Here is a 57,671-nt window from a genome sequence, read left to right as displayed (position 1 = left end):
TTTTCGCCCCAGCCGTTGAAGCCGAAGCGCATCGCCTTGCGCGCGCCAGACCCGTCCATGGTGACGAGTGGGCCGGTATCGCGCAGCCAGACATCGCCATAGCGCCGCGTTTCCAGCGTGACCTTCGACGATACCAGCGCGGCCGCGCGGGCATGGTTGGCGGCGTCGCGCACGATCAGCCGCACCTGCTGGCCGCTTTCGGCCACGGCATTGGCGAACGCCGCCATCTGTTCCTGCGCCGCCCCGAGGAATCCCGGCCACTCCACCGGATCGTGCGGAAAGCCGATCCAGAGCCAGTCCTGGGGATGCCATTCGGGCGGCAGGGCATAGGTCACTTGTGGCAGCCTCCGGTTGCCTTGGCGCAGCTCGCATCGCGGATGGCGCGGAATTCATCACCCTGATGCCAGTTCGGCCAGATGTCCGAATCGGCCAGTGCGCGGCCGAGCCGGTAGAAGAGCGTGACGTCTTCGACAATCCCTTCCCAGTCCCAGTCGGGTGAATATTCGTCGCCGGGCTGGTGATAGCGGTTCTTGGTATAATCCGCGTCGGCCGCTTCTCCCGCCGCCTTGCCGCCGTTCACCAGATCCACGCCGCGCCCCAGGTTGAACATCGGCACGCCCTGCTTGGCGAGGCTGAAGTGGTCGGACCGGTAATAGTGGCCCTTCTCGGTGCCTTCCTCCGGAGATTCGACCAGCCCCTCGGCCGCCAGCTCCTTGCGGAACAGCGCGGTCAGATCGGACTTGTCGCCGCCGATCATCGCATAGTCACGCGCGCGGCCGCCCGGGGCCAGCGCGTCCATGTTCACCCCGCCAACGGTGTGGTCCAGCGGCACGGCCGGGTCCTGCGCATAGTAGGCCGAGCCCAACAGGCCGGACTCTTCCAGCGTCAGCGCCACGAACACCTGGCTGCGCGCCGCGCCGCCCGCCCTGCTTTCCGCTTCGGCGATGGCGGCGAGTGCTGCGACACCGGTGGCGTTATCGACCGCACCGTTGCAGATATCGTCACCCGTCGCATCCGGGGTGCAGCGGCCCAGATGATCCCAATGCGCGGAATAGAGCACCGCTTCGTCCGGGCGGCTCGTGCCCGGCAACACGCCGACCACGTTATGCGAAGTGGACCGGCGCACTGTGTTGTCGAACGCCACGCTGGCCTTTAGGCCCAGCGGGACCGCGCGGAAGCCCCGCGTCTGCGCAGCGGCGGTGAGGCTGGCAAGGTCCTTGCCCGCCGCTTTCAGCACGGCTTCGGCCGCAGGCTTTTGCAACCAGCCATTGAACTGCGTCTGGTCCATGCCGTCCTGCGGCGTCTTCACGTAGTATTGCGCGCCGGTCCAGCTCGAGTTGACGACGTTCCAGCCATAGGCGGCCGGAAAGGTATCGTGGATGATGATAGCTCCCGCCGCGCCCTGCCTTGCGGCCTCCTCGTACTTGTAGGGCCAGCGGCCGTACCAAGTCATCCGACGGCCCTTGAACGGACCTTCCTCGGTAGCGCTGGCATAATCGGCGTCATTGACGAGGATGACGGCGATCTTGCCCTTCATGTCGATCCCGGCATAGTCGTTCCAGCCCAGTTCGGGCGCGTTGATGCCATAGCCGACGAACACCAGCTCCGCATCCTTCAGCGCGGTGTGCGGCACGGGGCGATAGCTGACGCCGACGTAATCGCTGCCGAACGCGAACTGCAGCGGCTTGCCGGCGCCCGACACCGTCAGCGGCGAATAATGATCGCCGGTGATCTCCACCGTCGGCACTTCCTGCAACCACTGGCCCTTGTAGCCGGGCTTGAGCCCCGCCTTCTCGAACGTGGAGACGATGTAGTCGAGCACCTTGGGCTCGGTCGCGGTGCTGGGCGCGCGGCCTTCGAAATCGTCGGCGCTGAGCCGCGCGGTGACGTTTTTCATCGTGTCGACGGAAATGGCCGAGGTGGAAGCGGCGGACTGCGGCGGCGCTTGCGGCGTGGCGCATCCGGTGATGAGAAGACCGGCGGCGAGCGGGAGAAGCTTTTTCATGGGTAGCGCCCCTTCGGAAAAAGGGTTGAGGGCCGATCCTTCGGACCGGGATGGCACAGTGCGGACACCTGCCAGACGCATGGGCGGTGCACAAGTTTCCACGCCCTTGCCCTTGGCCACGCATCACGGCAGGGATAGCGGGATGAACCCGGACTGGACATCCGCCCTCGATCGCGCCCGCACCCACGCGCCTTACCTTGCGCGAGGCCTTGAAATCCTGCCGGACCTGACCGCGCTGCTGGCTGAAGGCGATGGCGAAGGCGCGCTGGACTGGGCGCGCCGCGCCGGAGTGGATGCGCCTGATGTCGGCGCTGCCCTGCGTCGGGAAAAGCGCGCGCTGGCGCTGGCGCTGGCGATCGGCGATCTGGCCGGGGCTTTCCCGCTGGCGCGGGTGACCGGCGAGCTTTCCGCCTTTGCCGACCGCGCGCTCGATGCCGCGATCGCCGATGCCCTGCGCCGCCGGGTGCCCGATTGCGAGCCGGGCGGGTTCATCGCCCTCGCGCTGGGCAAGCATGGCGCGCGCGAGCTCAATTACAGTTCCGACATCGACCCGATCCTGCTTTACGATCCCGCCCGCCTGCCCCGGCGCGAGCGCGACGACCCCGGCGAAGCCGCACAGCGCACCGCCCGCACGCTGGTCGAGACGATGACGCGGGTGACCGACGAAGGCTATGTCCTGCGCGTTGACTTGCGGTTGCGCCCGGCGTCCGAAGTGAGCCCGCTGGCAATCTCTGTCGATGGCGCGCTGACGCATTACGAAAGCTCCGCCCTCACCTGGGAACGCGCGGCGTTCATCCGCGCCCGCGCCTGCGCCGGGGACGTCGCTGCGGGGGAACGCTTTCTGGCCGTGATCCGGCCGTTCGTCTGGCGCAAGAGCCTCGACTTCGGAGCGATCTCGGAGATCGGGCGGCTGACGCAGCAGATCCGCGCCAGCACCGGCAGTGCGGTGGCGCTGGGCCCCGGCTTCAACGTCAAGAAAGGGCGCGGCGGCATCCGCGAGGTGGAGTTCTATGCGCAGGTCCACCAGTTGATCCACGGCGGCCGCAATCCGGCGCTGCGGCTGCGGGGCACGCGCGCGACGCTGGATGCTCTGGCCACCGAGGGCCTGATCCCGGCCGAGGATGCGCATGTGCTGGGCCAGGCCTATGACCGCCTGCGCACTGTAGAGCATCGCCTGCAGATGGTCCGCGATCAGCAGACCCACGCGCTGCCGGTGCAGGCCGAAGCGCTGGACAATGTTGCTTGGCTGGATGGCCTGGCCGATGGCGCGGCCTTGCTGGCGGAACTTGCCGGTCTCACCGAAACCATCGCGACGCGCTATGACGCGCTGATCCGCGCCAATGCCCCGGCGGTGCCCGGCAGCCCGGTGGCGATGCCGGCGCAAGGCGATCTGCGCGACGATCTGGAGCGGCTGGGCTTTGCCGATCCCGATGCCGTCGCCACCCGGATCGACGGGTGGAGTTCGGGGCGGATGCGCGCGCTGCGCAGCGATGCCGCGCGCACCGCTTTCGAGACGATCCGCCCCGACCTGCTCGCCGCGCTGGCTGCTGCCCCCGAGCCGGAGCGCGCGCTGGGCCGGTTCGAGCAATTGCTCAACCACCTGCCCAGCGCCATCAACCTGTTCCACCTGCTCGAAGCGCGGCCCGGCCTGCTGGCGCAGCTTGCGCGCATCCTGTCGATCGCCCCGCCGCTGGCCGATGCCTTGGCCCGCCGCGCCGATCTGCTCGATCCGCTGATCGATGCCTCCGCCTTCGAACTGCCGGGACCGGTGCCGGTGCTGGTGGACATGCTTTCGCGCGCGGAGGCCGGGGACGACTACGAAAAAGTGCTCGACCGCATCCGCCGCAAGGTGGGCGAATGGCGGTTCGCACTGGGTGTGCAACTGATCGAAGGCCGCAACGATCCGATCGCCATCGGCGAGGCACTGGCGCGGATCGCCGAGGCGGCGCTGGAAGTGCTGACCTGCGAGTCACTCAACCATTTTACGCACAAGCACGGCGTGGTGGCGGGCGGGGAACTGGTCGTCCTCGGCCTTGGCCGGATGGGCGGCGGCGTGCTGACCCACGCCTCGGACCTTGATCTGATCTATCTGTTCACCGGCGATTTTCACCGTGAATCCGATGGCCCGCGCCCGCTGGGGGCCACGCTCTACTTCAACCGTCTGTCGCAGCGCGTCACCGCTGCGCTTTCGGTGCCGACGGCCGAGGGTACGCTCTACGAGGTCGATACCCGGCTGCGCCCCTCGGGCGATCAGGGCCCGCCGGCGGCCAGTATCGAAAGCTTCGTGCGCTACCAGCACGAACAGGCCTGGACCTGGGAACACATGGCGCTGTGCCGCGCCCGGGTGCTGCACGGATCGCCGGAAGCGCGGGCGGAGCTGGAGCGGATCATCGGCGAAGTGCTGCGCATGCCGCGCGATGCGCACAAGCTGCGCGCCGATGTGCTGGAGATGCGCGCGAAGATGGCGCAGCACAAGCAGCCCAAGGGCGCGCTGGACGTGAAGCTGCTGCGCGGCGGGCTGGTCGATCTCGAATTCCTCGTCCACCACGCGCAATTGCGCCATGGCGAAGGGCTGGTGCCGCATCTGGGCCACGCGATTACCGCGCTGGTCGCCGCCGGGCTACTGCCGCCGACGCTGGAACAGGCCAACGCGGTGCTGTCCCGCTTTCTCGTTGCCGCGCGGTTGCTGGCCCCCGATTGCGCGGTGCCATCGCAGGCGGCGCGCATGGCGCTGGTCCGCGCCTGCGGCTATGGCGACTGGCCTGAACTCGAATCCGCGCTGCTGGCGGCGCGCGAGGCGGTCGGCACCGCGTGGCGCGAAACCTTTGCGGAAACACTGGAGATCACCTGATGACCACCCTTCCCGGCCCCGGCGACGCTTTCCCCGCCTTCACCCTCGAAACCCCGGATGGCGGCACCGTTTCGCTGGCGGATTTCAAGGGCGAAAAGCTGGCCGTGTTCTTCTACCCCAAGGACGATACGCCCGGCTGCACCACGGAAAACAAGGATTTCTCGGCGCTCAAGGACCAGTTCGCCGCAGCCGGCACCGCACTGCTGGGCGTCAGCAAGGACCCGCCGGCGAAGCATGCCAAGTTCGCCGCCAAGCACGATCTCACCGTCCCTCTCGCCAGCGACAGCGAGGAGGGCGGGCTGTCCGATGCGCTGGGGATCTGGACCGAGAAGCAGAATTACGGCCGCACTTACATGGGCATGGTCCGCACCACCTATCTGGTCGGCCCGGACGGCACGATCGCGCAAGTGTGGAACAAGGTGAAGGTCAAAGGGCACGCCGAAGCGGTGCTGGCCGCAGCCGCCGCGCTCTGAGCCGTCCGATGCCTGCCCATGCCGACGTTTCGGCGGCGATCCGCGCCGCGCTGCTGCAACGCGATCCGCGCGCGAAGGTGATGGTGACCCGCAACGTCGCGCGCGACTGGCGGCTGGGGCGCCTCCCGCTCGGCTTCAGCGCGACGATGCCCGATGAGCCGGGTCGCCCGGCGCGCCCCGAACTGCTGTCTCCGGGGCAGATGCCGAAGCGCGGCAAGGCGGGATCGGAGCGGGGCCGGATCGCGCTGTGGCATGCGCTGGGCCATATCGAATTTGTCGCCATCGATCTCGCGCTCGACATGGCGGGGCGATTCGGGGCCGCCCTGCCCCCGGAAAGCGCGCGGGAGTTCGTCTCGGACTTTCTCGCAGTTGCAGCAGACGAGGCAATTCACTTCGCGCTGATCGATCGCCACTTGCGCCGGCTCGGCAGTTTCTACGGCGCGCTGCCGGCCCACGCCGGACTGTGGAGCGCCGCGCGGGAAACCAGCCACGATGTGCTGGCGCGGCTGGCGGTGGTGCCGATGGTGCTCGAAGCGCGCGGGCTGGACGTCACGCCGGGCACGCTGGCGCGGGTGCGCGGGGCCGGGGATCAGCGCGGCGCGGCGATCCTCCAACGAATCCTTGACGACGAAATCCGCCACGTCCGGTTCGGCGCAAAACATTTCACCGCACTCGTCGAACGCACCAGCGAAGACCCCGCCGAACTGTGGAAATCCTTGGTTGCGCGCCATTTTCGCGGGATGCTTAAGCCTCCGTTCAACGACTCGGCGCGGCTTGCAGCCGGTCTGTCGCGCGATTTCTACGCAGGGGTTGTCTGTGAGAAAACTCACGGCATAACCCATGCTCGTGAGACGGCGGGGGGTTCCGACCATCTCCAGACACTGCGGACCTGATCTCCGGCCAGCCGGATCGGGTCTGACAAATCAACGCCGCGCATGTGCGTGCAGCGGCGAACGATAAGGTATTGCGAGTGGTCGTAACGAAGTTTTTCGCCAAGTTCCGCGCGGTGACCGGGTCGCTCGCGGTGGCAGGCATGCTGGTAGCGGCGCATCCCGCACTCGCGAACAGCAGCGCCGCCGCCGTCGATATCGCCGTCCCGCTGCGCGCTGCCCAGGCTGCCAACCCTTCGGTAGCCGGTGCAGAGGACGAACAGTTCAAGCAGCTCTTCAGTTCCTGGCAGAAGTTCGAAGACACCGGTTTCATCGCCTCGCGCAAGACCGCCCCTGACACGATCGGCACCCGCCGCCTCCCCACCAGCGTTTCGATCCCTTCGGTAATGCCGATCCGCGGCGAAGTTCTGACCAGCGGCTATGGCATGCGGGTGCACCCGGTGCTGGGCGGCATGCGCGCGCACAAGGGCGTCGATTTGGCCGCGCCGGTCGGTACGCCGGTGTTCGCGCCGGCCGATGGCGTCGTCAGCCGCGCTTCGTGGTTCAGCTCTTACGGCCTGTTCATCTCGCTCGAACACGGCGCGGACCTGCAGACCCGCTACGGCCACCTTTCGCGCGTCAACGTCGCCGAGGGTCAGGCCGTCCACAAGGGCGATCTGATCGGCTATGTCGGCACCACCGGCCGCTCCACCGGCCCGCACCTGCATTACGAAGTCCGCGTCGATGGCGTCGCCGTCAACCCGGCCCCCTACATGCAGTCGAGCCTCGCCGCCGTTGAAAACGGCGATGCCAAGGGCGGCTGACACCTCGATTTGATAAATCCACCGACTGCCGGAAGGCCCCGCGTCTACGACGGGGCCCGGCGACTACAGGTTTGGAGAGGAAGGAAAAGGCGGTCCCCACGGGCCGCCTTTTCTGCTTTCGCGGCCGCGCGCGTGCAGCGGGCAAAAAAGGGGGGCGACCGATCACGAGGTACGGCCGCCCCCTTGAAGTGGGGAGAAGTGGTTCGCAGCGTTCCGGAAAGGATTGCTGCGAGACCGGCAAGAACGGGTTTCGCAGCAATCCGCCTCAGCCGCATTGACCGCGATCAAGAACGGCGATTGTCGAGAATTTTCAGGTCTTCCCGTCCCGTTCGTGTCGCACCGACGCTCGCCCCCTCCGCTTCGTCATCGCGAGCGACCGCAGGTCGCGCGGCGATCCAGAGCCGTTTACTCCGCCCTGGATTGCTTCACCGACTTTGCGGTTCGCAATGACGATCAAGGGCATTACTGCAGGACCGGACCCTGCAGCGGTCTTCGGGCAAGGGCGAAGGATCAGATCGCCGAACTGAACCGGCGCACCGAATCGCGGCGGTAGGGGTCGAAATGCGCGACGATCGAGCGGGCATAGGGGAGCGCATCGGTGGCGATCACCAGATCCTCGCCGTCGAAGCTGCACAGCCCGGCATCCTCGAATGCGCCGAGCATCGGCCCGACCTCGCAGCGCAGGTCCTGCGGGACGGCGGCGCGGCCCTGACACAGCAGCGCTTCGATGATCCGGCCCCGGCGCTGGTCGTCCTCGCTGCGCAGGATGCCGTGATTGGCAGGCAGGCGATCCTGCGACAGCAGCATGCGGTAGCGGCCGGCGTTCTTTTCGTTCTGGGCCAGCAGCCCGGCAAAACCGCTGATGGCCGACGCGCCAAGGCCGATCAGCGCCGGGGCGGTATCCTCGGTGAAGCCCTGGAAATTGCGCCGCAGGGTACCGCGCGTCACTGCCTGAGCGATCGCATCGCCGGGCTTGGCGAAATGGTCGAAACCGACCGCCACGTACCCTTCATCGAGCAGCCGGCGATAGCCATGCTCGGCCATGGCGAAGCGGGTCCGGGCATCGGGCAGCGCGCCGGCATCGATCTTCTTCTGGCGGGAGATGATGTGCGGGACATGGGCATAGCCGAACAGCGCGATCCGGTCTGCGCCGAGCGCCACCGTCTGGTCCAGCGAATCGTCGAGATCGGCCATGGTCTGGCCGGGCAACCCGTACATCAGATCGAAGTTGATCGATGCCACCCCGGCGGCGCGCAGCAGTGCCGTGCCGTTCTCGATCATCCGGGCCGGCTGGATGCGGCCTATCGCCTGCTGCAAAGGGCCTGCGAACGTCTGCACCCCCATGCTGGCGCGCGAGATGCCGAGCGAGGCGATCACCGCGCCCCATTCCGCAGTCAGCGTGCGCGGGTCGAGTTCGATCGACAGCACCGGGTTATCGAGGTCGAAGTGCAGCGTCAGCGCATCCATCAGGCGAACGAAATCCACCGGCGAGATGCCGTTCGGGCTGCCACCCCCGAAGGCGATCCGGCCGACCCGTGCGCCCGCCCCCAGCCCGGCCGCGACCAGCGCGATCTCCCGATGCAGCCCGTCAAGATAGCTCGCCACCCGTTCGCGCCGGTTGGCAACGCTGGTGTTGCAGCCGCAATACCAGCAGATCTTCTCGCAAAAGGGGATGTGGACATAGAGCGAGACGAGGCCATGCTCAGCCGCCAGCGCTTGGGCCATGTGGCGCGGGCCGATCGACGCGTTGAACTCAGCCGCCGTCGGGTAGCTGGTATAGCGCGGCACCGGGATCGCCAGAAGCTGGGGGTGGTACGTCCACATGGCGTACCTGATCGCCTTCCCGCGCGCGATTTTCATTGCGTTCGATCAAGCCGGGAGGCGGGCCCTCACCGTGTGTCGCGCGCAGGCTCCGCTTTGGCCGGACCGTCATCCTCGTCATCGATCAGGATGCGGTTGGCGGCCCCGTCCAGATCATCGAACTGGCCACCTTTCATCGCCCAGAAAAAGCACGCGAGGCCGAAAAGGCCCATCAGCAGCGCCAGCGGAATCAGGAACCCCAGGATGCTCATGCCGGTGCGCCCTCCCCCGCTTTCGGCCCGGCCCCGCCTGCCAGCCGCAGCGCGTTGGCGACGACGATCAGCGACGATGTGGACATCGCCACCGCCGCCAGCAGCGGGGTGACGAAACCGAATATCGCCAGCGGCACCGCCAGCACATTGTAGCCGATCGCCAGCACGAAATTCTCGCGCACCACCTGCATCGTCCGGCGCGCCATGCGCACCGCCAGCGCCACCGGCATCAGCCGATCGCCGACGAACACCGCATCGGCGGCCTGTTGCGAGACATCGCTGGCCCCGCCCGGAGCAAGGCTGACGTGGGCACCGGCCAGCGCCGGCCCGTCGTTCAGGCCATCGCCGACCATCAGCACCTTGTGCCCGGCCAGGGCCCGTGCTTCGAGCAGGGCGAGCTTGTCTGCCGGCTGCATCGCCCCGGTTGCCTCCAGCCCCAGTTCCCGACCGACTTGCGCCACGGTTTCGGCGCGGTCACCCGAAGCAATCGCGGTGTGGAGCCCCAGCGCATTCAGCGCGGCCAGCGCCGCCCCGGTATCGGGCCGCAAGGCATCGGCAAAGGCCAGCCGGTGGCGGGTGCCGTCGATCAGCAGATCGACCGCCAGCCCGCCGGTCTCGATCTCCGGGCGCACCAGCGCCACCGTGCGGCCTTGCCACTGCCCGGTCATGCCGTGCCCGGCGGTCTCGTCGACGCCATCGACGGCGGCCGGTTCTACGCCCGCCTCACGCAGCGCGCGGGCAAGCCCCCGGCTGAGCGGGTGACGGCTGGCCTGCGCCAGCGCCAGCGCCACCGATTGCGCCTGCGGATCGAGCACGGCGAGATCGGTCGGCCGCGGCTCGCCCAGGGTCAGCGTGCCGGTCTTGTCGAGCAGCACCTCGTCCACTTCGGCCAGTCGTTCGAGCGCTGAGCCGTCCTTGATCAGCAGGCCGCGCTTCATCAGCGTGCTGGCGGCCACCACTTGCGCGGCGGGCACCGCCAGCCCCAGCGCGCAGGGGCAGGTGATGATGAGCACCGATACCGCGATGGTCAGCGCCTGGTGCCAGCCCGCCCCGGCCAGCATCCAGCCGCAGAAGCTGAGCAGCGCCAGCGTATGGACTGCCGGGGCGTAAAGCCGCGAAGCGCGATCGGCGATGCGGACATAGCGTGAGCGCGATTGCCCCGCTTCGTCCATCAGCCGGGCGATATCGGCCAGCGCGGTGTCGCGCGCGGCGGCGGTGACCTTGAGCCGGATCGGATTGCCGAGGTTGACCATGCCGGCATGGATCGTATCGCCCGGCCCCGCCGCGCGCGGTTCGCTTTCGCCGGTCAGCATCGAATTGTCGATCGTGGTGCGCCCTTCGACGATGACGCCATCGGCGGCCAGCGCTTCGCCGGCGGCGACCAGCACGATCATGTTGGGGGCCAGCCTTTCGGCCTCCATCCACTCGGTCGAGCCGTCCGGGCGGACGACGTGCGCGCCCTTGCCCATCCGGCCGAGCAGCGCCGAGATGCCCGATCGCGCCCGGTCGCGCATCATCGCATCGAGCACCCGGCCCGCGAGGAGGAAGAACAGCAGCATCACCGCGCCATCGAAATAGGCGTGCGCGCCGCCATGGACGGTTTCGTACAGGCTCATGCCCGTAGCCAGCAGCACGCCGATCGAGATCGGCACGTCCATGTTGGTGCGCCGATAGCGCAGCGCCATCAGCGCCGAGGCGAAGAACGGCCGCCCCGAATAGGCGACGACCGGGATCGCGATCACCGCCGAGAGGTAGTGGAACATATCCCGCGTAATAGCATCGGCCCCGGACCACACCGAAACCGACAGCAGCATGATGTTCATCATGCCGAAGCCGGCCACCGCCAGCGCGCGCAGCAGGCGCTTGGTTTCCGCATCTTCGCGCGCCAGCGGGTTGTCCGCCGCCCGCTCCGCCTCGAAGCCGAGCTTGCGCAGTTCGCCGATGATGGCATCGCCGGTCAGCCCGGCTTCGTGACTGACCGCCACCCGCCGCGCCGAGAAATTGACCCGCGCCGCAGCCACACCGGGGACGGCGGACAGGCCGCGTTCCACCTTGGCGATGCACCCGGCGCAGCGCATGCCGGGCACGGTGAAGCGGCTGTCGAGCAGTTCGGATGGCCCGTCGGCGCCTTGGGGGGAAAGGGCGGCGACAGGCGCGTTCATGACAAGGGTTCCTCGGTGTGCCAGATCTGGCCGTCCGCCTGGACAGCCAGCCGCAAAGTCCAGCGGCCGGCAGGGAGGGACTCGCGACTTATATAGCCTCCGTGGCCGTCGGCATCAAACGTCAGCGCCATATCGTCCTCGACGCCCAGCGGGTGCCAGGCGTCGCCCGACAGCGTTGCCCCCGACGGGGCCTGTTCGATGCGGACGTAGAGCTTGCCATCGGACTGGCGCATCGCCTGCGCTTTCCAGCCCAGCGCCTTTTCCTTCGCCGCTTCATCCAGCCAGCGATTGAAGTCCTGGCTGGCGACGTAGGAATTCTCGACCACCACGCCGCCGAATGTGCTGACGGCATAGTGCGCCATCAGGAAGTTGATCCCGATCACCACGCCGAACCCCAGGACCAGGATCGTCGCCATGTGCCTACCGGTGAACCGGCCGCTTCTGCTGCTCATCGTATTCCCCTCCATTGTTATTATGCTGTTCATCTCAGGGGGCTCCTGCGGGGGTGTCGAATTGCACTTTTGCGTTATCCGCTTCGCCCGCCTGCCCCAGCGCCTGCAGCGCGAAAGTGAAGTCCTGGGGCGGGGTGTTTGCCGGGGCCACCACATAGGCGCGCACCGACTGCGTCTCGTCCGCGGCGACCGTGCGCACGATCTTGCGCGCGGCCTGTTCGCGGCCGACGTCGTCGCTCCACAAGAGACCGCCGGACAGCCCTTCGAGCGCGATCTCCATGCGGCGCGGGCGGCCTTCCATGTTGCGGATGCGCAAGGTGTAGGCGTTGCGGATCGAGCCGTCGCTCAGCACGATGTACGGCGGGTTGCGATCCTTGGCGGCGGTCAGATCGGTGTGGATGCGCGTGCCCAGCATGAACAGCAGCGCCAGGCCGATGCTGCCCCAGACGGTGAAGTAGACGAGCGTGCGCGGACGCCAGATCAGCTTGAGATGGCGGGTAGGCGGATTGCCGGCCTTCTCGCGCTCGGCATCTTCCAGCGTCGCGTAATCGATCAGGCCGCGCGCCCGCCCGGTTTCCTTCATCACCCGGTCACAGGCATCGATGCACAGGCCGCAGGTGATGCAGCCGATCTGCGGTCCTTCGCGGATATCGATCCCGGTCGGGCAGACCGCGACGCACTGGTTGCAATCGATGCAGTCCCCGAACTGACCGGGGCTCTTCTCGGCCTTCTTGACGCTGGCACGCGGCTCGCCGCGCCAGTCCTTGTACGTGACGATCAGGCTCTTTTCATCGAGCATCGCGGTCTGGATGCGCGGCCAGGGGCACATGTAGATGCACACCTGTTCGCGCATGAAACCGCCGAGCACGAAGGTGGTCATGGTCAGCGCGAAGACCGTGCCATAGGCCACCGGCGCGGCCTGGCCGGTCCAGAATTCGTGATGCAGGGTAGGCGCATCGGCGAAATAGAAGATCCACGCGCCGCCGGTGGCGAAGCTGATCGCCAGATAGACCGTCCACTTGGCTAGGCGGCGGGCGATCTTGGCCGGGCCCCAGGGGGCCTTGTGCAGCCGGGCGCGGGCGTTGCGATCGCCGTCAAAGAAGCGATCGACATGCTGGAACAGGTCGGTCCAGACCGTCTGCGGGCAGGCATAGCCGCACCATGCGCGGCCCACCGCGCTCGTCACCAGGAACAGGCCGATTCCGGCCATAATCAGCAGCCCGGCCACGAAATAGAATTCGTGCGGCCAGATTTCGATGCCGAACATGTAGAACCGGCGGTGCGCCAGATCGATCAGCACCGCCTGATCGGGTGCATAGGGCCCGCGATTCCAGCGCAGCCACGGCGTGACCCAGTAGATCGCCAGGCACAGGACCATGACCGCCCACTTGAAGCGGCGGAACGGGCCGTCGATGCGCTTGTTGAACACCGGCTCGCGCGCGGCATAGAGCTTGGGGGCCGGCTGGCCCGCCGTGATATGTTCGGACTTGTTCATTTCCCCTGATCCCGGGTCCTGAGATGTCCCCGCGCTTTGCCCCTGGGGGCAGGCGCGTTCCATGTTCTGCATCAAATTTGCCGCCGCTTTCGCCCCGATTGGGGGACAGGGCGAAAGCGGCAGGCGGGTTACTCTGCCGGTGCTGCGGAAGCGTCGGCGGCCGGGGCGGGAGCGGCCGGAACCGTCGCGAACGCCTCACCGCCGCCCAGCGAATGGACGTAGGCGGCCAGCATCTTGACCGTGACCGGATCGAGCCGGGTGCCCCAGGCCGGCATCACACCGTGCTTGGGCGCATTGACCTGCGCCACCACATCGGCGCGGGTGCCGCCATAGAGCCACACCGCATCCGCAAGGTTCGGCGCGCCGAACTGGCGATCGCCCTTGCCGGCGGGGCCATGGCAGACGGCGCAGTTGGTTTCGAACAGCGCCTGGCCGCGCTGCGCGGCGGCGCTGGCCTTTTCCCTGCCCGACAGGGTCAGGACGAAGCTGGCCACGTCCTGGATCTGCGGCGCGGTCAGCAGCCCGTCCTTGCCGAAGTTGGGCATCATCGAATTGCGCGTTTCGGCATCATCGGGCTGACGGATGCCGTGCATCAGCGTCTGCTGGATGGTGGCGAGATCGCCGCCCCACAGCCAATCATCGTCATTGAGATTGGGGAAGCCCGGCGATCCGGCGGCACCGGCACCGTGGCACTGCACGCAGTTGACCTTGAACGCCGCAGCGCCGCCCGCCACCGCCGCATGCATCAATTGCGGATTGTTGGGCAGTTGTTCCAGCGGGGTGGCGGCGATCTGCGCCTTCATCTGCGCGCGGCCCGCTTCGGCGGCCTTCATCTCGCCGTCCAACTGCCCCCGGCTCGACCAGCCGAGCGTGCCTTCGGTGCCGCGCGACAGCATCGGCAGCGCCGGATAGGCCACCACATAGCCGATCGCGAAGACAATCGTGGCGTAGAAGGAATAGAGCCACCAGCGCGGCAGCGGGGTGTTGAGCTCCTCGATCCCGTCCCATTCATGGCCGACGGTCTCGGTCTGCGTCGCGTCGTCGATCCGCTTATTGGCCATCGTTTTCGTCCTTGAAGATCATGGTCGCCGCCGCATCGCTCTTGCGCTTCATGCCCGGCAGGAACGGCCAGACCACCAGCACCAGAAAGATCGCCGCCATCCCCATCAGCACCCAGCTATCGGCAAGTTGCCGCAGCAGTTCGTAGGTGGAGTGATCGGAGCCGCTCATCGCCCCTTCTCCGTCGCCAGTTCCTCCTGCGCGGAGGCGTCGTTGACATCGACCATGGTGCCCAGCACCTGGAGGTAGGCGACCAGCGCATCCATCTCGGTCACCCGCGAAGGATCGCCGTCGTAATCGCGGATCTGCGCCTTGGGATAACGCTTGGCGAGATCGCCGGCGTCGGCCTCGGGATCGGCCTGGGCGTTGAGATCGGCGGCCGCGTTCTTGATATCGGCATCGGTATAGGGAACGCCGACCCGACTGAGCGCGGTCAGGTTCGCGGCGATGTCCGGCACCTTGAGCGCGTTCTCCGCGAGGAACCCGTACTTGGGCATGACCGATTCGGGCACGACCGATTGCGGGTTGGTCAGATGCTGGACGTGCCAGCTATCCGAATACTTCGCTCCCACGCGCGCCAGATCGGGTCCGGTGCGCTTGGATCCCCACTGGAAAGGGTGATCGTACATCGATTCGGCGGCCAGGCTGTAGTGGCCATAGCGCTCCACCTCGTCGCGGAAGGGGCGGATCATCTGGCTGTGGCAGACGTAGCACCCTTCGCGCACGTAGATGTCACGCCCGGCCTGTTCGAGCGGCGTATAGGGCCGCATGCCGTGCACTTTCTCGATCGTGTTATCGATCCAGAACAGCGGCGCGATCTCGACGATGCCGCCGATGGCGACAGTCACCAGGGCAAGCGCGCCAAGCAGCGTGACGTTCTTCTCGATCGTCTTGTGCTTCTCGGTGAAGGAAGTCATTTTTCGGTTCCCTTTCGGCTTGCGTTATTCGGCCGCAGCCAGGATCGGCTTGTCCGCCGCAGGATCGAAGGCGGCATCGCGCATCGGCGCTTCCTCGCGCAGCTTGCCGATGATGGTCGCCCATACGTTCACCACCATGATGACCGCGCCCGCCAGGTAGAGCAGGCCACCGAAGGCACGCAGCAGGAACATCGGATGCAGCGCGGCGACGGTATCGGCGAAGGAGTTCACCAGGTAGCCGTCCGGCCCGTATTCCCGCCACATCAGCCCCTGGGTGATGCCGGCAACCCACATCGAGGCGGCGTAGAAAACGATGCCGATGGTCGCGAGCCAGAAGTGCCAGTTGACCATCCGCAGCGAGTACAGGCGGGTCCGGCTCCACAGACGCGGCACCAGATAGTAGATGCACGAGAAGGTGATCATGCCGTTCCAGCCCAGCGCGCCGGAGTGGACGTGGCCGATGGTCCAGTCGGTATAGTGGGAGAGCGAGTTGACGCTCTTGATCGACATCATCGGGCCTTCGAAGGTGCTCATGCCGTAGAAGGCCAGCGCCATCACCATCATGCGGATGATCGGATCGGTGCGCACCTTGTCCCAGGCACCGTTCAGGGTCATCAGGCCGTTGATCATGCCGCCCCAGCTCGGCATCCACAGCATGACCGAGAAGACCATGCCCAGCGTCTGCGCCCAGTCAGGCAGCGCGGTGTAGTGGAGGTGGTGGGGCCCCGCCCAGATGTAGAGGAAGATCAGCGCCCAGAAGTGGATGATCGACAGGCGATAGGAATAGATCGGGCGTTCGGCCTGCTTGGGGACGAAGTAGTACATCATCGCCAAGAAGCCGGCGGTCAGGAAGAAGCCCACCGCGTTGTGGCCGTACCACCACTGCACCAGCGCCCCCTGGACGCCGCCGAACAGCGGATAGCTTTTCGAGCCGAGCAGGCTCACCGGCACGTCGAGGTTGTTGACGACGTGGAGCATCGCCACGGTCAGGATGAACGCCAGGTAGAACCAGTTGGCGACGTAGATGTGGGGTTCGGACCGCTTGATGATCGTGGCCCCGAACACCAGCAGGTAGCAGACCCACACGATCGTCAGCCACCAGTCGACGTACCATTCGGGTTCGGCGTATTCCTTGCCCTGGCTGTTGCCGATCAGATAGCCGGTCGCGGCCAGGACGATGAAGAGCTGGTATCCCCAGAACACGAACCGGGCGAGGCCGGGCAGCGCCAGCCGCGCGCGGCAGGTACGCTGCACGACATAGAAGCTGGTGCCGATCAGGGCATTGCCGCCGAACGCGAAGATCACCGCCGAAGTGTGCAGCGGGCGCAGCCGCCCGAAGTTCAGATAAGGTTCGAAGTTGAGCGCCGGAAAGGCTAGTTGCAGGGCGATGAAGAGCCCCGCCGCAAACCCGGCCATGCCCCAGAACACCGTGGCGATGGTGGCCCAGCGGACGGGATCGTCGTCGTAACGGCTGTTGTCCGGCATCCTGAGGATGCCGCGCGCGATCGCATCGTAATCCGCGCCACGCACCGTGGCCCACAGGGCGAGGAACGCGGCGATGGCGAAGATGCTCATATGGATGGCGAAATTGCCGTCAGCCGCCAGCGCGGCCGCCGTGACGGCAAGTATAAGCAGCACAAGCCAGACGCCTGCCCGCGTGACGACGGATACCATAAGCCTTCTCTTTTCGAGATAAGTTGCTGAACCTTGATCCTGCCCATGACGATAAGCATGGTCAGCCACATTGACGGCGATCAAAAAGGCCCATTTCGGCCCAAAGGCCTACAAATCCGTCATTTTGCGCAGGATCAAATCAACAATTGCGCACGATCAATGCAGGTATTCGCGCGATGGGACACATCCCGCCCCGCAGCCGCTCAAGAGGGGGGACACGCACGGTGCGGCCCCGGCGGTGAGGAAGAAGAAGATCATCACCATGCGCAAACTGACCATGATCGCCGCGCTGGCGGCCACCACCGCCATCGCGTCACCCGCCCTTGCCGGCAGCAGCGACGGCAAGATTCAGGTCAAGGTTCTCGCCACCGGCGTGCTGCCTGACGGCGGCATTTCGAGCGTGAAGGCCATTCACCTCAACCCGACCTCGGGCGGCGGCGAAGTGGCCGCAGCCGCGCTGGTGCCGGGCTTCGGCGATGTCGTCGCCTCGCTGGCGAATCCTGACACCAAGGCCAACAACAACGTCGTCCCGACGCTGGCGATCGAATACTTCTTCAACAAGACGTTCTCGGCCGAGACGATCTGCTGCTTCACCGAGCATCACGTCAACGGCACCAAGGGCGCGGCGGGGACCAACCTCGTCAACCACGTGCTGATCCTGCCCGCGACGCTGACGCTGAAGGCGCACCTCGACACCGGCACGCCGATCAAGCCCTATGTCGGCGCGGGCCCGGCCCTGTTCCTGGTGTTCGGCGAAAAGCCGGGCGACACCGCCAAGGCGCTGGACATCAAGAAGGTCAAGATGTCGAACGAGGTGGGCTTTGCCCTTCAGGGCGGGGTGGACATCGCGGTGAACGACAAGGGCATGGGCATCTCGCTCGACGCCAAGCGCTATTTCATCAAGCCCACCGCCTCGTTCTACGATTCGGACGGCACGCTGCAGCTCAAGACCAAGCACGACCTCAACCCCTGGGTGCTGAGCGCCGGTGTCACGTATCGCTTCTGACCGCTCTGATCGGGTCGCACCGGTCCCAACCGCAAAAGGGGAGCCCGCAAGGCTCCCCTTTTCGTTTTCAGGCGATGCGATCGATTATACCAAGGCTCAATAACTTTGACTCATGCCGCTCTCTCCCCTTCAGGGGAGAGATACGCAGGCTTGGCGGCTCGTCCGCCTAGCCGGAGTAGAGAGGGGGCGCAGCGGCACCATCCCCCTCTCCCAACCCTCTCCCCTGAAGGGGAGAGGGCTATGAGTTCGGATAAACGAGCCTTGGGGTTACCCCGCTTCGGCGACCAGCGCATCGAGATCGAGTATCACCACTTCGCGGCGCGAGGGCAGATCGACGATGCCTTCGTTCTTGAGGCGGGTGAACTGCCGGCTCACCGTTTCGATCGTCAGCCCCAGCACATCGGCGATCTGCTGGCGCGAGAACGGCAGCGTGACATGGCGCCGGTTCGGCTGTTCGAAGCGGATCGCGCAACCGGCGGTATTGTCCATCCGCTCCACCATTTCGACCAGGAAGCTCGCCATCTTTTCGCCGGCGGACTTGCGCCCCAGCAACAGCATCCAGCGGCGCGTGCGGTCCAGTTCGCCCAGCGTGCGTTCGAGCAGCTTGTGCTCGAGCGCCGGATGCTCGCGCGCGAAAGCGTCGAAATCGCGGCGGGAGAAGACGCAGACCTTGGCGTCGGTCAGCGCGGTGACGCCGTGCCCGGTGGTGCCGCCGAACGGGCGGCCAATGAAATCGGACGGATAGACGACGCCGACGATCTGCTCGCGCCCGTCTTCGGTGTTGGTGGAAAGCTTGAGCACGCCTTCGATCACATTGGCGACGAGGACCGAATCCTCCCCTTCCCAGATCAGCGATTCGCCGGCCACGACATTGCGCGTGCGCCCGACAGTATTGAGCGCGCTCAGTTCCTTGGCATCGAGCGAAGCGCAGATCGCCCGGTTGCGGACAACACAAAGATCACAATTGGACATATGCAATCGCTACCAGCGCCACCAATTTGGCTCAAGCCTTGCCCTTACCGCAAACCGCGGTTTCGAGATAGCGGGAACAGTACCAAGAAAAAGACGCCCGAACCCGGACGGTTCGGACGTCTTTAAACCGACGGAAACGGATACTCTCTCAGGCCGGTTCGGCGTTCTTGCCTTCGGTCTGATAGCGTTCGATCGCTTCGAGCACGATCTGGCGCGCGTCATCCGCATTGCCCCAGGTGCCGACGCGGACCCACTTTTCCTTTTCCAGGTCCTTGTAGTGGGTGAAGAAGTGCTCGATCTGGCTGAACACGATCTCGGGAAGGTCCTCGCGGCCCTTGACATCGGAGTAGTAGGGGAAGGTGGAGTTCACCGGCACGCAGATCAGCTTTTCGTCGCCGCCATGCTCGTCTTCCAGGTTCAGCACCGCGATCGGCCGCGCCTTGACCACGCAGCCCGGGATGAACGGCGAACGCGACACGACCAGCGCGTCCAGCGGATCGCCATCGGGCGAAAGAGTGTGCGGGACAAAGCCGTAGTTGGCGGGGTAGCGCATCGGCGTGTGGAGGATGCGGTCCACGAACAGGGCACCGGAAGCCTTGTCGAATTCGTACTTCACCGGTTCGCCGCCGGTGGGCACTTCGATGATGACGTTCAGGCTCTCCGGCGGATTTTCGCCAACGGGAATCATGTCAATGCGCATGGTCGTCCTTCGTATATCAGCAATCCGGGTACCGGCCGCGCCGGTCACGCGATCGCCGACTTAGCCCCGCGCCTGCTGCATCGCAACAGAGTTATTCAATCGCCCGCATCATTACTTGGTACGAGGCTGAAACAGCTTGTCGATGCCGGATTCACCATTGCCGACCGCCGGTTCGAGCCACGGCCAGCGCAGCCCGCCATGATAATCGACGGCCACGTTCAGGATACGGTTCCCGCGTTGCACCACGAACTGGATTGGTGCCGGGGCGGATTTGGCGCGGGTGATCGCCGCCTTCATCGCCTCTGCCGACCAGGCCGTGCCATCGATTCCCAGAATCTGCGCGCCGGTGACCAGACCGGCATTGAACGCCGGGCCATCCCACATCACCGAGGTCACCACACCTTCGCGGTTCAGCTCCATCCCCAGCGAGTGAGTGAGATAGAGCGCGCCCTGCCGGGTCATCAATGCCTGTTCATAGCTGTTGGGCACATCGCGCCAGACCAGCCGGTAGCCGCCCCGCTCGATCCCGGCATAAGGCGCGCCCTGCCCCGGCTGCTCGATCCGTTGGCGCAGGAACGTGGCCCAATCATAAGGGTAGACCGCATTGAGCGCGGCGGTGACATCGTCGAAAGTATAGGTGCTGAGCCGCCCGTCGCCCTGTCCGGGCGCAAAGAAGGCGCGAGCGAAATCGTCCAGCCCGCGCGCGCCTTTCGTGCCGGTGCGGATGAGCTGGTCCGCCTCCAGCCAGATCAGCGCGCCTTCCCAGTAATAGTCCTCGCCCCGCGCCAGCGAGCCATAGGGCTTGGGCTTGCGGTTCGCGATGATCGGATCATAGGTGGTGTCGATCAGCGGCCGCCAGCCGCGCCCCGCGCTCGCGGCGAGTCCGGCGGCGCGCTGGGCGATCGCCCCCAGCACGGTGTCCTTGCGCTGCACGCCTGATCGCACCGCCAGCACCAGCCCCCAGAACTGGGTCTGCCCTTCATAGACCCACAGCAGATCGTCCTGCATCGGCGTGCGGTAATCGGGCGTGGCGAGCCCGGCGGGACGCCGGTACTTGCCGTTCCAGGCGTGGACCAGTTCGTGCGGCAGGGTGTTGTGGTCCCAGTCGGTCCCCGCCCAGTCGATGAAGCTGCCCGGCTCGATCGCGTCCTCGCTCGATGCGAGGTGTTCCAGCCCGATGTCGCCAAGCTGGTTGGTCAGCGCGACGAGGAACTGATAGCGGCCGGCCGGTAGCGGGCCGAACACGGCCGTGCTTTCCGATACCAGGCGGCGCAGTTTTTCCAGATTGGCCGGGTCGAGCGCCAGGTACGCGGGCACATCGGCAAAGGCATCGATAGTGACCGATCGGCCGAGATCGAACCGGCGATAGTTGGCCCCGGCAAAGATCGGGCTGTCGATCAGCGTCGCATAATCCGTCGCGGCCCAACTCGCCCGATTGCCCTGCCGGACCAGACCGGGCAGCGCCGTGGCGGGGGTCCAGCCGGCTGGCAGGGTCACCGAGGGGCGCACCGGGATGCGGCTGACCGCATGGCCGGTGGGGTACAGGCTCATGTGCTCCCATTTGAGGTTGAGCATCGCGTCAGTCATCGTCACCCGGCCTTCGCCCGGCTGCAGCGGCGAGGTGTGGACAAACCGCGCGGTCAGCGTGGCCGCGCCCTCGGGCAGGTCGATATGGAAGGCGCTCGTCTCCACCGGATCGCGACGCCAAGGCGCGGGCTTGCCATCGACGGTGAAGCGCAGGTCAACCAGTTCGGCGGGCGAATTGTCAGGTCCGTGGCTGCCCGGCAGCCAGTCCGGCAGCAGCAGCGACAGCCGCCGCGTCCCCGGCGGCAGCGGGATCGTTTCGGTGACGCGATAGAGGCCGCGCGCGATGTCGGTGGCATCGATGTCGAGCGCGATGGTTCCGCCGGGCCAGGCGGTGTCGGCGGCGGCCGGCAAGTCCGGGCTGGTCAGCGGGTAGCGCTGCCGCCCGTCGTCCGCCCGCGCGATTGCGGGCGCACCAGCCGCAGCCAGCGCCATCGCGCTTGCCAGGGCAACCTCTCTGACAACATTTTTTATCATCACTGCCTGCTTCATGGCTTGCCGCGCTGCCCGCCGCAAGCTGCAGCCCGCCCCGATCCACCGCGCTCTCTTCCCCCCCGCCGCAATTCCGGCTAGTCGCGCGCGCTATGAGCAAGGACACGCAGCAGCAGCCGGCCACCCCCCAGGCGATCCGGGGCACCCAGGACATCTTCGGGGCCGAGGCGGAAGCGTTCGCCCACGTTGTCGAGACGTTCGAGCGCGTGCGCCGGCTCTATCGCTTTCGCAGGATCGAAATGCCGGTGTTCGAAAAGACCGCCGTGTTCTCCCGCTCGCTGGGCGAGACGACCGATGTCGTGTCCAAGGAGATGTATTCGTTCGACGATCGCGGCGGGGAATCGCTGACGCTGCGCCCGGAATTCACCGCCGGCATCGCCCGTGCATACCTGACCAACGGGTGGAAGCAGTTCGCCCCGGTCAAGCTGGCGACCCACGGCCCGCTGTTCCGCTATGAGCGGCCGCAAAAGGGCCGCTATCGCCAGTTCCACCAGCTCGACGCCGAGGTGATCGGCGCGGCCGAACCGATGGCCGATGTCGAGCTGCTGGTCATGGCGGACCAGTTGCTGAAGGAACTGGGCATCGCCGATGGCGTCACCCTGCAGCTCAACACCCTGGGCGACGCCGCCAGCCGCGACGCCTGGCGGGCGGCGCTGATCGACTATTTCCGCGCCGTGAAGGCCGATCTGAGCGAGGATTCGCAGGACCGGCTGGAACGCAACCCGCTGCGCATCCTCGACAGCAAGGACCCGCGCGACAAGGTGTTCGTGGCCGACGCCCCGCAGATCGACCAGTTTCTTTCGGCCGAGGCCCAGGACTTCTTCGGCGCGGTGACGGCCGGGCTGGACGCTGCCGACGTCCAGTGGACCCGCGCCGCATCGCTGGTGCGCGGGCTGGACTATTACCGCCACACCGCCTTCGAATTCGTCACCGACCGGCTCGGCGCGCAAGGGACGGTGCTGGGCGGCGGGCGCTATGACGGCCTGATGGAATCGCTGGGCGGCCCGGCCACCCCGGCGGTCGGCTGGGCAGCGGGGATCGAGCGGCTGGCGATGCTGGTGGGGGATGCGCAGGCACTCAAAAGCCATTCCGTTGATCTGGCGGTGGCAGCAGAACACCCGGAACGCGAGACAGCCGCTTTGGCGCTGACAAGCCTCATGCGCCGCTCCGGTTTTTCCGTGGAGCTGGTGGCGACCGGCTCTCCGCGCAAACGCTTCGATCGCGCCAAAAAATTCGATCCGGCGTCGATCATCTCGCTCGATGTCCGTGACGGCGAGATGTCCGCAACCATCCGGCTGCTGGATGAAGAGTGGAACAGATTTCCCGCCGCGCGCGCGCTGTTTGACGGTTTCGTCGAGGAGCAAGGGTGAAGACGCCACACGCTCTCATCTCCCGTCACCCTGAACTCGTTGCAGGGTCCATTTCACCGTCCAGGCCAACGGTCTTCGGGGAGAGATGGATGCTGAAACAAGTTCAGCATGACAAAGGTGGTTCATCCCTCGTCACCCCCGCGCAGGCGGGGGCCCATCTCCTGCCGCTGCTTGAAGGGCAAGCGCATCGGCTGGGTTCCCGCGTTCGCGGGAATGACGAATATAGGGTGCGTCCCCTGCCCTTCAGGAGAGACGCGGGGCTGATGATCGCGGTTTCACGCGGAGGCGCGGAGACGCGGAGAACAGGAAACAGGGTTCGCGCAAAGGCGCAAAGGCGCAAAGGGCTTGCGGCGAAGCCGCATTCCAGATGCATGAGCGGTTTTGCTGCTACGTCAGTTCAGCAAAATATGCCTGCGGCACACAACTTACCCTTTGCGCCTTCGCGCCTTTGCGCGAACCTGAATCCTGCCTTCTTCTCCGCGTCTCCGCGCCTCCGCGTGAACCGGACTGTCTTCAACGAAAACCGGCAAGCCCCGCGATGAGCATCGTTTCCGACGAACGCCTGCGCCAGATCGCGCACCGCTTTGCCGAGCTGGAAGCGCGGCTCGCTTCGGGCACGCTGGAGGGTGACGCCTTCGTCACCGCCAGCCGCGACTATGCCGAGCTGGAGCCGGTTGCGCAGGTCGCCGGGCAAGTCGCGACGATGCGCGCGGAGATGGCCAACCTGCAGGCGCTCGACGATCCGGACCCGGAGATGCGCGCGCTTGCGGCGGAGGAAGTGGCGCGGATCAGGGCCGAGTTGCCGGTGGCGGAACATCGCCTTGCCTTGGCCATGCTGCCGCGCGATGCGGCGGATCAGCGGCCGGCGATGCTGGAAATCCGCGCCGGTACCGGTGGCGATGAAGCCGCGCTGTTCGCTGCCGACCTCTATCGCATGTACGAACGCTATGCCGCCGAACAGGGCTGGCGGGTCGAGATGATCTCGGCCAACGCCAGCGACATCGGCGGGTTCAAGGAAGTGGTGGCCAACGTCTCGGGCACCGGCGTGTTCGCCAGGTTCAAGTTCGAAAGCGGCGTCCACCGTGTCCAGCGAGTGCCGGTCACCGAAAGCGGCGGGCGCATCCACACCTCGGCCGCGACCGTCGCGGTCCTGCCCGAACCGAGCGAGGTGGACGTGCAAATCGAGGACAAGGACCTCAAGATCGACATCTACCGCGCATCAGGCGCGGGCGGGCAGCACGTCAACACCACCGATTCCGCCGTGCGCATCACGCACCTGCCCAGCGGCTTGGTGGTCATCTGCCAGGACGAGCGCAGCCAGCACAAGAACAAGGCCAAGGCGATGCAGGTGCTGCGCGCGCGGCTGTTCGAGAAGATGCGCGACGAAGCACAAGGGGCCGAGGCCGAGGCACGCAAGGCCATGGTCGGCTCAGGCGATCGGTCGGAACGCATCCGCACTTACAACTTCCCGCAAGGCCGCGTTACCGATCACCGCATCAACCTGACCCTGCATCGCCTGCCCGAAATCCTTGAAGGGCCGGGCCTGGCCGAGCTGATCGACGCGCTGATCGCCGAGGACGAGGCCAAGCGGCTCGCCGCGATGGATGGCTGAGCATCAGACCGTCGGCGAAGCGATCCGCGCGGCGGCGGAGCGCCTCGGGGCCACCAGCGATACCGCGCGGCTGGATGCCGAAGTGCTGATGGCCCATGCGCTGGCGGCGAGCCGCTCCGATCTGCTGCTGCGCCATATGCGCGATCCGGCTCCCGATGGCTTTGCCGCGCTGGCCGATCGCCGCGCGGCGCAGGAACCGGTGGCCTATATCACCGGGACTCAGGAGTTTTTCGGCCTGCCGTTCAGCGTCGATGCCCGCGTGCTTATCCCGCGCGGCGATTCCGAAGTGCTGGTCGAAACCGCGCTGGGGGAGCGGCCGGGGGCCCGGCGCGTGCTTGATTGCGGCACCGGTTCGGGCGCGCTGCTGCTGACGGTACTGGCCAACCTGGCCGAAGCGACCGGGGTGGGGATCGATGCCTCGGCCGGAGCGCTGGCGGTTGCGGCGGCCAATGCGCAGGCGCTGGGCCTCGCCGAACGGGCGCGCATGGTGGCGGCCGACTGGCGCCTGCCCGACTGGACCGGGGGGGTGGACGGGCCGTTCGACCTGATCCTCGCCAATCCGCCTTACGTCGAGGATGACGCCGATCTGGCCCCGTCGGTGCGGTCGTATGAGCCGGCATCGGCGCTGTTCGCCGGGCCGGCCGGGCTGGACGATTACCGCATCCTCATCCCCCGCCTGCCCGCGCTGCTGGCTGCCGATGGACTGGCGCTGGTGGAAATCGGCCATACCCAGGCGGACGCGGTTGCGGCGCTGGGCGCGGCCGCAGGAATGGCCTCGCGGCTGGTCCATGACCTTGGCGGCAGGCCGCGCGTTGTCGTATTTTCCTGTTGATGATGTGAAAATCGACGAAATATCGCTTGGAATCGCGAGGCGAAACACTTATTCAAACTAACGAACCGCCATCCGGATGCAAATTCCCGGTCGCGGATCATCTCCGTCATTTGCAGGCGGCCGTGGCAGGATGCGGCCCCGAACTTGGCAGATGAGGAAGCCGCGACAGCAGGGGGGCTGCCGCGTTCATGCACATGCGGCATGCCGGGTTTTGCCGGCGCAGTGCCAGGGGTTTTGAGGTACGTAATCCTTGAATAACAATCGTGGTAACAACCGCAGGCGTGGCCGCGGTAACAACAATCGCCAGCAGGGCGGTCAGCAAACGAATCGGATCGACAGCAGGGCACGGGGCAACGCTCCGCAACTGCTCGAGAAGTACAAGAAGCTGGCCCATGACGCCCATCTCAATGGCGATCGCGTGATGGAGGAATATTACCTCCAGTTCGCCGATCACTATTTCCGCGTCATCGCCGACCAGCGCCAGCGCCAGGACGATTCGCGCCCGCCCCGCCGGGAAGAGCGGCCGTATGAATACGGCTATGGCTACGACAACGACGGCGATTCCGATGACGAGGCTGCCGTTGACCGTGTCGAGCGGCCCGAACGGGCTGAGCGGCCCGAACGAGCGGAGCGCCCCGAACGGGCCGAGCGTGCGCCTCGCGCCGAGCGGGGCAACCGTCCCCAGCCGGTGGAGGATGATGGTGTCGCGCTCGCAGATGATGGCAACCGCGCCCAGCCGGACGGCAACCGTTCAATCTACGAACCGGTAGAAAACCCCTTTGTGCGCGAAGCGCGCGGCGGCGGTGCCCCTGAAAAGAGCCGCAACAAACCGCGCCGTCGCGATCGCGACGATCAGCCCGGCGATGCGCCGAAGGCGACGGCTGATGCGCCGAAGGCGGTGGCCGACGCCGAACAGCCGCAGCCTTCGTTCGATCTGTCCTCGTCGCTACCGCCCTCGTTCTCCGGCAAGGAAGAGCGCGAAGGCGACGGCGCGGAACGCAAGCCGCTGCGCGCCCGCGCCGGTCGCAAGCCCCGCGCTGAAACCGCCGCCCCTGAGGCCGAGCCCGTCGCAGCACCGGCAGTGGCCGAACAAAAACCCCGCCCCCGCGGCCGGCCCCGCAAGGCCGCCGCTTCGGACGGCAACGGCGATTCGCTCGAAACCGTGGGCTGATCGGGCCGGCCATCCGGCCTGATCGATGATCCGATTGAGACGGCGGTGCAAGGATGCTTGCGCCGCCGTTTCGCTGCCCTACATAGTCGCAGCCCATGCCTTCTGACCGGTCTGCGCCGCTTTCCCCTCCCTCGCCCGCTATCCGCCGCGTGATCGCGTGGCTGCTGCCGATCGTGGCGGGCGTCCTTGCGGCCTGCGGGTTCCAGCCGCTGGCGCTGTGGCCGCTGACGCTGATCGGCATGGCTTGCCTGGCGTGGCTGGCAATGCGGGCCGGCGGGGCGCGGTCGGCATTTCTGACCGGGTGGCTGTTCGGGCTTGGCCTGTTCACGCTGAGCGACAACTGGATCGCCACCGCCTTTACCTATCAGGCGCAGATGCCGGTGTGGCTGGGCGGGATCGCGGTGGGGCTGCTCTCGCTCTATCTCGCGATCTTCCCCGGCCTCGCGAGCCTAGGCCTGTGGCTGATCGTGCGCCCCGCGCCGGGAACCCCGCCCGCGCTCGCCGCCGTTCCCGCCTTTGCGGGCCTGTGGATCGTCAGCGAGTGGCTGCGCGCGTGGCTGTTCACCGGCTTTGCCTGGAACCCGATCGGCGTCGCCTTGCTGGGCCCGTTTCGCCATCCGGGGCTGGCCGCGCTGACGCCGTGGATCGGGACCTATGGCCTCTCCGGCCTGCTCGTGCTGCTGGCGGCCGCAGCAGCCTGGGCCGCCGGGCACGCTGCTGCGGCGCGCTCCGCCCCGGTCCGCCTGGCGGGAGCGCTGGGCGCGCTGTTGCCGCTCGCCCTTGCCGCGCTGGGCATGGTCGCGCTGCGCCCGCCGGCCGAGCAGGCGGAGGGCGGCATTGCCTATACGCTGGTCCAGCCGGACCTGCGCCAGGAAGTGATCGACGATCCGCGCCGGTTCGAGCCCAATTTCCAGACCCTCGCCCGGCTGTCGCCACCGCTGCGCCCCGGCCAGAAGCGACTGGTGCTCTGGCCCGAATCCGGGCTGGCCGACTATCTGCGCGACGGGTACCCTTCCGAATACTACTACCAGTTCACGTATGCCGCCGATCCCGGCCTGGCGCGGCGGCGGATCGGCCATACCATCGGCGATTACGGTCTGCTGCTGAGCGGCGGCGTCGATCTGGTGATGGCCGATGGCAAAGTGCGCGGCGCGCGCAATTCGGTGACCGCGTTCGATGGCCGGGGCGATATCCTCGCCAGCTATTCCAAGGCGCATCTGGTCCCTTACGGCGAATACCTGCCGATGCGGGGGTTGCTGGAGCCGCTCGGCCTCTCACGCCTTGTCGCCGGGGCGCTCGATTTCTGGCCGGGCCCCGGCCCGCGCACGTATGATCTGGGCGATTACGGCAAGGCGGGCGTGCAGATTTGCTATGAGATCGTCTTCAGCGGCGAGGTCGTCGATCCCAAGGCGCGGCCGGACTATATCTTCAACCCGTCCAACGATGGCTGGTTCGGGGCCTGGGGCCCGCCGCAGCATCTGGCGCAGGCGCGGCTGCGCGCGATCGAAGAAGGGCTGCCGGTGCTGCGGTCCACCACCACCGGGATCAGCGCGGTGATCGATGCCGACGGCGTGGTGCGCGCATTCGCCCCGTGGCACCACCGCAGCCGGCTGGACGGCTTCATTCCGCCAGCCCACGAAGCCACCGCCTTCGCCCGCATCGGCAACGCCCTGCCGCTGACGCTAGCCGCCGCGCTGATCCTGCTCGCCTTTTTCATGGTTGCCCTGCACCGCCGCCGCCGCTAGAGCCGGGTCCTAACTTAAAGCAATCTTTATATGACGGGCGGCCACATGCGCAGCGACTACCTGTTCACTTCCGAAAGCGTTTCCGAAGGTCATCCCGACAAGGTCGCGGACCAGATTTCGGACGCCATCGTCGATCTGTTCCTGTCCAAGGATGCAGAGGCCCGCGTAGCCTGCGAAACGATGACCACCACTCAGCTTGTGGTGCTGGCCGGGGAAATCCGCTGCAAGGGCGTCTATGAAAACGGCGAGTGGGCCGACGGCGCGCTGGCCGAAATCGAACAGACCGTGCGCAACACCGTGCGCGCAATCGGCTATGAACAGGCCGGCTTCCACTGGCAGAGCTTCCGGTTCGAGAATAACCTGCACGGCCAGTCCGCCGAGATCGCGCAAGGCGTCGATGCCGGCGACAACAAGGACGAAGGCGCGGGCGATCAGGGCATCATGTTCGGCTATGCCACGGACGAGACGCCCGATCTGATGCCGGCCACGCTCTATTACAGCCACAAGATCCTGGAGCGCATGGCCGCCGATCGCCATTCCGGCACCGCGCCGTTCCTGGAACCCGATGCCAAGAGCCAGGTGACCTTGCGCTACGAAGGCTCGCTACCCGTTGCGGCGACCGCGATCGTCGTTTCCACCCAGCACAAGCAGGGCTACTGCCTGACCGGCGAGAATGCCGATCTGGCGAAGTATGCGGAACTCGAAGCCTATGTGAAGCGGGTGGTGGCCGAGGTGATCCCACCGGTCCTGCTGCGCGAGACGCGTTATTACATCAACCCGACCGGCGCATTCGAGATCGGCGGCCCTGACGGCGACGCCGGCCTGACCGGCCGCAAGATCATCGTTGATACCTATGGCGGCGCTGCCCCGCACGGTGGCGGTGCCTTTTCGGGCAAGGACCCGACCAAGGTCGATCGCTCCGCCGCCTATATCACCCGCTATCTGGCCAAGAACGTGGTGGCGGCCGGGCTCGCCACGCGCTGCACCATCCAGATCGCCTATGCCATCGGCGTCTCCGAGCCGCTTTCGCTCTACGTCGATACGCATGACACCGGCACGGTGGGCGATGACCGGATCGAACAGGCAATCCTGGGCATCGACCGCCTTGGCGGCCTGACCCCGCGCAGCATCCGCACGCACCTTGGCCTCAACAAGCCGATCTACCGCCAGACCGCCGCCTACGGCCACTTCGGCAGGACGGCCAAGGGCGACCTGTTCCCGTGGGAACGGCTCGATCTGGTCGAGGACCTGAAGGCGGCGCTGGTATAACAGCGCGGGGATGCGTTCACGGCGTAGGGCGGAAACGCGCGCGCCTCGAAGAATCATCCGTTTAATCAGCAATACGTTCCGTTCGTATCTCGACTTCGCTCGATACGAACGGTGTTGAAGTCAGGCTCCCGTTGCAGCACGCCCCGGCCGATCCGGGGTTGCGCCTGTCGGGCACCGCGCTAGCTTGTGGTTCTGCACGCCGCCCCCCGACGGCGCGAGAGGGAATCCACGCCATGCCAGAAGCTGACCGCCGCGGTGTCCTGATGGGGCTTGCCGCCTCGCTACCGGCTGCCGGCCTGATCGCCACGCCCGGGTTCGCCGCTGCCGCTGCCGGAAGTGCTGCCCCGCCCGCGTCCGGCGCGGCCTGGGACCTGACCGACCTGTTCGCCGACACCGCCGCCTGGGAGGCGGGCCGCAAGGCGGTGACCGACGCCCTGCCGCGCCTCGCCGGCTACAAGGGCACGCTGGGCGAGAGCGCGGTGGCCATGCTGCGCGCGCTGGACGATATCTCCGCCGTCACCCTCAAGCTCATCCGCGTCTACATCTACGCCTCGCTCAAGGCGGACGAGGACTTGCGGATATCGGCCAACCAGGAGCGTGACGCGCAGGCGACCGACCTTTACGCCGCGTTCCAGCAGGCCGTGGCCTGGCAGGCTCCTGAAGTGCTCGCGCTGGGCCGCGACAAGGTGGAGAGCTTCATCGCCGCCAGCCCCGATCTGGCCCGGCGCTTCGCATTCTCCTTGCGCGATACGCTGCGGCAGGGCGAGCATACGCTGAGCCCCGAGGGCGAGGACCTGCTCGCCGCCGCCTCTTCACCGCTGTCCGGCCCGGCGACGACGCGCGGGCAACTGGTATCGTCCGACCTGTCCTGGCCCACCGTCACCCTGTCCGACGGGCGCAAGCAGCGGCTGGACGAACAGGGCTATACGCTGGTGCGCGACGCCCCTGCCCGGGCCGACCGCAAGCTGGTGTTCGATACCTTCTGGGGCGCTTACAAAGGCTTCGAGAATACCTTGGGCGCCAATTACGCCGCGCTGCTGAAGGGCGATCTGTTCGAAGCGCGGGCGCGCAAGTATCCCGGATGCCTGGCCGCCGCGATCGATCGCAACGCCGTTCCCGAAGGCGTCTATCGCACGCTGGTGGCCGAAGTGAACGCCGGCCTGCCGCAACTCCATCGCTATTTCCGCCTGCGCCAGCGCATGCTCAAACTGCCGGACCTGCGCTATTACGACGTCTACGTCCCGCTGGTTTCATTGGACCGCAAATACTCGCTGACCGACATGCGCACCATCACGCTGGAGGCGCTCAAGCCGCTGGGCCCGGAATATCAGGCGATGCTGGCCAAGGCGACGTCGGCCCGCTGGATGGACCCGCTGCCCCGTCCGGGCAAGCGATCGGGTGCCTACATGTCCGGCGATGCCTACGATGTGCATCCCTATCTGCTGCTCAATCTGGGCGAGGATTATTCGGGCCTGTCCACGTATGCCCACGAATGGGGCCATGCGATGCACACGCTGCTCGTGCATACCGCGCAGCCTTTCGAGCTGGCAGACTATCCGATCTTCACCGCCGAAATCGCATCGACCTGCAACGAGATGCTGCTGGGCGAATATCTGCTGTCGCGGGCCAAGTCGCGCGACGAACAGATATTTCTCCTGGGCATGCAGCTCGATCGTATCCGCGGCACCTTCTTCCGCCAGACCCTGCTCGCCGAATTCGAGCTCAAGGCCCACGAACTGGCCGAGACCGGCGAGGGCCTGTCAGGCGAGGCCTTCTCGCGCGTCTATCTTGATCTCTTGCGGCGCTATCACGGCCCGGATTTCGTGGTCGATGATCTCTACGGGGTCGAGTGGGCGTATATCCCGCACTTCTTCAACGCCTTCTACGTGTATCAGTACGCCACATCGATCGCGGCGGGGACCTGGTTCGGCCGTCGCGTGCTGGATGGTGGCAAGGCCGAACGCGAAGGATACCTCGACGTGCTGCGCGCGGGCGGATCGGACCATCCGACGGAAATCCTCAAGCGCGCCGGGCTCGATATGACCGCCCCCACTGCCTATCAGGGGCTGGTGGCCGAATTCGGCCGCATCCTCGATCGGATCGAAGCGCTGCTGGGCTGATACAACCATGAGCTGGACCACCCTCATCTCCGTCGCAGAGCTGTCCGCCGCGATGCAAGGCGCGCAGCCGCCACTGGTGCTTGATTGCGGATTCGAACTCGCCAAGCCCGATCAGGGCCGGACAGACTACCTGGCAGGGCACATTCCCGGCGCGCGCTACGCCCATCTCGATCGCGATCTGTCCGGGCGGTCGGACGGCACCAATGGCCGGCATCCGCTGCCCGATCGCGATGTGCTGGCAGGCTGGCTGCGGGCGCAGGGGCTCCATGCCGGGCAACAGGTTGTCGCCTATGACGCCAGCGGCGGCGCGTTTGCCGCGCGGGCGTGGTGGCTGCTGCGCTGGCTGGGCCATGCCGAGGTGGCGGTGCTCGATGGCGGGCGGCAGGCGTGGGTGACGATCAAGCACAGCCTTGAAGGGGGCGAACCGGCCCCGGCGCTGGCGGGGGACTTCGCCGCCGGTATGCCGCTGGTAGCCGGGACCGTCGATGCCGATGAGGTCCAGGCAAACATCGCATCGGCCGCCGCGCGGGTGCTCGATGCCCGCGATCCGGCGCGGTTCCGGGGCGATCCCAACCCGCTGGACCCGGTGGCCGGGCATATCCCCGGCGCGCGCAACCGCTTCTTTCGCGACAATCTGGACGAAGCCGGACAGTGGCGACCGGCGGACGATCTGCGCGCCGACTTCCTCGCCCTGCTGGACGGGGCACCGGCGATCCTGCAATGCGGATCGGGCGTGACCGCGTGCCACAACGCGCTGGCGATGGAGATCGCCGGCCTGCCGGGAGCGCTGCTTTACCCCGGTTCGTGGAGCGAGTGGATCTTCGATCCGGCCCGCCCGGTTGCCCGTGGGGCGGATTAACCGGCGCGGGCGCGTTTTGATATTGGTCATGGCCTTTTGATGCACCGTACCTAGATTGGATGCATTGCCCGAAGGTGGAGGTTCCCATGCGCTCGATACTCGTTGCCGCTGACAGCAAACCCGGTTCCGATCTGCGGCTCGAAGCGGCGCTGGGCCTGGCCCGACAATCCGACGGCCATCTGACGGTGCTCGTGGACACCCCCGTGTCGCGCTACCTTTCGATGGACCCGATGGGCGGCGGCTACCTTGTCGCCGATGCGCTGGAACAGGCGCGGGACGCCGATGACGCGATGGCATCCGCGCTGGAAGCCCGCCTGAGCCGGGGCGATGTGCCTTTCGACATCCTGCGCAGCGAGGACGAGCCGGTGCCGGCACTGGCGCAGGCCGGGATGCTGGCGGACCTGGTGGTGGTATCCCGCGACGATCGCATGGCCGGCGAACTGGCGCTCAGCACGCGCACGCCGGTTCTGGTGGTCGCCGGCACCGCGCCGCTGACGTTCCCGATCCGGCGCGCCTGCATCGGCTGGGACGGCGGCGAACAATCGGCTACGGCACTGCGCGCGGCGGTTCCGGTCCTGCGCGATTGCCAGATGGTGAAGGTTGTCACCGTCGCCGAAAAGTCCGGCGGCTTCCCGCCGACGGACGCCCTGCGCTACCTCTCACGGCATGGCATCCACGCCGAGCTGGAGGAATGCGAGCGTCGCGGGTCCACCGCAGAGACCCTGGCGGTGGCAGTGGGCCAGTCGCATGCCGAACTGCTGGTGATGGGCGCATACGGCAAGAGCCGGCTGCGCGAGATGTTGTTCGGCGGAGTGACGGCCTATTTCCTCGAAGAGCCGTCAGCCCCGAATCTCTTGCTCGCCCACTGATCGCGATCATCCTGGTGGCATTTTGGCGCTGGCCAAAGCGCTGCCCCGCGTCCGCAGCAAACCGCTGTCGCGCTGCAATAGGCAACGATTGCAGCGCCTTAAGTCTCGCGACCCTGAGACTTGCCGTTATCGCAATCTGAATAGTGATTCGGACGGTATTTTTGTTTTAAATCAGCACGAAAAATATTTTGACCGATTGATCAGTCAGAAGAATGCAACTGGAGTTGCAATTTTTTCACCCAAAAGCGTGCATTTCGCACTTGCACAAAACCGGCGGCCAAGGCATACAGAAACTGCCTTTCAGGCATCCTCTCCCAAAACTTCCAAGGCCCGGTCGGCAACGACCGGGCCCTTTTTTTGGTCTGATCTGGACAGGCACCATCCTGCACTGGAGCCAAGCACGATGAGGATCAGCGCAAAGCCGCGCGATGCTGGCGGGCGATGGCGGCGATCCGGTGGTTGCCGCCTTGCTCCGCCTGCTTCCAGATCGCGTCGCGCGCTTGCGCCGATGTCTCCTGCTCAGCCAGCGCCCGCCAGGCGCAAAGCCGCAGGCTTTCGCTGGCGTGGTGCTGCGCTACGTGCAGCGCGCTTGCCCGGGCCGCTTCTCCGCCCAGCGCCACCGCCGCGCGCAGCAGCGATTCTCCCGCTGCCGGATCATCGTCGGTATGGGCCCCGCCAATCTCCGGCTGGAACCAGCGCCGCGCCTGCCCCTGCGTCGCGCGCGAATTGTGAACCAGCGTCAGCGAGATCGACAGCGAGGCTGGCGGGTGCAGCCGGTGCACGTCGCGGCGCGCGCGGTAGTGCAGCATGCACCCTTCGCCCAGCGCAAGCTGACCGGCGGGCCGCAATCGCTTCGACCGCCCGCGCGCATCCTCTTCGTGCTCGAAATGATCGCGCAGGCAGCCGGGGCCGAAATAGCCGAGCGTCACCACATCGGCGGCGTGATCGTGCGCCTGCCCATATCCGGCATGGCAGGTGCCGCCATCGGGCACTTCCCAGATCGTGGCGAGGAGGCGGAAATCGGAATTTTCGGGCGCGGCCAGTGCAAGCTGGTGGCTGTGGGCGGGTGCCCAGCCCGGCGCGGCGGGCTGGCGCGGGTTGCCCAGATGGTCCAGCAGCCGATCGCCGATGAAGTGCCGGTCGTTGCCGAGCCGCCCCAGCCAGTGACTCGCGTGGGCCAGACTTTCCTCGTCCCCTGGATCGAAACCCCAGGAACACAGCGCATCGACGCATTCGTCAAGCGAAGCGCTGGTCGGATCGCGCACGGCGATCACCCGAACCACGGCAGCGCTCCCTTGCCACGCTTCGCGCTCCGCCGACGCACCGGAGCCACAACGGCGGCGTGCGCCTGCAACGGATCGTGGCGGGCCCTGGCAACCCGCGCCGCCACCACCCGCGCCGTCTCTTCATCAAGAGAGCACAGTTCATCCAGCGCCCGCCGCCGCAGGCCAAGGTCGCCCGATCCGCCGGCGATCGCGGTCAGCATCGGGACCGCATCACGCCGCCCCATGGCACCCAACGCGGCCACCGCCGCCAACCGGAGCTTTTCGCTCTCCCCGGTGACGATCTCCTCGATCCGCCGGCCGGTGGCGCGGTCGTACCGGCGCAGCGGCAGCGAGGCGGCGAACCGGCGCTCCAGCCGCAGTTCGACCAGTACCGCGTCGATCGCGGTCATCCGCATGGCTTCGCGCGGGCCCAGTTCGTGCAGGACGACGCCCGGCCCGAGGTCCAGCGGGGAGGCGTCGATGCGGGTTTCCGCGCTGCCGGGTTCGGCGCAGCGCAACCGCTCACAGCGCCCTCGCCCGGACAGGAAGTGCCGCCATGATTCGCGAGGGTGAAAAGTGGCGGTGTCACCCGCCCGCGAAGCATCCGCCCCATCCCCGCCGTCATGGACCACCAGCACGATCCGCGCCTGCTCCTCGCTCGCCAGCAAGACCTGCGCCTCGCCATCCACCACCCGCTCGATCAGCGGCGAAACCCCGGTCCCGTCCGCGTGCGCCAGTGCCGCCATGCCGAGCCCGGCGAAAGTGGTGGCGAAGGCGAGCGCGCTGGAACCCTGGGCATCGAACAGCAGCGCCAGGTGAGGGCAGTGGCACAAGTCGCTGCCATGGGCGAACCGTTCGAAATCGGCGAGAACGCGAGCGATCACGGCATTGTCACTGCCGATCCGCGCGCCGCCGGGGCCATCGATCATAACCGGCGACCGCCGTTTCCAGCCTCGCCGTGCGGGGCGGTGCCGCCCCCATGGATGCCCGCCACGTGTTTTGTTTCCTCGGCTGCGCTTTATTCTTCGGGAAGCACTAAGGGCGCGGAAAGCTCCATTTTGAAGTTAAAAACCTGAAAGGCCGCCGGATCAGCGCGGCGCGCGCAGCACGATCACCGTCGCCGCCGGCGCATCGCCGGGATCGGGAAGCGGCGCGTCCCCGGCGATCAATTGCCGCACAGCATCGGCCCGCGACCGGTCCAGAACGGCAGCCGGGACCGCCGCTTCGTGCCGGATCACATCCGCCGTCCCCAGCCAGCGCGCTTCTCGCAGCGACAGGTCGTCCGGATCGGCGCTGCGCAGGACGATCTCGATCACTTGCGCCGCCGCGCCTCCCGCCCCCGCCAGCCAGCCCTCCACCCGGTCGGCACTGCCATCGACCAGCGGATCGAGCGTGCCGCCGGGAGCGAGCGCGGCGTCCAGCGCGCGGCGGCGATCGTCCGCAACGGGAAACCGCGCCCGCAGCGCGGCGCGGGCACTTTCCAGCGCACGGGCGAGCGCGCCCAACCGTTGCGGCAGCAACCCTTCCAGCCGCAGACGCAACTGCTTGGCCAGCCCGGCAGACGCCCCGCCGGTGCCGATCGCCACCAGCACCGGGGTGCGATCGAGGATGGAAGGTACCGTGAAGTCGCATAGCGCAGGACGATCGGTCACGTTCACCAGCAAGCCGGCACACCGCGCCCGCAGCGCATCGGCTTCGGCACTGGCCAGATCATCATGTGCGATGAACGCCAGACGGGCACCGCGATCGATGCCCCCCTGAAGCTCGTCGATCGCCTCGCCCCCGGCGCGTTCGACCAGCCGGCGCTTGGCATCGGCGGCCGCACCGCTGCCCAGCACAATGACCGGCTGCCCGGCGATGCGGTGGAACAGCGGCAGCGCTTCGATCACGGATGCCCCCGCCGGTGCCGCGCGAGCGCTACTTCAGCCACCCCGGCACGCGCTCGGCATGGTGGATGGTCTCGGGTTCGATGCGGTTGGCGACGATCGCCCACTTGTCGCCATTGACCATCGCCTCGGGCACCAGTGCGCGCGAATTGTAGGTATTGGCCATCGTCGCGCCATAGGCACCGGCGGTGCGGAATACTGCCAAGTCGCCCGCCTTCACCTCGTCGATCGTGCGGGCCATGGCGAAGGTATCGGCGCTTTCGCAGATCGGGCCGACGATGTTGGCGGTGATCGTCCTGCCGTTCGGCCGGACCGCCGCGAAATCGTGCCAGGCATCGTAGAGCGCCGGGCGCGCGAGATCGTTCATCGCCGCATCGACCACGACCCAGGGATGGGTCACCCCTTCCTTGACCCGCACCACTTCGGTGACGAGCACGCCGGAGTTGCCGGTGATGACCCGGCCCGGTTCGAACATGATGGTCGCGTCCCAGTCCTGGGTCACGTCATGCACCATGGCCGCATAGGCATCGGGGCCGGGCAGCACTTCGCCCTGCTTGTAGGGCACACCAAGGCCGCCGCCGAGGTCCATATTGGTGACGGAAAGGCCGCGCGCGCGCAGCCGCCGCATCAGGTCGCCCATCTTGGTGAAGGCGCGGCGCGATGGTTCGAGATCGCTGATCTGGCTGCCGATATGGACGGCAAGGCCGCGCATATCGAGCCCCGGCAGCGTTGCCAGCCGGGCATAGATATCCTCTGCCCGGTCGTAAGCGACGCCGAACTTGTTCTCGGCCTTGCCGGTGGAGATCTTGGCGTGCGTGCCGGCATCGACATCGGGATTGACCCGCAGCGCGCAAGGTGCACGGCGGCCCATCTCCGCCGCGATCTGCGACAGCTCGACGCCCTCTTCCTCGCTTTCGAGGTTGAACTGGCCAATCCGCGAAGCCACCGCCACCGAAAGTTCGCGCCGCGTCTTGCCGACGCCTGAAAACACGATTTCCCCGGCGGGAATGCCCGCCGCCAGCGCGCGGTGCAATTCGCCTTCGGAGACGACGTCCGCCCCGTATCCCTGCCGGGCCAGCGCCCGCAGCACCGCCAGGTTGGGGTTCGATTTCACCGCATAGGCAAGCTTGATGCGCGGCAGCACCGAAAGCGCCTCGCGGAACACGCGGGCATGCCGCTCCAGCGTGGCGAGTGAATAGATATAGACCGGCGTGCCTACTGCGGTCGCGATCTCGGCGACCGGCACGTCCTCGGCAAAAAGCGATCCGTCCTTGAGTTCAAAATGATCCATGTTTTCCTGTGCGGCCGCCTTGCTGCGGCTGTCTGGCTGACATTGGGCAAGATGTCATACGATAGGTTGTCATTCGGGGGGCGGAAGATCGAAGGGATCGTCCTCGCGTTCCTCGGAGCGGGTGCGCAGTTCGGTGCTGCGCTCCGGGATCGCCACCGTCGGCGGAGCGAGCGCCTCGGCGGGATTGAGCGCGGCAGACCGGCCATAGGGCGCGGGCGGTGCCTTCATGCCCGGTTTCAGGGCCAGGTCCTTGCGCTGGCCGCAGGCGGACATGCCGATAGCGGTAGCCAACAGCAGCAGCACAGTCGCGATCGACTTGCCCATCTTGGTCACTCCTGCCCAGCCGCACTCACACCCGGCACTGCACCGAGACCCAGTGCGGCGCGTGCATCAGCAACGCGCAGGCGCACCTGCTCGGGCGCGGTGCCGCCGTGCGACTTGCGAGCGGCCACCGATGCCTCCACCGAAAGCGCAGTAAATACGCGCGCATCGATGCGGCTGTCGATCTCTTTCAACGCATCGAGCTGCAACTGGTCGAGCGCGACGCCCTGGCCCTCGGCCAGCTTGACCGCCGCGCCGGTGATATGGTGCGCCTCGCGGAAGGGAATATCGGCTTCGCGAACCAGCCAGTCCGCAAGGTCAGTGGCGGTGGCAAAGCCCAGTTCGGCGGCGGCACGCATGCGGGGGGTGCGGAACACCGTTTCGCCGACCATCCCGGTCATCGCCGCGATCGACAGCGCGAGCAGGCCCGCAGCCTCGAACACCGGGGGCTTGTCGTCCTGCATGTCCTTGGAGTAGGCCAGTGGCAGCCCCTTCATGGTCATCATCAGGCTGGTCAGGCAACCGGCGATTCGCCCCGAATGGCCGCGCACCAGTTCCGCCGCATCGGGGTTCTTCTTCTGCGGCATGATCGAGCTGCCGGTCGACAGACTGTCCGGCAGAGTGACGAAGCCGAACGGCTGGCTGGCCCAGATGATGAACTCTTCCGCCAGCCGCGACAGGTGCAGCGCGCACTGGCTGGCGGCCATCAGGTAATCCAGCGCGAAATCGCGGTCCGATACCGAATCGAGGCTGTTCGCGGTGGGACCGGCGAAACCCAATGCGTCGGCGGTCATGAAACGGTCGATCGGGAAACCGGTCCCGGCCAGCGCCGCCGAGCCCAGCGGACAGCGGTTCATCCGCACCCGCGCATCGGCGAACCGCGAGCGATCACGGCCGATCATCTCGTAATAAGCCATCAGGTGGTGACCCAGCGTCACCGGCTGCGCGGTCTGCAGGTGGGTGAAGCCGGGCATGATGCTGCCGGCGTGCTCACCCGCGCGTTCGACCAGCGCGATCTGGAGCGCTTCCAGGCCGGCGTCGGCCTGATCGATGGCATCGCGCACCCACAGGCGGAAATCGGTCGCCACCTGATCGTTGCGCGACCGGGCCGTGTGCAGACGGCCGGCGGCCGGGCCGATGAGCTGCGCCAGCCGGCTTTCGGTGGTCATGTGGATGTCTTCGAGGTCCCAGTCCTCGGGCACGCCATCAGCCTCGTATTCGGCGGCGACGGCATCGAGCCCGCCGGCGATCGTTGCCGCATCGTCGGCCGAAACGATGCCGCAGGCCCCCAGCATCGCGACGTGCGCCTTGCTGGCCGCGATGTCCTGTTTCCACAGCGCCTTGTCGAAGGGGATCGAGGCATTTATCTCGCGCATGATCGCCGACGGTCCCTGTGCGAACCGTCCGCCCCACATCTGGTTGGAGCCCCCCCGCTTGTCCGCCTTTTCGCTCAAGTCGCTTTTCCTGTGTTCGCTCGCCGGGGCCACGGCCCTTCTGGCGGGTTGCGATAGGCAAAGCGGCCCGCAACCGCAACCTTCCGCTTCGAACACTGCCGCCGACGCCGATGGCGATGCCGACCCTGCGCCCAAGGGACTCGACCGTTCGCACAAGGGCGCGGCGATGCCCACCGTGACGCTGACCGACAATACTGGCGAGACGCTCGATCTCGCCGCGTTCAAGGGCAAGCCGCTGCTGGTGAACCTGTGGGCGACATGGTGCGCCCCGTGCATCGCCGAGATGCCGGCGCTGAACGATCTGATCGGGCGCGAGGGCGAACTGGGGATGACCGTCCTGCCGATCTCGCAGGATCTCGACAAGACCGGCAAGGTCGTCGAGATCCTGCGCCGCCGCAAGCTGGACCGGGTGGAGCCGTGGATCGACGATCAGGGCGTGCTGGGCATGGCCTATGGCGGCGATCTGCCGGTGACGATCCTGTTCGATGCCGAGGGCCGCGAAGTCTGGCGCTGGGTGGGCGGCAACGACTGGAGCACCCCGGCCGCGCTCAAGCTGATCACTGAGGCGCGCTGACTTTGCGCTGCCTGGTTGCCGGGGCGGGGGCGCTGGGCAGCATGTTCGCCGCCCGGCTGACCGCTGCCGGGTTCGATTGCCGGCTGTTCGCCCGCGGCGAGCGCGCCCGCTGGCTGCGCCTGCATGGCGTCGTGATCGAAGATGCTGCGGGCGTCACCACCGCCACCCCGGTTGCGGTGGTCGAGGCTGGACCCAACCTTGCCCCAGCCGATCTGGTGCTCGTTTGCGCCAAGAGCCCCGCCCTGCCCCGCCTGCTTGCCGATATCGCGCAGGCGCTCACCGCGCCTGCGGTACTGGTGACGGTGCAGAACGGCGTGGAAGCGCACGAGACGATCGCGGCGCTGCGTCCTGAATGCGAGATCGTGGCCGGGCGGCTGCACGGCTTCTTCGAGATGGCGGGGCAGACCGTGCGCCATGTCGGCGTGCTTCCGACGCTGGCTTACGGCCACACCCATGGTCCCGACCTGGGCGGCGAGGACACGCTGGCGGCGCTGCTCGGCGGGATCGGCATGGCCGGGGAACGATCTGCGGATATCGAGACCGCGCTGTGGCGCAAGTTCCTGCTCGGCGCGGCAGTAGGCGGGACGGCGCTGGCGCTGGGGCTCCACGTCGGCATGGTCTGCTCGGCCCCCGAAGGCGCGGCGCTGTTCCGGGCGGCGATGGCCGACATCGCGGCTTTGGCCGCCACGCGCGGCGTCATGCTCGATCCGGCGGCTATCGAGGCTACCTTCGCCTATGCCGCCGCTTTCCCGGCCGACGCCACCAGTTCGCTCCAGCGCGATGTCGAGGCGGGGCGCGCGTCGGAATATGACGCGCTGCCCGGCGCGGTGCTGCGGCTGGCGCGGGCGGCCGGCATCCCCGTGCCCGCGTTCGCGCGGATTGACGCCCTGATCCGCGCGCGCGGCCTGCTCGCGGGCACGCCCCCGGCATGAGCGCGAGGCGCAGGGTCAAAGTCTACTTCGACGGCGGCTGCCGGCCCAATCCCGGCCGCATGGAAGGTGCGGTGGTGATCCGGGGCGAAGCCATCCTGTTTCCCGATATGGGCACCGGCAACAATACCGATGCCGAATGGCTGGCGCTGATCCGCGCGCTCGAAACGGCGCAAGCGCGCGGCCTTCAGGAATTCGAGCTGATCGGCGATGCGCTGGAGATCATCCGCGAGGCCAACCGTGCGCTAAAGGGCAAACACCCGCTCACCGGGCACGCCGCCGCTTTTGCAAGGCAGGCCCGGCTCGCCCCGCCAGCCCGGATCCGCTGGACCCGGCGTGCACAGAACCTGGCCGGAATCGCCCTCGCGCGGCTCCATCCACGATAGGCGGCACACATGCGCGGCCGCCGCAGGAAACCTTTTCCGCTGGCCGCTAATGGTGTTATGAAATGACCATTGAATATCGGGACTTGGAGCCGGGGCCGCCAATTGATGGGACATAATACGCAACCCACCCTTTCGCGCGTGGTGGTTCCCAAAGCATCCGAAGCCCTGGCCGAACAGATCCGCAACCTCATCGTAGCCGGGACCTTCCAGCCCGGCGAAATGCTTCCTGCCGAACGCGATCTGATCGTGGAGACGGGCCTAAGCCGGACCACCATCCGCGATGCCTTGCGCATTCTGGAATCGCGCGGCCTGATCGTGACCAAACCCGGCCGGGCTGGGGGATCGATGGTCACCCTGCCGGGGCGGGATTCGATCAGCCGGTCAGTCGAACTGTTCGTCCGCACCCACGGCATCAAGCTCTCTTCGCTGCTCGAATGCCGGGTGGCGGTGGAACCGGCGCTGGCCCGGCTGGCGGCGCTGAACCGCACTGATGCCCAGCTTGCCGAGATGACCGAGTTGCACGAACAGTTCGTGCAATCGATCGACAATGTGACCCGTTACAAGCGCGTCAACCTGGACTGGCACCTGGCCATCGCCCGGGCGAGCCATAACGAGCCGCTGATGGCGCTGATCGAGGCGATCACCATGCCGATCCGCGAAGCGATGGACTATCGCGACGTGACGACGCCGGAAATCCGCGCCTCGGCGATCAAATCGCACACCAAGATCATGGAGGCGATCAGGACCCAGGACGGCGATGCCGCCTTCAACCGCATGAACCGCCACGTCAGCGCCTATCGCGACATTTCGGCAGAACGGCTGGGCGACAATCCCGGACCGGGCTGATCCGCGTGCGGCGGGCGCAGGCTATTCCTGCCAATCCCCCGCCAGCTTGCGGCCGGCCAGTGCGTACAGCACTGCCGTCAACGGATAGAGCACGACGACCACGGTGATGATCGCATAGCGCAGCGCCTCGGGCCCGAAATGCGCCTGGTAGAAGTCCGAGAGCCCGCCGAACGCCAGCGTCCCCGCACCCAGCCCGATCAGGTTGACGATGAACAGGAAGATCGCCGACGCGCTGGCCCGCATGGTGGGCGGAGCGAGGTGCTGCACCGAACTCACCGCCGGGGCCATCCACATCACGCCGGCAACCTGCGGCAGCAGCAGAAACGCCACCGTCGCCGGGAGACCGGAGGCGAGCGCCGCCGCCAGCATGAACGGCATGCCGATGATAAAGCCGATGCTCGGCACATAGCCATAGGCACCCTTGTTGCGCGCGCCCAGCCGATCGCACAGCACCCCGCCCAGCAGCAGCCCGATCACCCCGCCGACGATGGTGATCGACGATAGCACGTAGGATGTCGTGGTGAGGCTGAGGTTGTGGCTGCGATAGATGTAGGTGGGCAGCCAGAATTGCAGCCCATAGCTGAGCATCGAGGCGGAAGCCGAGGCGAACGAGATCAGCCAGAAGCTGGGCAACGGCAGCAAGTGGCGCACGACCATGCCGAGCGTCGGGTTCGCCTGCGGTGTCCCGTCGCCCGTCGGCGCATCAAGCTGCCCGCGCGGCGGCTCGCGCACGACCAGGAAGAGGATCGGGGCGAGCACGATGCCGCCCGCTCCCAGCAACATGAACGCGGCGCGCCAGCCGTAATTTTCGGCGAAGATCGCCCCCAGCAGTAGCCCCAGCGCCGAACCGATCGGCAGGCCCAGCGTCAGCACCGCCAACGCCCGCCCGCGCTGCCGGGGCGGGAAATAGTCCGACAGCAGCGAATATGTGGGTGCCACCCCGCCGGCTTCGCCGATGCCGACGGAAAGCCGCGCCAGCAGCAGTTGCCCGAAGCTGTTCGCGAGGCCGCAGGAAGCGGTGCAGGCGCTCCACACCAGACAGGCGACCGAGATGATCTTGATCCGGCTCATGCGATCCGCCAGCCGCGCCACGGGTATGCCCAGGCACGAATAGAAGATCGCGAAGGCGAACCCGCCCATCAGCGCCAGCTCTGAATCCGTCAGCTTCAGGTCCTGCTTGATGGGGACGGCAAGAATGCCGATGACCTGCCGGTCCATGTAATTGAGGCAATAGGCCAGCGCCAGAAACAGCAGCACCGTATATCTGTAACGTGTCGAAACTTGCGGCGATGGCTGCATCTGATGATCCTTGCTCCCGCAGACACTCATTTCCTAAAGAGCGCCGGCTGGCAAGGCGGGGCGCTTTTTCCTTAGGTTACCGACGCCCAGCCCCGCCCGGCGATGCTGCCCGATGCCGGAGCCGCCAGAATTGCTCCGTACTGCGCGGATACGGCGAATGCTCCCAACGCCACCTCCAGCGATATCGTGCCCGCCCGCACGGCAGACACGACCGCAAAATGCCCTTCGACGATCGTGGCCGGAGCACTGCCCAGCAGCGCGGTCAGCGCCTCGCTCTCCAGCGCCTCCAGCCGCGCGCCGTAGCGGTCCTTCTCGCGCAGGAACTTGCCGATCTTGGCCAGGTTCTTCGCGGCCGATACCACCGACTTCTCAGTGCTTTTCGCGACGATATCGTCGCGCAGCGATGCGACGAGGAAATCGAACATCGCCGTCGCGTCGGTTTCCACCGGCGGGGGTACCGGGACCGGCGGCAGTTCGATGTGATTGGCCAGCGCCAGCGCAGTCGTCAGTAGCCGGCGATTGAGGGCCTGGGAGACGATAGAGTTGCCGTATTCGCCGCTGACATTGCGATGGCGGATGATGAGGACACGGGTGGAAACCAGCACCTGATAGAACCGCAGCCGCGCCAGATCGATGGTGCGCCCGCTCCGCTCCTCGTAGCGGCGCAGGCACCGGGCGAAATCCGGCACCGGCTCCATCACCACGCGCATCGCGAACCACGCCAGATCATCGTGCGGATCGCCGAGATGCGCGAATTCCCAATCGATCAGCGCCGTCAGGTGGCCCTTGTCGAACAGGAAATTGCCCGGCCCGGCATCACCGTGGACCAGCACCGGGGCTTCGTCGGTCTCGGGAATGTTGGCGTCGAGCCATTGCAGGCCGAACTCTATCAGCGGCTCGCGATCGGGCATTTCCTCATACATCGCGCGCCATTCGGCGACCTCGCACCGGGCGCAGTCGGCCATGGTTTGGCGGTTGGCCGCATCGGGCACGTCGCCCAGACCCGCACGCACCGCGTGGAGCCGGGCCAAGGCGTCGGTAAACTCGAAGGCGATCGTCTCGCGCTCGTCGCGGTCCTTGAGCCGCCGGAATTCGGCGATGCCTTCGATATGTTCGAGCAAGACCGCGGGAAACAGCGGGTTGACCGCGATCAGCCGGGCCATGGGGACGCCGCTGTTCTCGATCAGCCGGTAGAAGCGGATCTCGCGCAGCACGGTATAGGGCTCGACCGTCTGCGGGCGAGGCATCTGGTAACGCAGGTAATAACGCTTTGCCGCCTGGGGGCCTTGCGCCGCAGTGGTCAGGATGAACGAGTGATAGCGGTTGCCGCCCGAAATCCGGTGCCACTCGGCGATGGGCGCACCGATGCTGTCCGCCGCCCAGGCCATCAGCTCTTCCGCCGACACCAGTGCGTCGGCACCTGCCGCCAAGACACGGCTCTCCATCAGACCAGTTCCTGCCGGGGGCGCTTGTAGACCGGCCGGTCCAGCACCAGCCGGTCCACCTCGCCCTTCACGCCATAAGTATCGCGCGCGGTTGCCGCATCGATGATCCCGGCGTTGAGATCGGCGATCACCGCCCCCGGCTCACGCTCGGCCGGGAGGCCGAAGCCGCCGCCACCGGGAGACGCGAGGTGGACCATGTCACCGGCTTGGCAGGCGACTTTTTCCGCCTTGCTGCGCATCGGCGGCACCCAATCCTGCCCGCGCAGAGTGAAGCGGATGGCGTTGCCCGCCGCCGCCCCCCCGCCCATCGCGCCGAACGGCGGGCTGTCCACCTGATCACCCAGCACCGAAACCAGCGTATCGGCCAGCATTTCGATCCCGTACTCGGTCCCGCAGCCGCCGCGCCGCGCACCGGCACCTCCCGAACCTTCGCGGATGCGATAGTAGCCGAAGCGCACGGGGTAACGGTGTTCGGACATCTCGATCGACATGAACTTGGCCATCGATCCCGGCGGCGTACCGTTGACGAGCCCGTCGGACTGGCGGCTTGCGCCATATCCGCCGGGGTAGGGATAGACCGCGACATAGTAGTTGCCGTTATCCGGCCTTGAGCCCGATACGGTAACCACGCCGGTGGTGCCGAAGGCGGCAGCCGGGGCGATCTCCGGAATCGCATGCCCCAGCGCGCCGAACACCATTGCCACCACCCGCTGGGTCACGTCGGTAGTGCCGCCCACCGGTCTCGGCCGCTGCGCCGCCAGAATCGAGCCTTCGGGAATCACGAAGCGCACCGGGCGGAATACCCCGCCGTTGACCGGGACATCGGGAAACAGGTGCTTGAGCGCGACGAAGCACATCGAACGGGTGGTGCAATCGGCGATGTTCATCGGCCCGCGCGCGGCGGGCGCGGTGCCGGTGAAATCAAACTCCAGGCTATCGCCGGTGACCGTCACCGCCAGCCGGATCGGCAGCCGGACATCGCTGACCCCGTCATTGTCGAAGAAATCGTCGAACACATAGCGGCCATCGGGAATGTCCGCGATGTATGATCGCATCTCGGCCTCGGAGCGCACCAGCATCTCGGCCACGCAGTCGGACAGTACCGTCACGCCATAGCGCTCCACCAGCATGTCGAACCCGCGCCGGCCGACGGCGAACACATTGGTCATCGCCGCCATATCGCCCAGCAACTGATCGGGCATGCGGCTGTTCGCGGTCAGCATTGCCACCACCGCATCGTTGCGCACGCCTTCGGCATAAAGGCGCAGCGGCGGGATGGTGATGCCTTCGTGATAGATCTCGGTTGCCCTGGGCACCCAGCCACCCGGCGCGCTGCCGCCCAGGTCCATCCAGTGGCCGGTGTTGGCAAACAGCGCGAACAGCTTCCCGTCGACGAAGTAAGGCGAGACCATCACGATATCGTTGAGATGGGTGCCGCTGATATAGGGATCGTTGACGATCCAGATATCGCCCGGCCGGAAGCCCCCCTGCCCGGCCGCGATCGCGATCAGCCGCTGCACGGTGAACTGCATGTTGGCCAGGAACTGCGGCAGGCCATAGCCGCCCTGGGCGATGGTCTCGCCGGTGTCCGGGTGGAAGAAGCCGTTGGCGCAATCGTTGGTTTCGGAGATGATCGGCGAGAGCGCGGCGTGGATCAGGTGCAGGTCCATTTCGTCGGCGATCTGCTCGATGCCGCCGCGCACCACGGCCAGGGTCACGGGGTCCATTATTGCGCCTCCACCAGGATATTGCCGTGATCGTCCACCCGCGCGTGCAGCCCCGGCTCCAGCACCGTGGTCGTATCGGCCTGCTCGATGATCGCCGGGCCGGTGAACGTGGCACCCGGCCCCAGCGTCTCGCGCCGGTAGATCGGCGTGCGCACCCAGCCTGCGAAATAGACCTCGCGGTGCGCGACGGGCACGGCCTGCGCGGCCGGGCGCGGGCCGCCCGTCCCGGCACCCGCCCGGCGGCGAAGGCCGTGCGAGGTGGTCTTGAGGCTGACCAGCACCTTGGCAATCGGCCCCAGCGTATTGCCGTATTCCAGCGCATAGGCCTGTTCGAACAGCCGCTCCATGTCGCCCAGCGTAGCGCTGCCGTCGATCGCCACCCGCAGCGGGTGGATTTGCCCGGCATAGGACATCTCGGCGATATGCTGGTGGCTGACCGCTTCCAGCCGGGTGCCGCTCGCCGCCAGCCGCTCCTCGCCATCCTCGCGCTGCTGGCGGAGCATCTCGCCCACGGCGGCATCGTCCAGTTCGCCCAGCGGCCGCTCGATCGTGCGCGACATATCGTAGCGCAGGTCCGCCACCATGCATCCCAGCGCGCACAGCACGCCGGGGTGGGGCGGCAGCAGCATCGTGCGGATGCCGACTTCGCGCATGATCGAGCTGCCGTGCAGCGGCCCCGCGCCCCCGAACACCACCAGCACGAAATCGCGCGGATCGAGCCCTCGCTCCACCGTCAGCAGGCGGGTGCGGCGGGCCATGCGGGCGTTGACGATGGTGAGGATCGCCTGCGCCGTCTCTTCCACGTCCAGCCCCAGCGGACGCCCCAGCGCCGCCATGGCCGCGCGCGCCTCTTCCACCGCCAGCCGATCGAGGTGCTTGAGGCCGATCGGCGCGTCGGCGTTGATCCGGCCCAGCACTGCGTTGGCATCCGTCACCGTCGGTTCGGTCCCGCCGCGCCCGAAGCAGACCGGCCCGGGGAACGCCCCGGCGCTGCGCGGGCCGACCTGCAGCATGCCGCCGCGATCGACATAGGCAATGCTGCCGCCGCCCGCGCCGATCGTGTGGACATCGATCATCGGCAGGCGCAGCGGAACGCGGAAATCCAGTTCGGTGGTCTCGGCGATGCGTGGCTCACCCTTCACCACCACCGCCACATCGTAGCTTGTGCCGCCCATATCGCCGGTAATGACGTGATCGAAGCCGGCTTCCCCGGCGATCCGCGCCGCCGCCATCACCCCGGCCGCAGGCCCCGAGCGGACGATGTTCGCCGCATGATTGCCTAGCCGCGCCAGCGGGATCAGCCCGCCGTTGGATTGCATCACCAACGTCTCGCGCCCGAAGCCCAGGTCTGCCAGCCGCCCCTTGAGACTGGTGGCGTAGCGTGACACCAGCGGCTGCAGGTACCCCTGCACCGCTGCCGTACTGGTCCGCTCGAACTCGTAGTATTCGCGCACCACATCGCTGGAGGCTACGACCTCCCATTCCGGGTTGGCGCGCTCGAAAATCGCCTTGGCGCGCTGTTCGTGGGCGGGGTTGGCATAAGAATGCAGGAAGGCGATGACGATCGCTTCCACCGCCTCGCCGGCCAGCCCGGCCGCCAAGCGCTCCAGATAGGCCTCATCCAGCGACACCAGCTCGCGGCCCTGGTGATCCATCCGCCCTGCCACCTCCCAGCGCCGTTCGCGCGGGATCAGCGGGGCCTGGGTGCCGGTGAGGCCATACATGCTGTGGCGGTCGCGGCGGCCCAGTTCCAGCACATCGCGAAACCCTTCGGTGGTTACCAGCGCGCAGTGCGCGCCGCGCCGCTCGATCACCGCATTGGTGGCGATGGTGGTGCCGTGCAAGATCATGTCGAGCGAGGCGACATCAATCCCGGCCGCGCCCAGCGCGTCGATCAGCCCCAGGCTCGGGTCCTGCGGGGTCGACGGCACCTTGAGCACGCCCGTCACCGCCGCACCGTCGGCAGAATAGACAAGATCGGTGAACGTACCGCCCACGTCGATGCCGACGACGCTGCTCATCGCCGCGCTCCGCGCCGGAATGCAGACCAGTCGTGGACCGGCCACATATCCTGATCCTCGCCGTGACCGACGTGGCCGTTGATGGTCCATTCGATCAGGCCGTTGCTGTCAATGAAGCTGTGGCGGTTGATGATGATCCCGCTGCGCCGCACGCCCTCCGCCAGCAGCGGCCGGCCGAATTCGTCCTTCGCCTCGATGACGATGCGGTTGACCCAGCCCTGTCCGGCATCCCGCTCGACGATCCGCCGCCCCGAGACGAGATCGCCGGTCACGCCTTCGTGGATCATGAAGCCGTAAGCGACCGGATAATCGGCATCGTTCCACTTGGTCACCGCCAGGAACGCCTCGTCCGGCGAAGCGATGCCGGTGACGTAGGCGCTTTTGCCGGGGCGGTGTTCGGGGCGCGGCCCCCAGCTCCGATCGCGCATCCCGTAGCAGTCGATATCGATCGGCCGGCCGTGCAGCACGATCTGCCCGGTCACCCGGCCGAACTGGTCGAAGTGGTTGAGGTTCTTGAACGAACTGTCGCCCTTGCGTAGCGCGCGCGGCGGCATGACAGCCCGGAATTCCAGATCCAGCTCAAGCCGCCCCTCGTCCCGGAAGCCGAGCCGGTACCTGGTGAGCGGCTCCAGCATCCTGATCGAGACGCCGGTCGGCAGCGCAATGTCGGTCAGGCTCTGGTCGCGCGGCAGGCGCAGCGCGGTGTAGTTCGCCGAATAGGGCACTTCCCAGGGCAGATGGGCGCACTCGTCCCAAATCCATGCGCCGCCGGCAACGGTGCCGATATTGGGGCGCACCATGGTATAGAGCCAACCGCCAAGACCGGTCTCGGGATGGCAGAAAGAAAACCACGCGGTTTCCGTCTCCCACCAGCGATCGCTCATGATATCGAAATGAAACTCGTCATCCCGGGCCGAAAAGTCAGACATCCACCCTCCGTGCCTTGATTCCGCGCGCCCGATCGCGAACGCGCGGCCCGGTCGCCGCCGGCCGGGCATCCCGCAGAAAACGAAAAGCGCGAAGATCCGCTTTCGGATTAATTATCAGACCAAAGTTATTTGTCGACCAAAATGTGCACCGAAAATGACGGCTGGATTGCGCGGGCAACCCGGCCGTCCCTCCATGTCGGTTTCAGGCCGGGCGTTCCTGGACCTGCCAGCTCTCCCGCCGCTCGCCGATCGCGCCAAGGGCCTTGCCCCAGAACGCCTGGTTGTTGGCGATCACCTGCATGTCGTATCGCTCGCTCTGGGGCCGGAACTCCAGAAACTCGACGCCGTCCTCACCCGGAGTGACCTTGTACGGCGTGCGCGCCGGCATGAAGACGCCGTCGCCCGCATTCAGTTCGACCGTGCCGAGCTTCATGCTCCCGCGCGAGACGAAATAGAGGCAATCGGTGTTGTGGGTGTGCAGCGGCAGCGGATAGCCCGGCTTCATCCACGCCTGCAGCAGCGTGAAATCGTCACCGATGTAGAGCATGTTGAACTTCGCGCCGTCAGCCATCCCGGCCTCGCCGACCATCGCCAGCCCCTCCGCCGCGATCGGCCCGTTTGGCACGACATCGAAATAATCCTCGGCGGGCGGCCCTTCGTTGCGCCGGAACACTTTCATCTGCTTTGCCGGCGCTTCGGCCGTTTCGACACGCGTTGCCATCACCACTCTCCCGTTTCGCTGAAGCTGCGTCGTCCTGCTGCTGCATTTTTCCGACGTACTATCGGTTTATAATCGAAAACCGCAGCGGGTGCCAACATCTTTGCAGGGCGACGAGATCGGGCGCGGGTGTACGGTTAGAACTTTTACAGCTTGCCCCCGCGCTTGACGAAAAGCAGTCGAACTTGAAACAGTTCAGAGCGCTTTCCGACACGCTCATCTTACGGCACACCTCTGCGACCCGGTGTTTCAAACTCGGCCTGCCGCAGGGCGAACGCGATCTGCCCGCCCGTGAAATTCGACGTCTTCATGCAAAATCGGCAGCTCTCGTCAGCTTCGATTTTGCCGGATTCCCGTCATTCTCGCTGGAGCGCTCGCGCACCTCTTAGTTTTTTTCGCCTGCCGGCTTCAGCTTGATCGTGCGCGGTGCGATCGGCTCTACCATCTTGCGGTAAGCCTGCACGTGCGACAGCATCTTGCGGCGCGCGGCATCGGCATCCCCGTCAATAATGGCCTCCTGGATACGACCGACAGCGCGCAACGCTGCGGTTCGGATTTCCTTCGAGGTAAACCCGGAAACATGGGGATCAAGCAGGCTGGGGCACAGCCCTTCGTATAGTGCGCTGAGCAGCGGATTGTGGCTCGCCCGTGCGACAACACAGTGCCAGACGATGTTGGCCTCCATGAAACGCCTTGCCCCGAGCGTAACCTTGAAACTTTCCCGTTCGCGAACCAGCGCATCGATGTCCTGCTGGGTCCGGTGTTCTGCCGCCAGCGCGGAAATATTGGGGGCAAGCGTCTCGAACGTCTCCATCAGTGACGTGAAGGGAATGCGCTGCCCGCGAATGAAAAAGTCCAGCGAGTTGCGCACAAGGTCCGTCCCTGGCCGGACGGCCCGACGCCCCTGATTTCGCCCGACGGTTGTCGTGATCAGTCCCTGGGTTTCGAGGATCCGCATCGCCTCACGCACCGAACCGCGGCTAAGGCCCGACTGGTCTCCCAGTTCCCGCTCGTTGGGAAGCAGTTCGCCCGACGGCACTTCGCCGCTCAGAATCTGCTCCCGCAAAACCGACGCGAGCGTTTCGCAGCCCTTCTCGCGACGGACCTTGTCAAGTCGAACCACTATTGCTCACCCCGCGAGAAAACATCAAACAATTCGACATAGGCTCCGCATTAACGAACATCCCGCCACCCTGCAACGCGCCGGGGCCGAAAGCCGCTTCGTCCGGGATCACCCGGACGGCTCAGGCAACCACTACCACGCATTTCCCGGTGTGACGTCGTTCCAGCAGTGATTGCAGACCCGCCACCGCTTCGTCGAAGGTAATGCGAAGGGTGGGCGAAGGACCGATGCGGCCGGCTTCGAGCCAGCGCAGCATTTCCTGGAAATCCGCCCATCCCACATCTCCGGTGCGTTCGAGCGCCAGACGTGCTTCGACGCCGATTATCGAGATCATCTTGACCAGCACGACATTGGTCCGCGCGACCGCCGGCTGCCCCGATGCAAAGCCGACCACCAGGATTCTGCCGCCCGGTGCGATCGCCCGCATCGAGGCATCGAAGGCATCGCCGCCCACCGGGTCGAAAAACACGTCCGCGCCGCGCCCGTCTGTCAATGCCAGGATCTCGTCCCGCACGGACGAGCGGCGATGATTGATCACATGATCGGCGCGCAGGCCGGCAAGGCGTTCATCGTCCCCGCCCACCGCGATGATCCTGGCCCCGATCGCCCGCGCGACATCGATGGCTGCAGCGGCAGTCCCGCCAGTCGCCCCGTGAACGACGAGCACCTCGCCTTGCTGCAACATTCCGCGACGGACCAGCGCATTGAACGCCGTCCAATGGTTCATCAGAAAACCGGCCGCATCCACAAGGTCCACATGCGCCGGCAGCCGATGCACGAAGCGGGCAGGCAAGACGCAATATTGGGCAAGTCCGCCGCCGCGAAGCGACACGTCGAACGCCGCCACCCGCTCGCCAACGGCAAAGTCGGCAACACCCTCGCCGCAAGCATCGATCCAGCCTGACATCTCGCTGCAAGGCACATAGGGCAGGTCCGGCGTCTTCTGGTAGCGGCCCTTCAGAACCAGCGTTTCCCCGAACCCGAAGCCCGCCGCGCACACCCTGAGCCGCACCTCTCCGGCTCCCGGCTGCGGCACGGGCAGTTCCGCGATCGCGAGTTCCATCGGTTCGCCGAACCTGTGGCATTGCCAGGCTTTCATGGCGTTGCCCCGGGCCGACGGACAAGCGTTTCCTGTGCAGCCGTAGCCACCAGCTTGCCGTCCTGCGTGAAAAACATGCCACGCGTAAATGCCCGCGCTCCGACGTAGATCGGGCTTTCCTGAACGAACATCAGCCAGTCATCGACCGAAAACCGGCGATGAAACCACAAGGAATGGTCGAGCGATGCACCGATGCGTGGACCGGTGCCAAGATACGGGAGATCCGCCGTCCACGGCATACTGAGATCACTGAACCAGACCAGCGCACCGGCATGGGCGTGGCCGTCATCGCCCAGCGGCTGCCGACACCTCAGCCAGCATGTCTGCGCCGGGTGCCCCGCTGGATCGGCCTGCGCCGGTGCGGCTTCGCGTATGTCGAAGCATGAGCGCACTTCCGGATTGGTGCCAGGCGGAATGAAATCGAGGGACCGGCATAACTCCGGCAGCGCGACCTCGGGCGCGATGATCTGGTGGCTCGGCCCGTGTTCGTCGACATGAAAGGAGATCACCGAAGTCAGGCATACCCGCTGCCTCTGGCGCGCATCCACGCGCAGGACCGAGAACGCCCGCCCCTGCTTGAGCCAGGTCACCTCATAGGAAACCGGTTCGTCAGGGACGACCGCCGACAGGAACGTGGAATGAATGGAATTGGGCAAACGGTCCCGGCCGGCTTGCGCCGCAGCAGCGCATAGAGACTGCGCGGCGCAATGTCCGCCGAAAGCAACGCCATCGCCGCCCAATATGGCGATGCCATCATAGCGGCCACCGGTGACAAAAGTGGGTGCCAAGGCATTCCTGATGTCGATACGCCCCATGACGATTGCAGAACTCTCCGTAAGTCGAGGTGCGAGCACCTCGGAGCGAACCTATTGAAACGCCGTTGCAGCGCTTTTCATGAAACCTCGGCCCGCTGCGGCAGGCCCCGATGCCTCGCGCCGCCAAGCTCTGCCATGCGCGCCTTCCACAGGGCATCGCGCTCGGCGCGGATACCGTCGCTGATCATATCGGGATCCCAGTTCTCCCCGGCGTCATGCAGGACGATCACCGTGCTCACGCCGGTCAGCGACTGCACGGCCTCGCGCACGGCGGTGACGAGGAAACCGATCATCATGCAACTCGGCGACGTCAACCTGAGGCGGACCGTCACGACGCCGGTGGCCGCGATATCGACATCTTCAATGAGCCCCATATCGCACAAGCCGATCGCCCGGCCGCTCGCCACCGAGCACGGGTCAAATATGGCGTTGAGCGCTGCCCTGACTGCCGCCTGATCCATTTCGAAGCCTCTCTTGCCGTCAGCGTCAGGCCACTACCTGGGCGGCGACCGAAGTGGTGGAATAGGGGGCGGGGAGCTTGTCCTCGGCCCCTCGGCAAAAGGCATCGCCCTGAATGCGCCGACGCAGGTCGGCCATGTCGAAGCCGTGCATCCGGGCATAATTGCCGCCGAGAATCTTGGCCTTTGCAGCCTCGTCCAACTGCGGCAGCGCCTCGAACAGGCCATATTGGTCAAGAAGATCTTCCGGCAGCGTATAGTCGAAGAACGCCTCCAGGCACGGCCGGGGATGATATTGCATCGTTCCGGTTCCCCATATCAGCCGGTCAAGCACGGCCGCGCCGCCGATGTGCATCAGGCCGAGCAGGATCTTGCCGAACACGCGCGGCCGCGTGACCAGCACGATGTTCAGGGTTTCGAGGTTGACCCAGATGTTGCTGTAGCGCCCAAGCAGCCACGCCGTCTCTTCGGTGAATGCGGCACCGCCATGGACGATCTCGAAATTCAGATCGGGAAAATGCTCCGCTGCGCCTTCCACATCGCCGGGACGGAACGATTCTCCTGTCGGCGCGGGCGTAAGCGGAATGGCCTTGTGGACCGCGAAATTGGTGATGCCCCGCTTGGCTGCATATTCGAACAAGGGAAAGGCGATAGCCGGATCGTCCATCCGCCAGGTGCCGATAGTGCCGCCGTTCCAACTCGTCGGATAGAGCTTGAGACCGATAGGATTCAGCATGTCGATCTGCCGATCCAGCGCATCGTATGCGGCTTTGCCCGCCAACGGATCGACGGCGGCATAAGCGCCGATGAACCGGTTGGGATAGCGTTGCAGCGCTTCCGCCGATTTCTCCAGCGAACTCATGCCATCCTTGAAGGCCAGCACCGGCAGGGTGTGCATCACGGCAAGGTCGGTATCGCTTTCTCCGAACAGCATCGCCGCCGTGTCATCGACCGGCCAGTTGCGCACCACCGCATCGCGTGAAAGGGCATAGCCGGGAGGCACATTCTCACCGACAATCGCATACGTCAGATCGACAACCGACTGGGCTTCGGACACCGACGCGAAATTGCTGCTTTCGAAATTGAAGGCGTGGGCAACCGCATCGATGACAATATTGTCCTTGTACATGACTATATCCTCTTCCCGTTTTTCTCGATGAGATCCCTGCACATATCGCGCAGGTCGCCTTTTCTGATCTTGACGCCAGCCATCGGCCACTCCTCGACGAAGAACACGTATTTTGGAATTTTGAAGTTGGCGATGGCACCCCGACAAAAGTCGATGACCTCCTGCGGACCCAGCACTGCGCCTTCAACGGGCTCGATGAAGGCGGCCGGCACTTCGCCGTAATAATCGTCAGGGGCGCTCACCACGGCCACCAGCTTCACCTTGGGGTGCGAAACGATATGCCCTTCGATCTCTGCCGCAGCGACGTTTTCGCCACCAACCTTGAGCATGTCCTTTATACGGCTGATGAAAACGAATTCGTTCTCGGGCGTGCGCTTGACCAGATCGCCGGTGTGGAACCAGCCTTGCGCATCGATCGCTGCGGCGGTGGCCTCGGGATCGCCGAAATACTCGCTCAGACAGGCTGCGCCCCGCGCGACAAGTTCCCCTGCCTCACCATCCGGCATCGCCTGTCCTGTGGCCGGATCGACAATGCGCGCCTCCATCCCGTTCAGCGGCGTTCCGGCGGTGTGGCAACGAGACTCCAGCGAATCCGCCGCCATGCCGATGCACAGAAAACCGCCGACTTCGGTACATCCGGTGTTCGAGACCTGGGGCACGCCGGGCAACATCTCCTGCATCATCGCCAGCCGCTCGGGCACGCCTACGTTCAGCACCAGCCGCGCATGGCCAAAATCTGTGGCCCTGAATTCACGGTGCCCCAGAACCTGCATCCAGATCGTCTCGAAGCCCGGGAACAAGACCGTGCAGCGCTCCGCCACGATTTGCCGCACGCTTTGCCCGGCCTCGAAAATGCCAGGATGGACCAGCGAGGCGCCGGCAGCCTGAGCGGCCAGAAACGGCGTCCATCCACCGGTGTGGAACAGCGGCAAGGGTGCCCAGAAGCGATCGTGCGGTTCCAGCTCCAGACGCTGCGCGACGGAGAAGCCCTGATGCAGCATGGCGGCATGGGTATGCAGGCACGCCTTGGGCATCGCCGTCGTCCCTGAGGTGTAGATGATCCGGGCGGGTGCATCGGGTTGCACCACCGGAGCGGTATCGCCCCAAGCCCTCGCCGTCCCGTCACGCCAGGATGCCCGAACGGCCTCGAGTTCGACAACCTGCGTGCGCCCGGCCGCACCACTGGCCGCCACGACTTCGGACACCATAGCCCCATGGAACAGGATCTTGCAGCCGGAATTGCCCACCGCATGGGCCAGTTCCCGCGTCTTGAACCGGGCATTGATGCAGGCTGCAATCGCGCCAAGCCGCATGGCTCCGAGCGCCAGCGCCAGATAGTCCGCCGAAACGATCGGGTGGAATATGCCGATCCTGTCGCCGGGACCGATACCGAGCGATTGCAGATAGCCTGCCGCCGCATCACACAGTTCGGCAAGGCGGCGGTGGGACACGGCTTCGCCTGCGATGCTCAGCGCCGGGGCCTCAGGACGGTGGCGGGCGTTGCGATCGATCAGGTCGTTGACGGTCGCACACTGGCTGATGGCCATACGAACAGCCCCGCTCAGAAAGAGCGCGGCAAGCCGTGCCGCTCTGCCACCAGGTTGCGCGCCATTTCGTTGTTGATCGGGCTGAACCGCATCAACCGGGCATCGCGCCAGTAGCGCTGCATGTCGTTGTCGCCCGAATATCCCTGCCCGCCGAAAATCTGGATGCCCAGGTCCGCCGCCGCCACGGCGTGCTCGGACGTGATCACCTTCCCCATCGTCACCTCCAGGAACGTGTCCGCCCCGGCATCCGCCAGCCGCGCCGCGTTGAAGGCCACCAGCTCCGTCTGATGCCGGGCCATGAGAATATTGGCAAAGTGGTGCTGCACGGCCTGGAAGCTGCCGATCGGCTTGCCGAAAGCCTCGCGGCTTTTCATGTGAGCCAGCGTATCCTCGACAACGCCGTCGATGATCCCCAGGCACGTCCCCATCAACAACATGCGTTCGTTCGCCAGCGTCGGCAGCAGCATCCGCCAGGCGTTGTCCGGCTGCCCCAGCAGCAGTTCGTCCGGAACAAAAACGTCTTCCATCGTCATGTCGAACGTGCCCAGCCCGCGCATACCCAGCGTGGTGAGAGGCGATAGCGTGACGCCCGGTGCCTTGGGTGACATCAGGAACAGGCTGACGCCCTGGTGCTTGCGCGCCACTTCGTCATTCGTCCGCGCCAGTAGCAGCACATAGTCGGAAACATGGGCCGAGGTGCACCACTTCTTGGCACCGTTGATCAGCCATCCGCCCTGGGTGCGCGTAGCCCTGGTTTCCAGGGCTCCCAGCACATCGGTCCCGCCGCCCGGTTCGGTGAAACCGATCGTAACCTTGAGATCGCCCGCCGCGATCTTCGGCAGGAATTCCTTCTTCTGCCATTCCGATCCGTACAATCCGATGGAATTGGCACCGGCAAAGGAGGTCGAGCCCCAGATCCAGATCATGCCGGCCAACGAGCGCGACAGTTCGCGCG

52 protein-coding genes (2 of these 52 cut by a window edge) are annotated in these 57,671 nt (G+C 66.3%); 19 read left to right on the top strand and 33 right to left on the bottom strand.

All coding sequences use genetic code 11. The annotated features are described in order from the left end of the window. Positions 1-335, bottom strand: the 5' portion of a protein-coding gene (locus tag IE122_RS02875; RefSeq protein WP_189619553.1) for an agmatine deiminase family protein. It extends 661 nt beyond the left edge of the window; 335 of the gene's 996 nt are visible here — the first part of the coding sequence; its start codon is at positions 333-335; the stop codon falls past the left edge of the window. Continuing rightward, a complete protein-coding gene (locus tag IE122_RS02870) occupies positions 332-2,005 on the bottom strand; it encodes a M28 family metallopeptidase (RefSeq protein ID WP_189619552.1) in 1,674 nt (557 codons plus the stop codon). The genes IE122_RS02875 and IE122_RS02870 overlap by 4 nt, the downstream gene beginning before the upstream one ends. Before the next feature lie 142 nt (positions 2,006-2,147). On the opposite strand from IE122_RS02870, the gene IE122_RS02865 reads away from it, so the two are divergent. The 4 genes from IE122_RS02865 (at position 2,148) to IE122_RS02850 (ending at position 7,022) form a co-directional block, all read left to right on the top strand. After that, on the top strand, positions 2,148-4,856 hold the full coding sequence (locus tag IE122_RS02865) for a bifunctional [glutamine synthetase] adenylyltransferase/[glutamine synthetase]-adenylyl-L-tyrosine phosphorylase (RefSeq protein ID WP_189619757.1): 2,709 nt from the start codon (positions 2,148-2,150) through the stop codon (positions 4,854-4,856). Then, the gene (locus IE122_RS02860; RefSeq protein WP_189619551.1) at positions 4,856-5,329 is read left to right on the top strand and encodes a peroxiredoxin; all 474 of its coding nucleotides are present in this window, start codon (positions 4,856-4,858) and stop codon (positions 5,327-5,329) included. Before IE122_RS02865 ends, IE122_RS02860 begins: the two co-directional genes overlap by 1 nt. A gap of 8 nt (positions 5,330-5,337) precedes the next feature. Next, positions 5,338-6,222, top strand: coding sequence for a ferritin-like domain-containing protein (locus IE122_RS02855; RefSeq protein ID WP_189619550.1), 885 nt, complete (start codon positions 5,338-5,340; stop codon positions 6,220-6,222). A gap of 77 nt (positions 6,223-6,299) precedes the next feature. Then, positions 6,300-7,022 carry a M23 family metallopeptidase gene (locus tag IE122_RS02850; RefSeq protein ID WP_229813669.1) on the top strand — a complete coding sequence of 241 codons (723 nt, stop codon included), beginning with the start codon at positions 6,300-6,302 and terminating at the stop codon, positions 7,020-7,022. A gap of 510 nt (positions 7,023-7,532) precedes the next feature. Here IE122_RS02850 and hemN read toward each other — a convergent pair. The 9 genes from hemN to ccoN all read right to left on the bottom strand — a co-directional run bounded on the left by hemN (position 7,533) and on the right by ccoN (position 16,853). After that, the gene (hemN, locus tag IE122_RS02845) at positions 7,533-8,846 is read right to left on the bottom strand and encodes an oxygen-independent coproporphyrinogen III oxidase (protein ID WP_189619549.1); all 1,314 of its coding nucleotides are present in this window, start codon (positions 8,844-8,846) and stop codon (positions 7,533-7,535) included. A 65-nt stretch (positions 8,847-8,911) separates the two neighbouring features. Next, the gene (gene ccoS, locus IE122_RS02840) at positions 8,912-9,094 is read right to left on the bottom strand and encodes a cbb3-type cytochrome oxidase assembly protein CcoS (protein ID WP_189619548.1); all 183 of its coding nucleotides are present in this window, start codon (positions 9,092-9,094) and stop codon (positions 8,912-8,914) included. Next, a complete protein-coding gene (locus tag IE122_RS02835; RefSeq protein ID WP_189619547.1) occupies positions 9,091-11,256 on the bottom strand; it encodes a heavy metal translocating P-type ATPase in 2,166 nt (721 codons plus the stop codon). The genes ccoS and IE122_RS02835 overlap by 4 nt, the downstream gene beginning before the upstream one ends. Beyond that, on the bottom strand, positions 11,253-11,708 hold the full coding sequence (locus IE122_RS02830; protein ID WP_189619546.1) for a FixH family protein: 456 nt from the start codon (positions 11,706-11,708) through the stop codon (positions 11,253-11,255). Before IE122_RS02830 ends, IE122_RS02835 begins: the two co-directional genes overlap by 4 nt. A 34-nt stretch (positions 11,709-11,742) precedes the next feature. Next, positions 11,743-13,203: a cytochrome c oxidase accessory protein CcoG gene (gene ccoG / locus IE122_RS02825; protein ID WP_189619545.1), complete on the bottom strand. Its 1,461-nt coding sequence runs from the start codon at positions 13,201-13,203 to the stop codon at positions 11,743-11,745. Between the two features lie 128 nt (positions 13,204-13,331). Further along, positions 13,332-14,264, bottom strand: a complete 933-nt coding sequence (gene ccoP, locus IE122_RS02820; RefSeq protein ID WP_189619544.1) for a cytochrome-c oxidase, cbb3-type subunit III — start codon at positions 14,262-14,264, stop codon at positions 13,332-13,334. Further along, complete coding sequence (locus IE122_RS02815) at positions 14,254-14,433, bottom strand: cbb3-type cytochrome c oxidase subunit 3 (RefSeq protein WP_189619543.1); 180 nt, start codon at positions 14,431-14,433, stop codon at positions 14,254-14,256. Before IE122_RS02815 ends, ccoP begins: the two co-directional genes overlap by 11 nt. Continuing rightward, complete coding sequence (ccoO, locus tag IE122_RS02810) at positions 14,430-15,179, bottom strand: cytochrome-c oxidase, cbb3-type subunit II (protein ID WP_189619542.1); 750 nt, start codon at positions 15,177-15,179, stop codon at positions 14,430-14,432. Before ccoO ends, IE122_RS02815 begins: the two co-directional genes overlap by 4 nt. A 24-nt stretch (positions 15,180-15,203) precedes the next feature. Then, positions 15,204-16,853 carry a cytochrome-c oxidase, cbb3-type subunit I gene (gene ccoN / locus IE122_RS02805; protein ID WP_189619541.1) on the bottom strand — a complete coding sequence of 550 codons (1,650 nt, stop codon included), beginning with the start codon at positions 16,851-16,853 and terminating at the stop codon, positions 15,204-15,206. A 238-nt stretch (positions 16,854-17,091) separates the two neighbouring features. Between ccoN and IE122_RS02800 the strand changes: the two genes are divergently transcribed. Continuing rightward, positions 17,092-17,859, top strand: a complete 768-nt coding sequence (locus IE122_RS02800) for an OmpW/AlkL family protein (protein ID WP_308430391.1) — start codon at positions 17,092-17,094, stop codon at positions 17,857-17,859. A gap of 267 nt (positions 17,860-18,126) precedes the next feature. On the opposite strand, the gene IE122_RS02795 is transcribed toward IE122_RS02800, so the two are convergent. The 3 genes from IE122_RS02795 to IE122_RS02785 form a co-directional block, all read right to left on the bottom strand. Next, on the bottom strand, positions 18,127-18,831 hold the full coding sequence (locus IE122_RS02795) for a Crp/Fnr family transcriptional regulator (protein ID WP_189619539.1): 705 nt from the start codon (positions 18,829-18,831) through the stop codon (positions 18,127-18,129). A gap of 148 nt (positions 18,832-18,979) precedes the next feature. Continuing rightward, on the bottom strand, positions 18,980-19,531 hold the full coding sequence (gene ppa, locus IE122_RS02790) for an inorganic diphosphatase (RefSeq protein WP_189619538.1): 552 nt from the start codon (positions 19,529-19,531) through the stop codon (positions 18,980-18,982). Positions 19,532-19,642: 111 nt separating this feature from the next. Further along, positions 19,643-21,550: a M61 family metallopeptidase gene (locus IE122_RS02785; RefSeq protein ID WP_229813667.1), complete on the bottom strand. Its 1,908-nt coding sequence runs from the start codon at positions 21,548-21,550 to the stop codon at positions 19,643-19,645. Positions 21,551-21,699: 149 nt separating this feature from the next. Here IE122_RS02785 and hisS point away from each other — a divergent pair, with 149 nt between their 5' ends. The 9 genes from hisS to IE122_RS02740 all read left to right on the top strand — a co-directional run bounded on the left by hisS (position 21,700) and on the right by IE122_RS02740 (position 33,454). After that, a complete protein-coding gene (gene hisS / locus IE122_RS02780) occupies positions 21,700-22,977 on the top strand; it encodes a histidine--tRNA ligase (protein ID WP_189619536.1) in 1,278 nt (425 codons plus the stop codon). 538 nt (positions 22,978-23,515) lie between these two features. After that, positions 23,516-24,589, top strand: coding sequence for a peptide chain release factor 1 (prfA, locus tag IE122_RS02775; RefSeq protein WP_189619535.1), 1,074 nt, complete (start codon positions 23,516-23,518; stop codon positions 24,587-24,589). Then, complete coding sequence (gene prmC, locus IE122_RS02770; RefSeq protein ID WP_189619534.1) at positions 24,582-25,421, top strand: peptide chain release factor N(5)-glutamine methyltransferase; 840 nt, start codon at positions 24,582-24,584, stop codon at positions 25,419-25,421. The genes prfA and prmC overlap by 8 nt, the downstream gene beginning before the upstream one ends. Positions 25,422-25,671: 250 nt before the next feature. Next, on the top strand, positions 25,672-26,592 hold the full coding sequence (locus IE122_RS02765; RefSeq protein ID WP_189619533.1) for a DUF4167 domain-containing protein: 921 nt from the start codon (positions 25,672-25,674) through the stop codon (positions 26,590-26,592). 95 nt (positions 26,593-26,687) lie between these two features. After that, positions 26,688-28,337 (top strand): apolipoprotein N-acyltransferase, encoded by a 1,650-nt coding sequence (gene lnt, locus IE122_RS02760; RefSeq protein ID WP_189619532.1) that lies wholly within the window; start codon positions 26,688-26,690, stop codon positions 28,335-28,337. A gap of 45 nt (positions 28,338-28,382) precedes the next feature. Beyond that, positions 28,383-29,606, top strand: coding sequence for a methionine adenosyltransferase (gene metK / locus IE122_RS02755; protein WP_189619531.1), 1,224 nt, complete (start codon positions 28,383-28,385; stop codon positions 29,604-29,606). A 233-nt stretch (positions 29,607-29,839) separates the two neighbouring features. Next, positions 29,840-31,726, top strand: coding sequence for a M3 family oligoendopeptidase (locus tag IE122_RS02750; protein ID WP_189619530.1), 1,887 nt, complete (start codon positions 29,840-29,842; stop codon positions 31,724-31,726). Positions 31,727-31,733: 7 nt separating this feature from the next. Continuing rightward, positions 31,734-32,585 carry a sulfurtransferase gene (locus tag IE122_RS02745; protein WP_189619529.1) on the top strand — a complete coding sequence of 284 codons (852 nt, stop codon included), beginning with the start codon at positions 31,734-31,736 and terminating at the stop codon, positions 32,583-32,585. Between the two features lie 86 nt (positions 32,586-32,671). Beyond that, positions 32,672-33,454: a universal stress protein gene (locus IE122_RS02740; protein WP_189619528.1), complete on the top strand. Its 783-nt coding sequence runs from the start codon at positions 32,672-32,674 to the stop codon at positions 33,452-33,454. Positions 33,455-33,864: 410 nt separating this feature from the next. On the opposite strand, the gene IE122_RS02735 is transcribed toward IE122_RS02740, so the two are convergent. From IE122_RS02735 to argH, 6 genes are all read right to left on the bottom strand, one after another. Beyond that, positions 33,865-34,737, bottom strand: a complete 873-nt coding sequence (locus IE122_RS02735) for a transposase (protein WP_189619527.1) — start codon at positions 34,735-34,737, stop codon at positions 33,865-33,867. Beyond that, a complete protein-coding gene (locus IE122_RS02730) occupies positions 34,725-35,648 on the bottom strand; it encodes a hypothetical protein (protein WP_189619526.1) in 924 nt (307 codons plus the stop codon). The genes IE122_RS02735 and IE122_RS02730 overlap by 13 nt, the downstream gene beginning before the upstream one ends. A 159-nt stretch (positions 35,649-35,807) precedes the next feature. Further along, positions 35,808-36,608 carry a precorrin-2 dehydrogenase/sirohydrochlorin ferrochelatase family protein gene (locus IE122_RS02725; protein ID WP_189619525.1) on the bottom strand — a complete coding sequence of 267 codons (801 nt, stop codon included), beginning with the start codon at positions 36,606-36,608 and terminating at the stop codon, positions 35,808-35,810. Between the two features lie 28 nt (positions 36,609-36,636). Next, on the bottom strand, positions 36,637-37,896 hold the full coding sequence (lysA, locus tag IE122_RS02720) for a diaminopimelate decarboxylase (protein ID WP_189619524.1): 1,260 nt from the start codon (positions 37,894-37,896) through the stop codon (positions 36,637-36,639). 69 nt (positions 37,897-37,965) lie between these two features. Further along, positions 37,966-38,220, bottom strand: a complete 255-nt coding sequence (locus IE122_RS02715; RefSeq protein WP_189619523.1) for a hypothetical protein — start codon at positions 38,218-38,220, stop codon at positions 37,966-37,968. Between the two features lie 5 nt (positions 38,221-38,225). Next, entirely contained in the window at positions 38,226-39,632 is a 1,407-nt protein-coding gene (gene argH / locus IE122_RS02710; protein ID WP_189619522.1) for an argininosuccinate lyase, read from the bottom strand. Between the two features lie 19 nt (positions 39,633-39,651). Between argH and IE122_RS02705 the strand changes: the two genes are divergently transcribed. The 4 genes from IE122_RS02705 to IE122_RS02690 all read left to right on the top strand — a co-directional run bounded on the left by IE122_RS02705 (position 39,652) and on the right by IE122_RS02690 (position 42,406). Further along, on the top strand, positions 39,652-40,245 hold the full coding sequence (locus tag IE122_RS02705; RefSeq protein WP_229813665.1) for a TlpA family protein disulfide reductase: 594 nt from the start codon (positions 39,652-39,654) through the stop codon (positions 40,243-40,245). Positions 40,246-40,247: 2 nt separating this feature from the next. Beyond that, positions 40,248-41,177, top strand: coding sequence for a ketopantoate reductase family protein (locus IE122_RS02700; protein WP_189619520.1), 930 nt, complete (start codon positions 40,248-40,250; stop codon positions 41,175-41,177). Continuing rightward, entirely contained in the window at positions 41,174-41,560 is a 387-nt protein-coding gene (locus IE122_RS02695; protein ID WP_189619519.1) for a ribonuclease HI, read from the top strand. The genes IE122_RS02700 and IE122_RS02695 overlap by 4 nt, the downstream gene beginning before the upstream one ends. Positions 41,561-41,665: 105 nt before the next feature. Beyond that, positions 41,666-42,406 (top strand): FadR/GntR family transcriptional regulator, encoded by a 741-nt coding sequence (locus tag IE122_RS02690; protein WP_189619518.1) that lies wholly within the window; start codon positions 41,666-41,668, stop codon positions 42,404-42,406. 21 nt (positions 42,407-42,427) lie between these two features. On the opposite strand, the gene IE122_RS02685 is transcribed toward IE122_RS02690, so the two are convergent. The 6 genes from IE122_RS02685 to IE122_RS02660 form a co-directional block, all read right to left on the bottom strand. After that, the gene (locus IE122_RS02685) at positions 42,428-43,705 is read right to left on the bottom strand and encodes a spinster family MFS transporter (protein WP_189619517.1); all 1,278 of its coding nucleotides are present in this window, start codon (positions 43,703-43,705) and stop codon (positions 42,428-42,430) included. Between the two features lie 71 nt (positions 43,706-43,776). After that, positions 43,777-45,150 carry a phosphotransferase family protein gene (locus tag IE122_RS02680; protein WP_189619516.1) on the bottom strand — a complete coding sequence of 458 codons (1,374 nt, stop codon included), beginning with the start codon at positions 45,148-45,150 and terminating at the stop codon, positions 43,777-43,779. Then, complete coding sequence (locus tag IE122_RS02675) at positions 45,150-46,877, bottom strand: hydantoinase B/oxoprolinase family protein (RefSeq protein ID WP_189619515.1); 1,728 nt, start codon at positions 46,875-46,877, stop codon at positions 45,150-45,152. The genes IE122_RS02680 and IE122_RS02675 overlap by 1 nt, the downstream gene beginning before the upstream one ends. Further along, a complete protein-coding gene (locus IE122_RS02670) occupies positions 46,877-48,898 on the bottom strand; it encodes a hydantoinase/oxoprolinase family protein (protein ID WP_189619514.1) in 2,022 nt (673 codons plus the stop codon). Before IE122_RS02670 ends, IE122_RS02675 begins: the two co-directional genes overlap by 1 nt. After that, positions 48,895-49,827, bottom strand: a complete 933-nt coding sequence (locus IE122_RS02665) for a DUF7064 domain-containing protein (protein ID WP_189619513.1) — start codon at positions 49,825-49,827, stop codon at positions 48,895-48,897. Before IE122_RS02665 ends, IE122_RS02670 begins: the two co-directional genes overlap by 4 nt. Before the next feature lie 202 nt (positions 49,828-50,029). Beyond that, a complete protein-coding gene (locus IE122_RS02660; RefSeq protein WP_229813663.1) occupies positions 50,030-50,548 on the bottom strand; it encodes a cupin domain-containing protein in 519 nt (172 codons plus the stop codon). Between the two features lie 182 nt (positions 50,549-50,730). Here IE122_RS02660 and IE122_RS02655 point away from each other — a divergent pair, with 182 nt between their 5' ends. Further along, entirely contained in the window at positions 50,731-50,934 is a 204-nt protein-coding gene (locus IE122_RS02655; protein ID WP_189619512.1) for a hypothetical protein, read from the top strand. On the opposite strand, the gene IE122_RS02650 is transcribed toward IE122_RS02655, so the two are convergent. The 7 genes from IE122_RS02650 to IE122_RS02620 form a co-directional block, all read right to left on the bottom strand. After that, positions 50,931-51,668 carry a FadR/GntR family transcriptional regulator gene (locus IE122_RS02650; RefSeq protein WP_189619511.1) on the bottom strand — a complete coding sequence of 246 codons (738 nt, stop codon included), beginning with the start codon at positions 51,666-51,668 and terminating at the stop codon, positions 50,931-50,933. The two genes, IE122_RS02655 and IE122_RS02650, sit on opposite strands and share 4 nt — an antisense overlap. A gap of 121 nt (positions 51,669-51,789) precedes the next feature. Next, positions 51,790-52,731, bottom strand: a complete 942-nt coding sequence (locus IE122_RS02645) for an NADPH:quinone oxidoreductase family protein (protein WP_189619510.1) — start codon at positions 52,729-52,731, stop codon at positions 51,790-51,792. Positions 52,732-52,763: 32 nt separating this feature from the next. Further along, a complete protein-coding gene (locus IE122_RS02640; protein ID WP_189619509.1) occupies positions 52,764-53,555 on the bottom strand; it encodes an acyl-CoA thioesterase in 792 nt (263 codons plus the stop codon). Positions 53,556-53,659: 104 nt separating this feature from the next. Continuing rightward, a complete protein-coding gene (locus IE122_RS02635; protein ID WP_189619508.1) occupies positions 53,660-54,043 on the bottom strand; it encodes a metal-sulfur cluster assembly factor in 384 nt (127 codons plus the stop codon). 25 nt (positions 54,044-54,068) lie between these two features. Further along, positions 54,069-55,169, bottom strand: coding sequence for an amidohydrolase family protein (locus IE122_RS02630; RefSeq protein WP_189619507.1), 1,101 nt, complete (start codon positions 55,167-55,169; stop codon positions 54,069-54,071). A gap of 2 nt (positions 55,170-55,171) precedes the next feature. Further along, positions 55,172-56,716, bottom strand: a complete 1,545-nt coding sequence (locus IE122_RS02625; RefSeq protein WP_189619506.1) for a class I adenylate-forming enzyme family protein — start codon at positions 56,714-56,716, stop codon at positions 55,172-55,174. A 14-nt stretch (positions 56,717-56,730) separates the two neighbouring features. Beyond that, positions 56,731-57,671, bottom strand: partial view of an acyl-CoA dehydrogenase family protein gene (locus IE122_RS02620; RefSeq protein ID WP_189619505.1) — the 3' portion only. Its footprint extends 223 nt past the window's final position; the window shows 941 of its 1,164 coding nt (coding positions 224-1,164); its start codon lies off the right edge, out of view — the gene reads right to left on this strand; its stop codon occupies positions 56,731-56,733.

The organism is Novosphingobium colocasiae (assembly GCF_014652555.1).
GTDB lineage: Bacteria > Pseudomonadota > Alphaproteobacteria > Sphingomonadales > Sphingomonadaceae > Novosphingobium > Novosphingobium colocasiae.
Note: the sequence above shows the minus strand (reverse complement) of the source record. Positions and strands in the feature narration are given on the sequence as shown.

Excerpts from the sequence above, each read along its gene's own strand:
- IE122_RS02870 (WP_189619552.1), bottom strand. The coding sequence starts at position 2,005 with ATGAAAAAGCTTCTCCCGCTCGCCGCCGGTCTTCTCATCACCGGATGC.
- IE122_RS02865 (WP_189619757.1), top strand. The coding sequence starts at position 2,148 with ATGAACCCGGACTGGACATCCGCCCTCGATCGCGCCCGCACCCACGCG.
- IE122_RS02860 (WP_189619551.1), top strand. The coding sequence starts at position 4,856 with ATGACCACCCTTCCCGGCCCCGGCGACGCTTTCCCCGCCTTCACCCTC.
- IE122_RS02855 (WP_189619550.1), top strand. The coding sequence starts at position 5,338 with ATGCCTGCCCATGCCGACGTTTCGGCGGCGATCCGCGCCGCGCTGCTG.
- hemN (WP_189619549.1), bottom strand. The coding sequence starts at position 8,846 with ATGTGGACGTACCACCCCCAGCTTCTGGCGATCCCGGTGCCGCGCTAT.
- ccoS (WP_189619548.1), bottom strand. The coding sequence starts at position 9,094 with ATGAGCATCCTGGGGTTCCTGATTCCGCTGGCGCTGCTGATGGGCCTT.
- IE122_RS02835 (WP_189619547.1), bottom strand. The coding sequence starts at position 11,256 with ATGAACGCGCCTGTCGCCGCCCTTTCCCCCCAAGGCGCCGACGGGCCA.
- IE122_RS02830 (WP_189619546.1), bottom strand. The coding sequence starts at position 11,708 with ATGAGCAGCAGAAGCGGCCGGTTCACCGGTAGGCACATGGCGACGATC.
- ccoG (WP_189619545.1), bottom strand. The coding sequence starts at position 13,203 with ATGAACAAGTCCGAACATATCACGGCGGGCCAGCCGGCCCCCAAGCTC.
- ccoP (WP_189619544.1), bottom strand. The coding sequence starts at position 14,264 with ATGGCCAATAAGCGGATCGACGACGCGACGCAGACCGAGACCGTCGGC.
- IE122_RS02815 (WP_189619543.1), bottom strand. The coding sequence starts at position 14,433 with ATGAGCGGCTCCGATCACTCCACCTACGAACTGCTGCGGCAACTTGCC.
- ccoO (WP_189619542.1), bottom strand. The coding sequence starts at position 15,179 with ATGACTTCCTTCACCGAGAAGCACAAGACGATCGAGAAGAACGTCACG.
- ccoN (WP_189619541.1), bottom strand. The coding sequence starts at position 16,853 with ATGGTATCCGTCGTCACGCGGGCAGGCGTCTGGCTTGTGCTGCTTATA.
- IE122_RS02795 (WP_189619539.1), bottom strand. The coding sequence starts at position 18,831 with ATGTCCAATTGTGATCTTTGTGTTGTCCGCAACCGGGCGATCTGCGCT.
- ppa (WP_189619538.1), bottom strand. The coding sequence starts at position 19,531 with ATGCGCATTGACATGATTCCCGTTGGCGAAAATCCGCCGGAGAGCCTG.
- IE122_RS02785 (WP_229813667.1), bottom strand. The coding sequence starts at position 21,550 with ATGGCGCTGGCTGCGGCTGGTGCGCCCGCAATCGCGCGGGCGGACGAC.
- hisS (WP_189619536.1), top strand. The coding sequence starts at position 21,700 with ATGAGCAAGGACACGCAGCAGCAGCCGGCCACCCCCCAGGCGATCCGG.
- prfA (WP_189619535.1), top strand. The coding sequence starts at position 23,516 with ATGAGCATCGTTTCCGACGAACGCCTGCGCCAGATCGCGCACCGCTTT.
- prmC (WP_189619534.1), top strand. The coding sequence starts at position 24,582 with ATGGCTGAGCATCAGACCGTCGGCGAAGCGATCCGCGCGGCGGCGGAG.
- lnt (WP_189619532.1), top strand. The coding sequence starts at position 26,688 with ATGCCTTCTGACCGGTCTGCGCCGCTTTCCCCTCCCTCGCCCGCTATC.
- metK (WP_189619531.1), top strand. The coding sequence starts at position 28,383 with ATGCGCAGCGACTACCTGTTCACTTCCGAAAGCGTTTCCGAAGGTCAT.
- IE122_RS02750 (WP_189619530.1), top strand. The coding sequence starts at position 29,840 with ATGCCAGAAGCTGACCGCCGCGGTGTCCTGATGGGGCTTGCCGCCTCG.
- IE122_RS02745 (WP_189619529.1), top strand. The coding sequence starts at position 31,734 with ATGAGCTGGACCACCCTCATCTCCGTCGCAGAGCTGTCCGCCGCGATG.
- IE122_RS02740 (WP_189619528.1), top strand. The coding sequence starts at position 32,672 with ATGCGCTCGATACTCGTTGCCGCTGACAGCAAACCCGGTTCCGATCTG.
- IE122_RS02730 (WP_189619526.1), bottom strand. The coding sequence starts at position 35,648 with ATGATCGATGGCCCCGGCGGCGCGCGGATCGGCAGTGACAATGCCGTG.
- lysA (WP_189619524.1), bottom strand. The coding sequence starts at position 37,896 with ATGGATCATTTTGAACTCAAGGACGGATCGCTTTTTGCCGAGGACGTG.
- IE122_RS02715 (WP_189619523.1), bottom strand. The coding sequence starts at position 38,220 with ATGGGCAAGTCGATCGCGACTGTGCTGCTGCTGTTGGCTACCGCTATC.
- argH (WP_189619522.1), bottom strand. The coding sequence starts at position 39,632 with ATGTGGGGCGGACGGTTCGCACAGGGACCGTCGGCGATCATGCGCGAG.
- IE122_RS02695 (WP_189619519.1), top strand. The coding sequence starts at position 41,174 with ATGAGCGCGAGGCGCAGGGTCAAAGTCTACTTCGACGGCGGCTGCCGG.
- IE122_RS02690 (WP_189619518.1), top strand. The coding sequence starts at position 41,666 with ATGGGACATAATACGCAACCCACCCTTTCGCGCGTGGTGGTTCCCAAA.
- IE122_RS02685 (WP_189619517.1), bottom strand. The coding sequence starts at position 43,705 with ATGCAGCCATCGCCGCAAGTTTCGACACGTTACAGATATACGGTGCTG.
- IE122_RS02680 (WP_189619516.1), bottom strand. The coding sequence starts at position 45,150 with ATGGAGAGCCGTGTCTTGGCGGCAGGTGCCGACGCACTGGTGTCGGCG.
- IE122_RS02675 (WP_189619515.1), bottom strand. The coding sequence starts at position 46,877 with ATGGACCCCGTGACCCTGGCCGTGGTGCGCGGCGGCATCGAGCAGATC.
- IE122_RS02670 (WP_189619514.1), bottom strand. The coding sequence starts at position 48,898 with ATGAGCAGCGTCGTCGGCATCGACGTGGGCGGTACGTTCACCGATCTT.
- IE122_RS02665 (WP_189619513.1), bottom strand. The coding sequence starts at position 49,827 with ATGTCTGACTTTTCGGCCCGGGATGACGAGTTTCATTTCGATATCATG.
- IE122_RS02660 (WP_229813663.1), bottom strand. The coding sequence starts at position 50,548 with ATGGCAACGCGTGTCGAAACGGCCGAAGCGCCGGCAAAGCAGATGAAA.
- IE122_RS02645 (WP_189619510.1), bottom strand. The coding sequence starts at position 52,731 with ATGGAACTCGCGATCGCGGAACTGCCCGTGCCGCAGCCGGGAGCCGGA.
- IE122_RS02635 (WP_189619508.1), bottom strand. The coding sequence starts at position 54,043 with ATGGATCAGGCGGCAGTCAGGGCAGCGCTCAACGCCATATTTGACCCG.
- IE122_RS02630 (WP_189619507.1), bottom strand. The coding sequence starts at position 55,169 with ATGTACAAGGACAATATTGTCATCGATGCGGTTGCCCACGCCTTCAAT.
- IE122_RS02625 (WP_189619506.1), bottom strand. The coding sequence starts at position 56,716 with ATGGCCATCAGCCAGTGTGCGACCGTCAACGACCTGATCGATCGCAAC.